The organism is Flavobacterium sp. LS1R10, assembly GCF_003968825.1.
GTDB lineage: Bacteria > Bacteroidota > Bacteroidia > Flavobacteriales > Flavobacteriaceae > Flavobacterium.
The window spans coordinates 173015-230685 of sequence record NZ_RYDH01000004.1 but is presented as its reverse complement, the minus strand read 5'-3'; the positions used below and the strand labels follow the sequence as shown (position 1 = coordinate 230685).

The 57671-nt window shown below is 33.9% G+C and carries 58 protein-coding genes and 2 pseudogenes (2 of these 60 running past the window's edge); 42 read left to right on the top strand and 18 right to left on the bottom strand.

Annotated features, from left to right (window positions below; all coding sequences use genetic code 11):
- The 5 genes from EKL96_RS09630 to EKL96_RS09610 all read right to left on the bottom strand — a co-directional run.
- On the bottom strand, positions 1–785 hold the 5' portion of the coding sequence (locus EKL96_RS09630) for a GIN domain-containing protein (RefSeq protein ID WP_126461422.1). It extends 49 nt beyond the left edge of the window; the window shows 785 of its 834 coding nt (coding positions 1–785); it begins with the start codon at positions 783–785; the stop codon falls past the left edge of the window.
- Positions 786–871: 86 nt separating this feature from the next.
- The gene (locus EKL96_RS09625; protein WP_126461419.1) at positions 872–1612 is read right to left on the bottom strand and encodes a head GIN domain-containing protein; all 741 of its coding nucleotides are present in this window, start codon (positions 1610–1612) and stop codon (positions 872–874) included.
- A gap of 2 nt (positions 1613–1614) precedes the next feature.
- Positions 1615–3348: a PspC domain-containing protein gene (locus EKL96_RS09620; protein WP_126461416.1), complete on the bottom strand. Its 1734-nt coding sequence runs from the start codon at positions 3346–3348 to the stop codon at positions 1615–1617.
- A gap of 2 nt (positions 3349–3350) precedes the next feature.
- A complete protein-coding gene (locus EKL96_RS09615; RefSeq protein ID WP_126456245.1) occupies positions 3351–3683 on the bottom strand; it encodes a PadR family transcriptional regulator in 333 nt (110 codons plus the stop codon).
- Between the two features lie 271 nt (positions 3684–3954).
- Positions 3955–4410, bottom strand: a complete 456-nt coding sequence (locus EKL96_RS09610; RefSeq protein ID WP_126456247.1) for a DUF4870 domain-containing protein — start codon at positions 4408–4410, stop codon at positions 3955–3957.
- Positions 4411–4644: 234 nt separating this feature from the next.
- Between EKL96_RS09610 and EKL96_RS09605 the strand changes: the two genes are divergently transcribed.
- Positions 4645–5097, top strand: a complete 453-nt coding sequence (locus tag EKL96_RS09605; RefSeq protein ID WP_126461413.1) for a DUF4442 domain-containing protein — start codon at positions 4645–4647, stop codon at positions 5095–5097.
- A 280-nt stretch (positions 5098–5377) separates the two neighbouring features.
- On the opposite strand, the gene EKL96_RS09600 is transcribed toward EKL96_RS09605, so the two are convergent.
- From EKL96_RS09600 to EKL96_RS09580, 5 genes and pseudogenes are all read right to left on the bottom strand, one after another.
- Positions 5378–5938, bottom strand: a complete 561-nt coding sequence (locus tag EKL96_RS09600; RefSeq protein WP_126461601.1) for a DUF6642 family protein — start codon at positions 5936–5938, stop codon at positions 5378–5380.
- Positions 5939–6324: 386 nt separating this feature from the next.
- Positions 6325–7860 carry a M20/M25/M40 family metallo-hydrolase gene (locus EKL96_RS09595; protein ID WP_126461410.1) on the bottom strand — a complete coding sequence of 512 codons (1536 nt, stop codon included), beginning with the start codon at positions 7858–7860 and terminating at the stop codon, positions 6325–6327.
- A gap of 362 nt (positions 7861–8222) precedes the next feature.
- On the bottom strand, positions 8223–8441 hold the full coding sequence (locus EKL96_RS14450) for a GDCCVxC domain-containing (seleno)protein (protein WP_231507379.1): 219 nt from the start codon (positions 8439–8441) through the stop codon (positions 8223–8225).
- 51 nt (positions 8442–8492) lie between these two features.
- Positions 8493–8837, bottom strand: a pseudogene (locus EKL96_RS14445) (MerC domain-containing protein); the annotation flags it as partial.
- Positions 8838–10592: 1755 nt separating this feature from the next.
- Entirely contained in the window at positions 10593–11177 is a 585-nt protein-coding gene (locus EKL96_RS09580; protein ID WP_126456057.1) for a hypothetical protein, read from the bottom strand.
- A gap of 488 nt (positions 11178–11665) precedes the next feature.
- Between EKL96_RS09580 and EKL96_RS09575 the strand changes: the two genes are divergently transcribed.
- Positions 11666–13072 carry an APC family permease gene (locus tag EKL96_RS09575; RefSeq protein WP_126456055.1) on the top strand — a complete coding sequence of 469 codons (1407 nt, stop codon included), beginning with the start codon at positions 11666–11668 and terminating at the stop codon, positions 13070–13072.
- Between the two features lie 360 nt (positions 13073–13432).
- Here EKL96_RS09575 and EKL96_RS09570 read toward each other — a convergent pair whose 3' ends face one another.
- Positions 13433–14881 carry a glyceraldehyde-3-phosphate dehydrogenase gene (locus tag EKL96_RS09570; protein WP_126461404.1) on the bottom strand — a complete coding sequence of 483 codons (1449 nt, stop codon included), beginning with the start codon at positions 14879–14881 and terminating at the stop codon, positions 13433–13435.
- Between the two features lie 161 nt (positions 14882–15042).
- Positions 15043–16443 carry a trypsin-like peptidase domain-containing protein gene (locus tag EKL96_RS09565; protein ID WP_126461401.1) on the bottom strand — a complete coding sequence of 467 codons (1401 nt, stop codon included), beginning with the start codon at positions 16441–16443 and terminating at the stop codon, positions 15043–15045.
- 225 nt (positions 16444–16668) lie between these two features.
- Here EKL96_RS09565 and dapF point away from each other — a divergent pair, with 225 nt between their 5' ends.
- From dapF to EKL96_RS09535, 6 genes are all read left to right on the top strand, one after another.
- Complete coding sequence (gene dapF / locus EKL96_RS09560) at positions 16669–17451, top strand: diaminopimelate epimerase (protein WP_126461398.1); 783 nt, start codon at positions 16669–16671, stop codon at positions 17449–17451.
- 66 nt (positions 17452–17517) lie between these two features.
- Positions 17518–18042: an ORF6N domain-containing protein gene (locus tag EKL96_RS09555; RefSeq protein WP_126461395.1), complete on the top strand. Its 525-nt coding sequence runs from the start codon at positions 17518–17520 to the stop codon at positions 18040–18042.
- Positions 18043–18061: 19 nt separating this feature from the next.
- A complete protein-coding gene (locus EKL96_RS09550) occupies positions 18062–18595 on the top strand; it encodes a GNAT family N-acetyltransferase (RefSeq protein ID WP_126456048.1) in 534 nt (177 codons plus the stop codon).
- A gap of 73 nt (positions 18596–18668) precedes the next feature.
- Positions 18669–19709: an endolytic transglycosylase MltG gene (mltG, locus tag EKL96_RS09545; protein WP_126461392.1), complete on the top strand. Its 1041-nt coding sequence runs from the start codon at positions 18669–18671 to the stop codon at positions 19707–19709.
- Positions 19679–20623 carry a DUF2279 domain-containing protein gene (locus EKL96_RS09540; protein ID WP_410503642.1) on the top strand — a complete coding sequence of 315 codons (945 nt, stop codon included), beginning with the start codon at positions 19679–19681 and terminating at the stop codon, positions 20621–20623. The genes mltG and EKL96_RS09540 overlap by 31 nt, the downstream gene beginning before the upstream one ends.
- Before the next feature lie 97 nt (positions 20624–20720).
- Entirely contained in the window at positions 20721–21362 is a 642-nt protein-coding gene (locus EKL96_RS09535; RefSeq protein WP_126461389.1) for a peptidoglycan-binding protein LysM, read from the top strand.
- Between the two features lie 744 nt (positions 21363–22106).
- Here EKL96_RS09535 and scpA read toward each other — a convergent pair.
- The 6 genes from scpA to udk all read right to left on the bottom strand — a co-directional run bounded on the left by scpA (position 22107) and on the right by udk (position 27435).
- Positions 22107–24245 carry a methylmalonyl-CoA mutase gene (gene scpA / locus EKL96_RS09530; RefSeq protein ID WP_126461387.1) on the bottom strand — a complete coding sequence of 713 codons (2139 nt, stop codon included), beginning with the start codon at positions 24243–24245 and terminating at the stop codon, positions 22107–22109.
- 34 nt (positions 24246–24279) lie between these two features.
- Entirely contained in the window at positions 24280–24576 is a 297-nt protein-coding gene (locus EKL96_RS09525; protein WP_126461385.1) for a type II toxin-antitoxin system RelE/ParE family toxin, read from the bottom strand.
- The gene (locus EKL96_RS09520) at positions 24566–24799 is read right to left on the bottom strand and encodes a hypothetical protein (RefSeq protein ID WP_126461382.1); all 234 of its coding nucleotides are present in this window, start codon (positions 24797–24799) and stop codon (positions 24566–24568) included. Before EKL96_RS09520 ends, EKL96_RS09525 begins: the two co-directional genes overlap by 11 nt.
- Before the next feature lie 72 nt (positions 24800–24871).
- Entirely contained in the window at positions 24872–26236 is a 1365-nt protein-coding gene (locus tag EKL96_RS09515) for a methylmalonyl-CoA mutase subunit beta (RefSeq protein ID WP_126461379.1), read from the bottom strand.
- A 127-nt stretch (positions 26237–26363) separates the two neighbouring features.
- Complete coding sequence (locus EKL96_RS09510) at positions 26364–26684, bottom strand: FtsB family cell division protein (protein WP_126461376.1); 321 nt, start codon at positions 26682–26684, stop codon at positions 26364–26366.
- 142 nt (positions 26685–26826) lie between these two features.
- Complete coding sequence (gene udk, locus EKL96_RS09505; RefSeq protein WP_126461373.1) at positions 26827–27435, bottom strand: uridine kinase; 609 nt, start codon at positions 27433–27435, stop codon at positions 26827–26829.
- 149 nt (positions 27436–27584) lie between these two features.
- On the opposite strand from udk, the gene EKL96_RS09500 reads away from it, so the two are divergent.
- From EKL96_RS09500 to EKL96_RS09335, 34 genes and pseudogenes are all read left to right on the top strand, one after another.
- Entirely contained in the window at positions 27585–28166 is a 582-nt protein-coding gene (locus EKL96_RS09500; RefSeq protein WP_126461370.1) for a Crp/Fnr family transcriptional regulator, read from the top strand.
- An 89-nt stretch (positions 28167–28255) separates the two neighbouring features.
- Positions 28256–29008, top strand: coding sequence for a pirin family protein (locus EKL96_RS09495; protein ID WP_126461367.1), 753 nt, complete (start codon positions 28256–28258; stop codon positions 29006–29008).
- Between the two features lie 188 nt (positions 29009–29196).
- Positions 29197–29418, top strand: a complete 222-nt coding sequence (locus tag EKL96_RS09490) for a hypothetical protein (protein WP_126461364.1) — start codon at positions 29197–29199, stop codon at positions 29416–29418.
- A 51-nt stretch (positions 29419–29469) separates the two neighbouring features.
- A complete protein-coding gene (locus EKL96_RS09485) occupies positions 29470–30339 on the top strand; it encodes an ABC transporter permease (protein ID WP_126461360.1) in 870 nt (289 codons plus the stop codon).
- A 628-nt stretch (positions 30340–30967) separates the two neighbouring features.
- Positions 30968–32296 (top strand): nucleotide sugar dehydrogenase, encoded by a 1329-nt coding sequence (locus tag EKL96_RS09480; RefSeq protein WP_199736836.1) that lies wholly within the window; start codon positions 30968–30970, stop codon positions 32294–32296.
- Positions 32297–32334: 38 nt separating this feature from the next.
- Positions 32335–32760, top strand: a complete 426-nt coding sequence (locus EKL96_RS09475; RefSeq protein WP_126461356.1) for an adenylyltransferase/cytidyltransferase family protein — start codon at positions 32335–32337, stop codon at positions 32758–32760.
- 327 nt (positions 32761–33087) lie between these two features.
- Positions 33088–34095, top strand: coding sequence for a mannose-1-phosphate guanylyltransferase (locus EKL96_RS09470; RefSeq protein WP_126461353.1), 1008 nt, complete (start codon positions 33088–33090; stop codon positions 34093–34095).
- Entirely contained in the window at positions 34095–34250 is a 156-nt protein-coding gene (locus EKL96_RS14300) for a hypothetical protein (RefSeq protein WP_197037207.1), read from the top strand. The genes EKL96_RS09470 and EKL96_RS14300 overlap by 1 nt, the downstream gene beginning before the upstream one ends.
- Positions 34217–34372 (top strand): annotated as a pseudogene (locus EKL96_RS09460) (GDP-L-fucose synthase); the annotation flags it as partial. The gene EKL96_RS14300 and the pseudogene EKL96_RS09460, both read left to right, overlap by 34 nt.
- Positions 34373–34634: 262 nt before the next feature.
- Complete coding sequence (locus tag EKL96_RS09455; RefSeq protein WP_126461350.1) at positions 34635–35243, top strand: virulence RhuM family protein; 609 nt, start codon at positions 34635–34637, stop codon at positions 35241–35243.
- Between the two features lie 96 nt (positions 35244–35339).
- Positions 35340–36179, top strand: a complete 840-nt coding sequence (locus EKL96_RS09450) for a RhuM family protein (RefSeq protein ID WP_199739594.1) — start codon at positions 35340–35342, stop codon at positions 36177–36179.
- A 289-nt stretch (positions 36180–36468) separates the two neighbouring features.
- Complete coding sequence (locus EKL96_RS09445) at positions 36469–36807, top strand: type II toxin-antitoxin system RelE/ParE family toxin (RefSeq protein WP_126461342.1); 339 nt, start codon at positions 36469–36471, stop codon at positions 36805–36807.
- A 2-nt stretch (positions 36808–36809) separates the two neighbouring features.
- Positions 36810–37109, top strand: a complete 300-nt coding sequence (locus EKL96_RS09440) for a helix-turn-helix domain-containing protein (RefSeq protein WP_126461339.1) — start codon at positions 36810–36812, stop codon at positions 37107–37109.
- Between the two features lie 32 nt (positions 37110–37141).
- Positions 37142–37660 (top strand): ATP-binding protein, encoded by a 519-nt coding sequence (locus EKL96_RS09435; protein ID WP_126461336.1) that lies wholly within the window; start codon positions 37142–37144, stop codon positions 37658–37660.
- Positions 37639–38016: a hypothetical protein gene (locus EKL96_RS09430; protein ID WP_126461333.1), complete on the top strand. Its 378-nt coding sequence runs from the start codon at positions 37639–37641 to the stop codon at positions 38014–38016. The genes EKL96_RS09435 and EKL96_RS09430 overlap by 22 nt, the downstream gene beginning before the upstream one ends.
- 386 nt (positions 38017–38402) lie before the next feature.
- Positions 38403–38621 (top strand): hypothetical protein, encoded by a 219-nt coding sequence (locus EKL96_RS09425; protein ID WP_126461330.1) that lies wholly within the window; start codon positions 38403–38405, stop codon positions 38619–38621.
- Between the two features lie 667 nt (positions 38622–39288).
- Entirely contained in the window at positions 39289–41700 is a 2412-nt protein-coding gene (locus tag EKL96_RS09420; protein WP_126461327.1) for an SLBB domain-containing protein, read from the top strand.
- A 216-nt stretch (positions 41701–41916) separates the two neighbouring features.
- Complete coding sequence (locus EKL96_RS09415; protein ID WP_126461324.1) at positions 41917–42981, top strand: Wzz/FepE/Etk N-terminal domain-containing protein; 1065 nt, start codon at positions 41917–41919, stop codon at positions 42979–42981.
- 70 nt (positions 42982–43051) lie between these two features.
- Positions 43052–44374, top strand: a complete 1323-nt coding sequence (locus EKL96_RS09410) for a UDP-glucose dehydrogenase family protein (protein ID WP_126461321.1) — start codon at positions 43052–43054, stop codon at positions 44372–44374.
- Between the two features lie 4 nt (positions 44375–44378).
- Positions 44379–45356 carry a UDP-glucuronic acid decarboxylase family protein gene (locus tag EKL96_RS09405; RefSeq protein WP_199739597.1) on the top strand — a complete coding sequence of 326 codons (978 nt, stop codon included), beginning with the start codon at positions 44379–44381 and terminating at the stop codon, positions 45354–45356.
- A gap of 14 nt (positions 45357–45370) precedes the next feature.
- Positions 45371–46642: a hypothetical protein gene (locus EKL96_RS09400; RefSeq protein ID WP_126461318.1), complete on the top strand. Its 1272-nt coding sequence runs from the start codon at positions 45371–45373 to the stop codon at positions 46640–46642.
- Positions 46636–47493, top strand: coding sequence for a glycosyltransferase family 2 protein (locus EKL96_RS09395; protein WP_126461315.1), 858 nt, complete (start codon positions 46636–46638; stop codon positions 47491–47493). The genes EKL96_RS09400 and EKL96_RS09395 overlap by 7 nt, the downstream gene beginning before the upstream one ends.
- Complete coding sequence (locus tag EKL96_RS09390; RefSeq protein WP_126461312.1) at positions 47490–48242, top strand: hypothetical protein; 753 nt, start codon at positions 47490–47492, stop codon at positions 48240–48242. Before EKL96_RS09395 ends, EKL96_RS09390 begins: the two co-directional genes overlap by 4 nt.
- A gap of 12 nt (positions 48243–48254) precedes the next feature.
- On the top strand, positions 48255–49268 hold the full coding sequence (locus EKL96_RS09385; RefSeq protein WP_199739591.1) for a polysaccharide biosynthesis protein: 1014 nt from the start codon (positions 48255–48257) through the stop codon (positions 49266–49268).
- Complete coding sequence (locus tag EKL96_RS09380; RefSeq protein WP_126461309.1) at positions 49265–49957, top strand: hypothetical protein; 693 nt, start codon at positions 49265–49267, stop codon at positions 49955–49957. Before EKL96_RS09385 ends, EKL96_RS09380 begins: the two co-directional genes overlap by 4 nt.
- Complete coding sequence (locus EKL96_RS09375) at positions 49935–51008, top strand: EpsG family protein (protein WP_158615224.1); 1074 nt, start codon at positions 49935–49937, stop codon at positions 51006–51008. Before EKL96_RS09380 ends, EKL96_RS09375 begins: the two co-directional genes overlap by 23 nt.
- A gap of 125 nt (positions 51009–51133) precedes the next feature.
- On the top strand, positions 51134–52360 hold the full coding sequence (locus EKL96_RS09370) for a glycosyltransferase (protein WP_126461303.1): 1227 nt from the start codon (positions 51134–51136) through the stop codon (positions 52358–52360).
- A 55-nt stretch (positions 52361–52415) separates the two neighbouring features.
- Positions 52416–53042, top strand: a complete 627-nt coding sequence (locus EKL96_RS09365) for a sugar transferase (RefSeq protein WP_126461300.1) — start codon at positions 52416–52418, stop codon at positions 53040–53042.
- 2 nt (positions 53043–53044) lie between these two features.
- A complete protein-coding gene (locus EKL96_RS09360; RefSeq protein WP_126461297.1) occupies positions 53045–53683 on the top strand; it encodes a NeuD/PglB/VioB family sugar acetyltransferase in 639 nt (212 codons plus the stop codon).
- A gap of 21 nt (positions 53684–53704) precedes the next feature.
- Positions 53705–53941 (top strand): acyl carrier protein, encoded by a 237-nt coding sequence (locus EKL96_RS09355; RefSeq protein ID WP_126461294.1) that lies wholly within the window; start codon positions 53705–53707, stop codon positions 53939–53941.
- A gap of 3 nt (positions 53942–53944) precedes the next feature.
- Complete coding sequence (locus EKL96_RS09350; RefSeq protein WP_126461291.1) at positions 53945–54685, top strand: SDR family NAD(P)-dependent oxidoreductase; 741 nt, start codon at positions 53945–53947, stop codon at positions 54683–54685.
- A 4-nt stretch (positions 54686–54689) separates the two neighbouring features.
- On the top strand, positions 54690–56063 hold the full coding sequence (locus EKL96_RS09345) for an AMP-binding protein (protein WP_126461288.1): 1374 nt from the start codon (positions 54690–54692) through the stop codon (positions 56061–56063).
- On the top strand, positions 56050–57120 hold the full coding sequence (locus EKL96_RS09340; protein ID WP_126461285.1) for an acyl-protein synthetase: 1071 nt from the start codon (positions 56050–56052) through the stop codon (positions 57118–57120). Before EKL96_RS09345 ends, EKL96_RS09340 begins: the two co-directional genes overlap by 14 nt.
- A gap of 5 nt (positions 57121–57125) precedes the next feature.
- On the top strand, positions 57126–57671 hold the start of the coding sequence (locus EKL96_RS09335) for an acyl-CoA reductase (protein ID WP_126461282.1). The gene runs 699 nt beyond the window's last position; the window shows 546 of its 1245 coding nt (coding positions 1–546); it begins with the start codon at positions 57126–57128; its stop codon lies off the right edge, out of view.

Here is a 57671-nt window from a genome sequence, read left to right as displayed (position 1 = left end):
TCTATTGTTGGGCTACCCAGAAGTTGAATTTCAGATTTGCCAGCGGCATCAATAATTACCGCCGTCTCCACAAATAAACTGCAGTTGGAATAACTTTCAGCTATTATGTCTGCATTTTTTGTATTGAATTTATTTCCGGTGAATGAGGCATTGTTATCCAGTCGAATCCGCATATTTGTGGCATTTCCTTCTAGGGTTGCAGCTGATTTTTGGTACAAATCTACCTTTAAATCAATTGTGGTAACTAAGGCTTTAAGTGTTGCATTTTTGCTTAATTCGACAGTACTGTTTTCAGATTTTAAATTGAGTTCTGTTTTTGATTTGTCATCTGCCTGAAGTAAGAAATCCGTTGCGTTGACATTCACGAATAATTTGGAGGCATCATAGGCTTTTAGTGTAATGGTGTTTAACAAAAGCTCCTGTATCGCATTGACGGTCGATTCATCTTTGGCGGTAATGAGGTTTAATTCATTGGTATAGGTCACTCTTACAATCATTTTTTTATAGTTAACAGCTGATTTTGTTGTATAAATACGCAAGGTGTTGTCTTTTAAATCCAAAGAAATAATACCATGTAAGTTATCATCAGCCTCAATTTTTAGGGCTGTTTTTTCTCCTCTTTCCAGATGGACTTCTAGATTGTCTTCGACCAGCAGCGCTTCAAAATTGCCGACTTCTCTTTGCTCAACAGTCACTGTTTTTGATCCTTTTATTTTTTCTTTTTTCTGAGCAAATAGCAATGTAGTTGATACAAGCAGCAGGAGTATAACAGTATATTTTTTCATGGTCATTTAAATTAGTGTCTACACAAATATAAAAAAATCATCCACTTGTGATGGATGATTTCTTTATATTTTAACAAAAGTATATCTTATTCTTGGCTGATGCTCCCGCCTGAACTGGTATTTTTCTGAATCGATTTTGGCTGTATGTCGTACGTGATGTTTCCTCCGCTGGATGCCTGAGCATTTAAGCTAACGATAGGATGAACGCTAATGGACGCACCGCTGGAAACATCGGCACTAACTTCATTTGTTAATAATTTATCAGCGTTGATTTCACTACCACTTGATGCAGTTGTTTTAATCTGTAGCGCTTTCCCATTAATCGTAATGGTACTTCCGCTACTGGTGTCACAAGTAATATTGTCAGATTCGATGCTTAAATCTATCGATGCTGCACTCGAAGTATTCAATCGGATGTTCTCCCCTTTCAGGGTGTTTTTGCTCGTGATAGTCGAGCCGCTTGTTGCTTCTAATTCATCAATAACAGGCATTTTTACTGTCACTTTTTTTGATTTCATGTTGATGAAAGAATTTTTATCACACGAAATAACAAGTGTTCCATTTTCTACTTTGGTAGTGATGTGTTTTTGTAAATTATCATCTGCTTGAACAATTATTTCAATTTTATCAGATTGTTCTATAACGACATCTATGGCATTGTTAACCTCTATGCTTTTGAAAGCACCTTCAACAAGCCGCTTTTCTGTGGTGATATTTCCGCTTCCTTCTATTGCATTGAAATTAATGGAGTGGTTGCACGAACCGAATAACAAGGCTGTTAAGGCAACCAGAATGAACTTTGTAATTAAGGTGATGATTTTCAACATGACTAATTCGTTTTAATGATGATCCCGTCTTTATTTATTTTCAATCCTTTATTGGTTTTGTTTGATTTTAGGGTGTCTTTCTCTATAGTAACGCCATTGTTATTTATGGTAACCGTAACATCCGTGCTATCGTCTCGAGCGGTGCTATATACATCATTATACTCGTTTTCATCAGCGGGACAATTTAAACATTTTATTTGAGAATTTTCTACTTTGTAAATGTAATTATCTGAACTGTAGTGTAAATTGAAAAATTCATCATCAGATCTGTCGTAATTTTGTACAGAGGCATCTGGTTTTAATAACGTTCCTTCAGGTACAAATACTGTTATTTCTATTTCTTGATCTCTGTATTTATTTTTTAAATCAGTAAGTAAATAGTTGTCTAAAATCAATTGATTGCCTATTATTTTATAACCGTATTTAATTTGTTCGGCTCTTCGTTTTGCCTCTGATAACGATTTTCCTCTTGCTTCTTTTTCAATCTGAATATAAGGCAGTTTCTCCTCTGTTTTTTCGATTTTAAAACTAACTTCATTCGAATAAATAATATCTGTTCCGGTAGAATCTTGTGTTACCATGAAATCATTACGGTCTTCCACATTTTTAGCAAAATAATCATTGTGTTTGAATTTAATTAAAAGGGTATCATTTGGATTTAAATTAAGGGTTTCTTTCTTAACCACTCTCCCATCTACGGCAAATGCACTGGCCTGTTTTATTCCAATTGATATTGCTAATGCTACTGCAATTAGCCATAATGCAAACAGCGTATATTTTGCAATATTTCCAATAGACTTCATGTTTGGGGCCAATAGCTTGAACCCTAATAATGCTAAGAAGAAGAACGGGATTCCAACAGCAAAGAACATTAACAATCCAAAAGCCCATATTGGATAATCTGTAAAATTACCTGCTTCTATAAAACCTTGCCAAGGAAAATCAATAAAAATTCCGGAACCTAATGTGAAAATACCTATTAACAAAAAAAACAGTATTGTTATTCCTGTAATAATCAAAATTACCCCTAAAAATTTCGCGAAAATTTTAAAAATAGTCATGATAAAGTCGCTAAAAGAGCTTCCAATTTTCCCGACACCTGTTTTTATCTGGTTGCCATACTTGTCGTAATCCACACTTTTTATTTTGTCTGAAACATTTTCAAATTCTTCTCTAACTTTTTTTTCAATGTTAGAAATCGTAACCGGTTCCCCAGTCATTTCCAGTTTTTCAGTGGTAGTAATCGCTTCCGGAGTTACAATCCAAAGAATGATGTAGGCGAGAATTCCAGTTCCAAATCCAGCAAAAACCAATAAGATAAGAACGATTCTGATCCACACAGCATCTACACCAAAATAATGCCCTAATCCTGCGGCTACTCCGCCAATCATCCCTTTTTCTTTGTCGCGATATAGTTTTTTAGTTCGTCTATTTGAGTGGTCACTAAAACTTTGAGAACCCTTCAAGTCATCTTCAATGATGTAATCTTCCGGTTGTCCCATTACGGCGATAACGGCATCTACATCTTTCAAACCAATAACGTATTTGTCTGTTTTTTGTTTGTCATTTAATAATTCCGAAACACGCATTTCAATATCCTTGATGATTTCATCATGTCCAGACGAATTGGATATAGAACGTTTTATAGCATCAAAATAGCGCGTCAATTTTTGGTATGCATCTTCATCGATGTGAAAGAACATTCCGCCTAGGTTTATATTTACAGTTTTGTTCATGACTATTGTTTTTGGTTGGTTATTAGGTTTACGGCATCGGACAATTCCGTCCAGGTACCATTCAATTCGTTTAAAAAAGTTTGTCCAATTTCGGTCAAGCCATAATATTTTCTTGGAGGTCCTGAAGTGGATTCTTCCCAACGGTAGTTGAGCAATCCATCGTTTTTTAATCGCGTCAGCAGTGGATAAATGGTTCCCTCCACGACTAATAATTTTGCGTTTTTTAATGTGTCCAATATTTCCGATGTGTAGGCTTCTTTTTCTTTTAAAACGGATAGGATGCAAAACTCGAGAACACCTTTACGCATCTGGGCTTTTGTGTTTTCAATGTTCATAATTTCTTTTTTTGATTTTAGTGTTGATTAAACGGTTCATTTTTTGATTGCCGTGCCAGTTCTCCTTTCTGGCTCGGGTGATGATTTGTCATTGCGAGGAACGAAGCAATCTCGTATTGCATGATTCTCTTTTTATTTTTTCGGAGCTTATTCCTGCTTTCCACTTTATCTTTACTTGCTTAAAGAAAGCAAGTAAAGGATGTCGTTTCAATCAGGGCTAGTTTGTTCGCTCTATGTATTACGTCTGTTCTCTTTTAATCTGACTGCTTCCTTATTTAAGGAACGGAATCGTTATTGGATATTTGTATTTTTCTCCGTTTGATGTTTTAATCGAGGCATAAATAATCAAGAAGAATTCAGCCACTTTCAAAAGTCCGAAAATCAGAACGCAAATTAATCCAACCGTTAATAGTGCAATGTTGTCTTCAAGGTTGAAATTCGAAAGTGTAATGTCGTTATGATGTATCAATGATTCGAAAGAAACATTTTTGAAAGCCGAAATAAGAAATGAAGGAATTGCAATCATAATCAGCACCAAAGAGTAGATCAATAAACTCAATTGAAAATTCAACACTTGTTTTCCGTGGTGATCCACAAATTCAGATTCCTCTTTCTTGGTTGTCCAAAGAATAATTGGAAAAATATAATTTCCAAAAGGAATGAAATACTGCGTTAAAGTACTTAAATGCGTAAATGTCGCGATGTTTTTTTCAGTTGTTGTTTCCATGATTAAAAGTATATAGTAATTTCTTATGCAAATATATATCTAAAAGATAGTATCTTGTTACGCATAGTACCAAAAATTAACACAACATTAACAAACAATTTTTGTATGTACGCATAGTATTTTTTTGTAATTTAGCAAAAAACCTAGCGGTAATAAACGCGCCTAAATTCAAAATCCAAAGAATAATACAGAATGGCGACACTCTATTCCCATAAAAACAAACAGTAGCTACCTATGAAACTTACAGCCTCTAAACTTAATAAATTTTTGTTTTTCAAATTACCTTCGGCATTTATCTGTGGCGTACGCGTAAAAACCATAGACGAGAACCAATGTATAGTTTCTGTAAAACACCGTTGGATAAACCAAAATCCATTTAACTCGATGTATTTTGCCGTGCAAGCCATGGCTGCAGAGCTTGCCACGGGTGCTTTAGTAATGTTTCAAATTCAAAAAAGCGGCAAAAAAATCTCGATGCTTGTTGCGAATAACAAAGGAAATTTTACCAAGAAAGCTACCGGTAGAATCACTTTTACCTGTAATGACGGCCATTTAATAGAAAAGGCGATTCAAGAAACCATTGCTACAGGAGACGGACAAACGTTTTGGATGAAATCCATTGGAACCGATGAAAAAGGAATTCAAGTATCCGAAATGGATTTTGAATGGAGTGTGAGGGCCAAATAAATAAATCTTTTTTAAACACTTATTCACAATCGAATCTCTTTCGTGAAGCGACCATTAAGCAGAATTAGAATTTTTGGTTTAAATAGGTTCTTTTTTTTGTGAAATTAGAGTACTGTTTTTTGGCTTTATCTAATAGTTCAAAACCCAGAATAAATTTGAACCCCGGAATGTGTATTTAGCTTTTGATCTGAATGAATTGAATACCCGTAGGCGTTTTAATGCGGGCGTTTATTAAATTGATAGGTACCCCGCTTTTAATTGTATATCAGCGCTATCAAGATTAATAATACAATCTAAAATCGAGTAGCTGACAAAGGGCAAAGTGCTTTTCATGTAATTCGGTAACAATATCTACAACATTATCTTGCTCTTCAAATAAGCTAAAAAAAGCTTTGTCTATGGCACAGCTTGTTAATGTATTGGATGGTGCTCCATATCCGGAAACGGCACGTGCTCCAGTGATATCTAAAAAGTATTGTGCTTCTTCCGGGCTTAAGTCCAATACCTTTGCATTTGCAAAATGTAAAATTTTTCCTTTCATTTTTCCTTCAAAAAGCTCGGCTATTTCCTCTAAACTATAGTAATAGTCATTGAGACAAATGGTGTTTCTTTCGCCTGGCATCACTAAGTAGATTATTTCATAATTTTTAAAATTATGGTCGTCATAAAGCAATGCATTTAAGCTTTCTTCTAACCCCTCAATGGTATCACAGGTTTTGTAAATACTGGTTATACCTTGTTCAAAAGCCAATTGCTCTAAGTTTTTAATCACTTCAGTTGTGGTGGTAATTTCTGTATTAGGAACGGCTTCCAGGCAGAAAATAAAGGTATCAGAATCCATTAAATTCTGGGTGTTCGGATGGTTCATTAGTTACGAATTATTTATTGGTTCCAATAATTGTTAAAACGAGATCCTTTAGTCTATTTTGTTTATAGCTTCTAAAAAATTTGTGATTGTTATTTGCTCAATGTTGTGGGCACAGTTTACAAAACTGCTTTCGATAGCGGATTTTCAATCCGTACCCGTAAATAATATCAAAATAATTCTAATAAAACCACTTCTAATTCACTCTCTAAACTGGCATAATTTCTTGCTGAATCATTCTCTTTTTGGGCTCGGATTGCAAATCCGCCCTATCGTTGTCCGAAAATTAAATATCCGAGTGATTAGGATTAAAAAGTATTCTCATTACATTATTTAAGTTAATGATAAGCTACCGTTTAGAGTTATTTTATCAGCATTAATGACCCCATAGTTTCTATACCATCAAACAAATTTTGGAGTCGAATGTTTTCATTTTCTGCATGCTGGTTGTTGTCATGATTCGCTATTGGAACGGAAATGGTGTTTGTTTTTAGATATTTTTCAAATAAATATAACGGTAGACTTCCTCCCATAGTTGGTTGCAGTACAACTTGGTCTTTTGTTGTGGCTTCAACTGCAGAAATCACCTTTTTGACAATTGCTAAGTCCATGGAGGTGCGTTGCGCATTTATTCCATTTTTATCACGGATGACTTTTATAATTTTAGGGTACAAATTTCTTTCTTCATCTGTAGGTTCGTTGCTTGTGACGAAGTAGCCTTGTTTTATTATATGATCAATTACTTTTTGTTGTTGTCTTTCCCAGTCGTTCCCTAATACTAACCTCAGGTCTATAACAGCGGTAGCAGTAGTTGGAATTTGATTTGAGGCCATTTTGCCTACGTTACCACTTTGCATACCATTTATGTTTAAAGAGGGCAGGTTGATCGATTCGCTTAATGTTTTATCTCGCATTTCAGCACTATTTATACCAAGCTCAGTTTTCATCTGTTCGTCAACAGAAGGAACTGTCAATAATGCTTTATTCTCTGATAGTGTTAATGGTATTACATCATCATAAAACCCCTTTATCGTCACGCGACCATTGTTATCTTTCATTGATGCTAACAGCTGTGCTAGCATCATCGCTGGGTTTGGAGCCCAATTACCATAATGTCCGCTATGTAATGGTCTTTTTGAGGCATATACCGTAAAGTAAAGGTTTGCATCTCCTCTAACACCAAAATAAATTTGCTTTTTCCCAGACTGATGTACCGGTCCGTCGCATATTATCCATAAATCGGATTGTAAAAGGGCTTTGTTCTCTTGTAGGATTTCATCTAGGTGTGTTGAGCCCTTTTCCTCTTCTCCTTCAAAAAAGAATTTAAGATTGTAGCTCGGTTTTAAGCCGCTTTTATTAATGGCGTCGTAAGCATTTATAATAGCATCAACTCCTGCTTTGTCATCGGAAGCACTTCTGGCATATATTCTCCATTCGTTATTGTATTTTCCATCTAAAGGGAAAGGAATGTTACTGCCGTTTTTATCAATAGCTGCCGTATATAACTTTGGGATAAAAGGACTCAGATTTTGATTCCATTGTTCAGGATTTACAGGTTGGCCGTCGTAATGGGCATAGAAAATCAAAGTTGTCTTTGCACCCGGTATAAGAACTTCACCGTAAACGGCTGGCGGAATATTTTTAGTTTTCCCATGTAATAACTGCACATTTTTGATACCTTTTCGATTCATCATTGACATGATGAAATCAGCATTTTTACGAAGGCTTAATGGCTCTGATGCTACGTTAGGGATACTTAAAAATTCTGAGAATTCAGTAATAATTTCGTTTGCGTTCTTTTGTGTGTATTTTTTTATTTTTAAACTTTCTACTGATTGTGCGTTAACTAGTTGTATAGTCAAAATCAAGAGTGGGATAATTAGATTAAGCTTTGTCATATAAAATAGGATTAGTTAAGTATTTAGAATATTAATTTTGCGGGAGGCTGCTACCAAATATATATAAATTTTTCCTGCTTTTGGGTCCCTATAACCAGGATAGGCGGATTTTTAATCCGTGCCCGTAAATAATATCAAAATAATTCTAATAAAACCACTTCTAATTCACTCTCTAAACTAGTATAATTTCTTGCTGAATCATTCTCTTTATGGGCTCGGATTGCAGATCCGTCCGAAGGGTCTGGATTCTCCCGTAATAAGGGGATGGGATGGACTGTGTAAAACGAGTTTCATTGTTAGTGCCACGCCACATAACTCTAACTGTTGAAAGAAGGACTAATTTATTTCATTTATTCTCGTTTTTAGCAACATCTTGTTCCAACTTGAATTGGTGGACATTTCACACTTCCGTAACTACAATATACGCAACAATCTCCTTCTAATGGTCGCAATATTGTTTTACAATTTTTACACTCGTAGAAAAATTCACAAGCATTTGTCGGCATCATTTCGTCTTTTTTGTATCCACATTTCGGACATATGATTGTCGATTTCAATTCAACAGTTTTTCCTTCATATATTCCACAAGTTTTACAATTTACGTATATTTTATTTTGATAATAATTTCCAATTGTTGCGATAAAAAGTCCAAACATTCCTGCATACATTAAATAAGTTGAATTTTCAGATTTACTCAAATAATATCCGGAAAATATAATTATTCCGCTCGAAATTGCAATTAATAATGGATAGAAGTATTTATGTTTTCTATACGAAATATATATTCCGATAATTGAAATCAAAACCATTATTTGAAAAATCCACATTGTCCAACCTCCGAATAATTCTAAACTTCCAAGCCCAAGTGCTGATGCTCCAAATGCAAAAAGAGGAAAACAACAAGGTGAGAAAATTGCAGTTAGAAAAAGTCCAAATGTTCCAAGTTTGTCAATATTATTTATAAGTTTAAATTTCATTTTTTTTATTTTCTTTTTTTGACTTTTCTTTCGGTTTCTCTTTCGGTTTCTCTTTCGGTTTCTCTTTCGGTTTCTCTTTCGCGCAAGTCTTAGTGCCAAGGTCAGTTGTTTTTCCGATGGGTCTGGATAAAAACCTCCAAGCGAACTGTATTTTTGTAGTCACTGAGTGAATATAAGTAAGTCGAAAGTTTAAAAGTCGTAAAGTCAAAAGAATTAACTTTAAGTAAAACAGCTTTAAATCAGATTTTTACATGATTTTATCCTGATTTTAAAATACGACATTATACCATAGTTATTACTTATGTGATTTAAACTACACTAAAAATTCTTTTTTTTAAAACGGACTGTTTATTCATGAAATAAAATAAGTCACACAAAGTATTAAAAAATAACGACCAGCCCATTCTATATTATTTCAACAAACATCTTATGTTGTTATAGCTTTATACTTTGTAGCGATTTTTTGTTATTTGCTTAATGTTGTGGGCACAGTTTACAAAACTGCGCTAACTATTGTGGCATATCAGCGCTATCGGGTAAAAACCTCCAAGCGAACTGTATTTTTGTAGTCACTGAGTGAATATAAGTAAGTCGAAAGTTTAAAAGTCTTAAAGTCAAAAGAATTAACTTTAAGTAAAACAGCTTTAAATCAGATTTTTACATGATTTTATCCTGATTTTAAAATACGACATTATACCATAGTTATTACTTATGTGATTTAAACTACACTAAAAATTCTTTTTTTTAAAACGGACTGTTTATTCATGAAATAAAATAAGTCACACAAAGTATTAAAAAATAACGACCAGCCCATTCTATATTATTTCAACAAACATCTTATGTTGTTATAGCTTTATACTTTGTAGCGATTTTTTGTTATTTGCTTAATGTTGTGGGCACAGTTTACAAAACTGCGCTAACTATTGTGGCATATCAGCGCTATCGGGTTTCTTGCCAAATTATTAAACATGATAGCGCGGATTTTCAATTCGTGCCCGTAAATAATATCATAATAATTCTAATAAAAGAAATTCTAATTCACTCTCTAAACTAGTATAATTTCTTGCTGAATCATTCTCTTTGTGGGCTCGGATTGCAAATCCGCCCTATCGTTGTCCGAAAATTAAATATCCGAGGGATTAATATAATCGTTGTCCGAAAAAATCAGATGTCCGAGCGATCGGGTCCAATTTTCACGCTTTGTTCTAGTACTAAAGCGGGTTTGGGCTTAAATTGCTTATTTAAAATATTTTTAATTACAGAATAGGAATTCCTATCCAATGCATAATAAGCATTATTACAACAGTTATTCCAAAACTGCACAAAGTTAGAATACGCCAATAAACAGACCTTCCATTCCCAAATCTCCAAATTCGTTCACCAGTTTCTTCTCTTTGTGATTTCATAGTTAATTTCCACAATATATATGTTGAAATAATAATAATAAAAATAGCAATTAACCAAAACTTTATCATAATTTATATTTTTTAAAATGTCATTAAATTCTCTCGAATTTCTTAAAATTACCGCCAACTGCTTTGTAAACTTTCTGCGGAAACAACTGCTTATTTTCAAATCGAAATTACCTGCGTAATTTCGGCATAACTAGCCAGTAACATTCCCTTGCTACAAGCGGTTTGGGATTAAAAAAGCCCTGTTTTCGGATTTGCCAAATCTCCCAAATACAAGACCATTTTTAAATTAAGCCAAATGCCCAAATCGCTTGTAGCAAGTGTTGGCGGTTCGGCTTTTTATTTAGTTTTGAAAACAATTGCTTTCATAATCTTTTATGAAGTCAACTAATATTTTTTCGTCTTTAATTTTAATTTCATCATTTTTGATTTTGTCATATGAAATTTTACAATCTTCAATAACGGGCAACATTGCATCTTTTGTTATTAATCTGCTCAATCCCATTGCTGGCATTTGAGCCATATCAATAATGTTAGGCTTTTTGATTACATAAAACCTTACAATATGACCGTGAGATATTCTTTTTAATATTTTGTAGAGTTTAATTTTATTAGAATATAATACTTGTGCAAATACTGATTCTTCAACACTTTCAAATGTTATAGTTTCTTTTTCTAATTCGATTTTAAAAGTTTTCAAATCTTTTGGTAAATATTCAACTTTAGTTCCATTTTGAATTACAGTTATTTTGTCTTCTAACTCAATTAACCGATTGACATTAAATGAAGATGCATTTAGTATTATTTCAACAGATAAAGTTTCATTGTTAAGATTAACTATTTCTCCTTTATAGTTAGTTTGTCCAATTGTTATTGTACAAAAGCTTAATAATAAAAATGTAATTAGAGGTTTGAATGTTTTTTGCATTTTAGTAATTTAAATTATTGTTTGTTTTTCGTTCAGTTCTTCAAGCTGACCGCCAACTTGTATACACTCGCTATAAAATAGCGTCGATACACCCAAAATCAGGTAGATTGTCGCTATTGCTTGTCTTTTTTTATATTCTTTCAAATATATTAAAATTTTCTTACAGTTTTTATACAAAAAAACAAACGTTATAGTTAGTGCGGTTTGCGTGAGGGAGGGAAGTGGCATCCTTTATTTTCTTTCTTTAAGAAAATAAAGATATAGCGTACCGTCCGACCCAAAGTGGCGAGGAGGAACGACAAAGCTGGTGCAGGGTCACGCCCAAAGGAACAACTTCAATCTTGACCACTCACCACTCACTTTTCACGATTCACTTTGTTGTCACTTTCTCCGTCCTTTTTATGAAATTTCCAAAAAAAGTATATCTTTAGCCAATTAAAAACCCAAAACCCAAAACCCAAAACCCAAAACCCAAAACCCAAAAAAACATGGAAGACCATAAACCAGACGATTTTAAAAGAGAATTAGGATTACTCGACGGAACCATGCTTGTGGTGGGTTCTATGATAGGTTCCGGGATATTTATTGTGAGCTCGGATATGGTGCGACAGCTGGGTTCTGCCGGTTGGTTGATTGCCATGTGGGTGCTTACAGGAACGATTACCGTGATTGCTGCCGTGAGTTATGGTGAGTTGAGCGCGATGTTTCCTAAAGCGGGCGGGCAGTATGTGTACATCAAGGAAGCGTATGGGAAACTCGTGGGTTTTTTGTACGGTTGGAGTTTTTTTGCGGTGATACAAACCGGTACCATTGCTGCCGTGGGTGTGGCTTTTGCCAAATTTGCCGCCTATTTATACGCGCCTTTAAGTGATAAGAATATTTTATATGAGATAGGGGATTTTAAACTCAATGCGGCTCAGATTGTGTCTATTTTCACGATAATTTTGTTGAGTTACATCAACAGCCGTGGGGTAAAAAACTCTAAGATTTTACAGACGGTTCTGACGGTTATCAAAATTCTGTCGTTGGCAGGTTTGATTATTTTTGGTTTTATGGCTGCCAAAGCAGAAGTTTGGGACGCGAACTGGAACAATGTCTGGACGTCACAAGCCCTGAATGTGGAAACGGGTTCGTGGTTGCCTATTAGCGGAACGGCGTTGATATCAGGAATTTCGGCAGCACTAGTAGGTTCAATGTTCTCTAGTGTGGCTTGGGAAGGAGTAACTTTTATAGCTGGAGAAATAAAAAATCCAAAACGCAACGTGGGATTGAGTTTGTTTTTAGGAACCTTAATCGTGAGTGTGATTTATATTTTGGCTAACTTGATGTACTTGGCTGTTGTGCCTTTGTATGAAATTGCTACGGCCGAATCAGATCGTGTGGCTGTTGTGGCTTCGCAACGTATTTTTGGTTCGGTGGGAACATTAATAATCGCGGTGATGATTATGATTTCGACTTTTGCCTGTAACAACGGATTGATTATGGCGGGTGCCAGAGTGTATTATACGATGGCGCAAGATGGTGTTTTCTTCAAGAAAGCTGCTGAATTGAATCATGCCAGCGTTCCGGCTTGGTCTATCTGGGCGCAGTGTATCTGGGCTTCGGCGTTGTGTTTGACAGGAAAATATGGGGATTTATTGGATTTTGTGGTTATCATCGTTTTGATATTTTATATTCTGACTATTCTCGGAATATTTATTCTGCGCAAGAAAATGCCAGATGCCGAAAGACCGTATAAAGCTTTTGGATATCCATTTTTACCGGCACTGTATCTAATTATCGCGACAGCAATTTGTATCGCCTTGTTGTATACCAAAACCAGTACAAGCGGTTGGGGTGTTTTGATTATGCTGATTGGTATTCCGGTGTATTATTTGACAAAAGCTAAGGAATAGTATCTTTTTAGTGAAAAGCGAAAAGTGAATAGTAAGTGGTTTTTAGTGCATGGTAGGTGGAATGATATATTGATTTTTAAGTTTGACTATTTTAAAATCAGTGAAAATCTGCTTAATCCGCGTCATCTGCGTGCCAATTCAACACAGTAATAACAAATTAACACACATAAAAAATCCGCGTCATCTGCGTGCCAATTCGGTGTAATAGGAACAAAAAAATCCGTCTCGTTTTTCCTAACGGGACGGATTTTCTATTGAATTCAGGCTGGGTTGCGGTTGTTCCAAATTTAAAACTAAGGGGACTAAAACTAAAACTAAAAAAAAATTACAATCGCAAATCCACAACCTGTAAACGGCAGGCTAGTAATACGTAAAACGCCTTACTTTGGCAATGTATTTAGCCAATCTAATAACTTGATGACTGTAGCCGTATTCGTTGTCGTACCAAATGTACAACACAATATTTTTTCCGTCTTTTGAAACAATGGTGGCGTTGCTGTCATAAATGGCAGGCTGCGATGTGCCGACGATATCCGATGAAACCAATTCGTTATTCATCGAATATTTGATTTGCTCGACTAATTCGCCTTCCAATGCATATTTTTTCATGATAGCATTGATTTCTAACAGTGATGTTTCTCTGGATACTTCCAGATTCAAGACGACCAAAGAGCCATTAGGAACCGGTACCCGAATGGCATTCGACGTTAATTTTCCCTCTAATGAAGGCAATGCTTTTGCAACAGCACTTCCGGCACCCGTTTCGGTAATCACCATATTCAAAGCGGCGGCTCTTCCACGACGGTATTTTTTGTGCATGTTGTCCACAAGATTCTGGTCGTTTGTGTACGCGTGGATGGTCTCCAGATGTCCTTTGACAACGCCCAAAGTATCCTCAACAGCTTTCAAGATTGGCGTGATAGCGTTCGTAGTGCACGATGCAGCCGAAAAAATATTGATTTCATCCGGATTGTATTCGTTGTGGTTTACGCCATGAACAATATTAGGAACTCCTTTTCCGGGAGCGGTAAGCAATACTTTTTCCACACCTTTGGAAACCAAATGGCGGCTTAGTGCTTCGTGTGTGGTAAAAGCACCCGTGTTGTCAATAACCAATGCATTATCAATTCCAAAAAGCGTATAATCAATTTCTTCAGGTCCGTTTGCCGTAATAATGTGTACAGTGGTTCCGTTGATAATCAAAGCATTATTTTCAGGATCAGCCGTTACGGAGCCTTGAAAATCACCATGAATCGAATCGTAACGCAATAAAGAAGCTCTTTTTTCAAGAGAATTAGCATCATTTTTATCGCGTGTTACGATGGCACGCAATCGCAATTGACTTCCTTTTCCGGTTTTCGACATTAATTCTCTGGCTAATAAACGACCAATGCGACCAAAACCATACAGCACCACATCTTTTGGTTGAATCTCCTCTGAGTTTTTGGCATTTTTTAATTTGTCAATGACAAAATACTTGGCGTCAGGATATGTATCTTCTTCTAAACCATATTCGTACGTCAGTTTTCCAATGTCTAATTTTGCAGGCGGTAAATTCAATTCTAAAATCGCTTTTGCAATTTTAACCGAATCAAATACTGAAATGGGTTTGCCTACAAATTCAGCCGCATATTCATGCAGGTTGATAATATCACTAACATTCCTGTCGATTAGCGGGTTTCTAAATAAAACCATCTCAATGGATTTATCGTACCATAAATCGCTGATAATTTTAATCAGTTTTACTCCTGCACGTCGCCTGTCGGCTTGAAAAGAAACTTCCTTTTCGTATAAAGTTGTAGTTGCCATGTTGAAAATTTAATGAAAAATAAAGGATTGTATTTTTTAAATTTGGCGCAAAAATACCCATTTCAATCGATTTCGTAAGCTATTTTTGGATTTATTTTAAAAATAAAAAAGCCACCCTGAAATATCAAGATGGCTTTGTTTTTTTTTTAAACAAGAATGCGCTAGAGAATTACACGCATGACTTCTCCCTTTTTAGTAATCATTTCGATGCGTATGGTTTGGTTTTCCTCTTTTTTACTTAAAAGTTGGGATACCGTTGCAACATCCGTAGCTTTGACATTGTCAATACTCAAGATAATATTTCCCACCAGCTCGTCTTCGTATTGCTTCAGATTTTGACTGCTTATGGATTTGATTCGCACGCCATAATCGATTTTGAATTTCTGCTTGTCAGCAGCCTCAATATTTTCTAATTCGATGCCTTTAAACTCCGCGCTGAAAAATTCATTTTTGCTAAGCACTACAGGAGCTACTCTTGTTTTTCCATCTCTGATATAGGTAACCTGTATTTTGTCATTGGGTCTTTTCGTATTGATGTATCCGGAAAGATCAGCAAAAGTAGCCACCTTTAGTTCGTCTAATTTGATGATGACATCTCCTTTTTCAAGTCCTGATTTTTCAGCTCCTGAATTTTTGGTAACTTTATTAATGTAAAAGCCTTGTGTTTGATTGATTCCCAGTTCTTTAGAAGTCATGCTATTTAGTTCGCCTCCTTCAACACCAAGAATTCCGCGTTGTACATTCCCGTATTCCATGAGATCCTCAATGATTTTTCGGGCAATATTCGAAGGAACCGCAAACGAATAGCCTACATAAGAACCGGTCATGGAGGAAATCATCGTGTTGATTCCGATCAGTTCACCACGCGTGTTCACTAAGGCACCACCACTATTTCCGGGGTTTACCGCAGCATCTGTTTGTATGAAAGACTGAATTCCGCTGGTGCCTAAATCTCTGGCTTTCGCCGAAACAATTCCGGCTGTTACCGTAGAGGTTAAATTATACGGATTTCCGACAGCCAAAACCCATTCACCCACTTTCACCGAATCAGAATTGGCAAAAACAGTATACGGTAATTTTTCATTCGCATCAATTTTCAACAAGGCAATATCCATTTTAGAGTCGGTTCCAATAAGTTTTGCCATGTATGATTTTTTGTTGTTTAAGGTGATTTCAATTTCTGATGCGCCTTTGATGACGTGATTATTGGTCACTATATAACCGTCCTCAGAAATGATTACTCCGGAACCCGTTCCCACTTGTTCCTGGGATTGTCCGCCTTTATACCCATAAAAATATTCTAAAATAGGATTGGTAATCGTTCTGCGGGAGACGTTTTTTACGTGTACCACCGTATGAATTGTTTTTTCTGCAGCCTCGGTAAAATCAAGAATCTCGGGAGACAGTCCGACTTTCGTTTCATACGAATCAGATGCAGCTGTTACCAAGGCATTTTTTTCACTGGAAAAATACCCATTGGTATCAAATAATAATTTGTAAGCGCCAAGTGTGACTCCCCCACTCAACAACGAAACCAAAAAAAGAGTTGAAATTTTTTTCATATGTAGATAATATTTGTTTTTTATAGGAATATGGTATCGCCAGATCTTCATTGGTGTTTGCGACAGCTTCTGTCATGGCGATTTCATAATTAAATTCGTTTATTAAGATATTTACTTGTAAAATTAAAAATAAAATAGCTTCCTAAAATACAGTTTAACGCTCTTTAACAATGATTAACATTTCATTAATAGTTCGTACTTTTGTAGCACACAATAGAAATTAAAATGCAACTACAATTTTATAAATACCAAGGAACAGGAAATGATTTTGTCCTGATTGATAATCGTTCGAATTTTTTCCCAAAAGAGAATACACAACACATTGCGCACTTGTGCGACAGACGTTTTGGAATAGGTGGTGATGGTCTTATTTTATTGGAAAACGACCCTGTAACCGATTTCAAAATGGTTTATTACAATTCCGATGGAAACCAAAGTTCCATGTGTGGCAATGGTGGACGCTGTTTAGTGGCTTTCGCCAAAAAGCTGCAGGTAATTGAGAATAAAGCTACTTTCATAGCCACAGATGGTTTGCATCACGCCACAATTGACGATGACGGATTGGTATCATTACAAATGATTGATGTTGATGCCGTAAAAGTCAGTACAGATCATGTGTTTCTAGATACGGGATCGCCGCATCATGTACAACTGGTAGACGATCTGGAAAATTACAATATCAAGGAAAACGGAGCTGCTATTCGATACGGAGATTTGTACGGGAAAGCAGGAAGTAACATCAATTTTGTCAAACAAATTGACGATGCCACTTTCTCTATGCGAACGTATGAAAGAGGCGTAGAGGATGAAACACTTTCTTGCGGAACAGGCGCAACAGCAGTAGCAATTGCAATGAACGTTATTGGAAAAACAAATGCTACTTCGATCGATTTAAATGTAGAAGGTGGAAAATTAGTCGTTTCTTTTGATAAAGGAGAAGGAAAATTCACTAATGTTTTTCTGAAGGGGCCAGCTGAATTTGTATTTAAAGGAACAATTATTATTTAATTAGGAAGCTAAAGGATTTAATTTTTATTCAGTTAAAAAATAATTTTCACGAACAAAGTAGAAAATATGGTTAAAGCAATTATGATTCCGGATGATATTATCAGCAGTAAAATTTATTTGATAAGAGATCAAAAAGTTATGTTAGATAAAGATTTGTCGGAACTTTATGCGGTAGAAAACAAACAACTCAAGCGGCAGGTTCGTAGGAACATAGAACGCTTTCCAGAAGATTTTATGTTTGAACTTAATCAGTTAGAATTCGATAATTTGAGGAGCCAAATTGGCACCTCAAGTTGGGGAGGAACAAGGTATATGCCTATGGCATTCACAGAACAAGGTGTCGCAATGTTGTCAAGTGTACTTAACAGCACTACTGCTATAAAAGTAAATATTCAAATTATACGTGTTTTCACAAAAATAAGAGCGATGCTTACCGATACTATGAGTATGAAATTAGAAATTGAAGAAATTAAAAAGAAACTCTCCAATCACACTAAAAATATAGAACTTGTGTTTAATTATCTTGATGAACTAATTGACAAAAAAGATAATACCGAACCTAGAAAAAAAATAGGGTATAAAAATAATTAAGTAAAATCTTAATTTTAAAATGAAAACATTAAAAGGAGACAATATCTACATTCGGGCATTAGAGCCCAATGATCTGGAGTTTGTATATGCCATAGAAAACGACCAGAGCATTTGGGAAGTCAGCAATACGCATACGCCATTCAGCCGGTTTTTAGTCAAGCAATATTTAGAAAATGCCCATCAGGATATTTATGAAGCCAAGCAATTGCGATTGGCTATTTGTCAGGATCAGGATTTCCCGGCCCTAGGTTTGATCGATTTATTTGATTTTGATCCAAAGAATAACAGGGCGGGAGTAGGTATTGTCATTCAAAAAAGCAAAAATCGAAAACAGAATATTGGTTCCGAAGCTTTGGAATTATTAATTGAATATGCTTTTTATAATCTAAATTTACACCAGTTATATGCAAATATTGGAACCGAAAATGAAGCTAGTAAAGCACTTTTTACTAAATTTGGATTCAAAATGACAGGCGTCAAAAAGGAGTGGACTTTTGTGAATGGTATTTATAAAGACGAAGCTGTTTTTCAATTGATCAATACTAAATTTTAAAAAATGTAGTTTTAATTCATCATAATTTCAAACTAAAGTTAAAAATACTACTTTTCCAATAAAAATACCATATATGAATTTAAAGAAAATTATTACCATTACCGCTGTTGTTTTAATAGGAATACTGATGCTATACGGATTGGTTATTTTGCGCCAAATTTTTTCTTCTAACACCAAATTCTCAGAGAACGAAGTGTACGTATACGTGCCAACGGATTCCAATTACGAAGAGGTCAAAAAAATAATTGCTCCGTATGTCGAAAACTTGGATCGTTTTGAGATGGTGGCCAATAAACGAGGCTATTCTGATAATGTAATTCCGGGACGTTTTTTATTCAAAAAGGGAATGAACAGTTATGAACTGGTAAAAACATTGCGTCTTAATTCAGCAGTAAAGTTGGCTTTTAATAATCAGGAACGTATTGAGAATTTAGCCGGGCGTGTAGGTTCACAAATTGAAGCGGATAGCTTGTCATTACTGACTTCCTTCAAAGATTCTATTTTCTTGAAAGAAAACGGGTTCAATGAAGAGACTGTTTTGGTACTGTTTATTCCAAATACATACGAGATTTATTGGAACACTACCGCTGAAAAGTTCCGTGATAAAATGATTAAGGAATACCGTAATTTTTGGAACAAGGAAAGAGTTGCCAAAGCGCAAAAACAGGGACTTACACCCATCGAAGCGACTATTCTGGCTTCAATTGTTCACAAAGAATCCGTAAAAAAAGACGAGAGACCAAGAATAGCCGGCGTGTATCTCAATCGGTTGCGAACGGGAATGCCATTGCAGGCAGATCCAACGGTAATATTTGCGATAAAGAAGAAAGCAAACGATTTTGATCAGGTTATCAAAAGGGTTTTCTACAAAGATTTGACAATGGCACATCCGTATAATACCTATATGAACGTAGGACTGCCTCCTGGACCTATCGCTATGCCTGATATTACAGCCATGGAAGCGGTTTTGGATCCTGAGAAAAACAAGTTTATTTATTTTTGTGCCAGCGTGGAACGTTTTGGATACCATGAGTTTGCTGCCACATTAACGGAACACAATAAAAACGCCAAAAAATATTCGGATTGGATCAACAGCCAAGGCGTAAAAAGATAGTTTTGGGATTAAAAAAAGGGATTTTATTTTTATTTTTAGTGGGTTTCCAAATTGTATTTGCCCAAGAGCGTGCGGAATCTTTTTTTAAACCCTCCGATTCTTTGAATAGGAAAAAGCAAAAAGGGGTATTTGTTGCTGAAGGTGCTTTGACCGCAGGAACGCTGATCGGTTTAAACCAACTTTGGTACGCTGATTATCCCAAATCTGATTTTCATTTTATAAATGACAATACTGATTGGCTGCAGATGGACAAATCTGGGCATGTATTTTCTTCGTATCATCTGGGACGTCTTGGTGCCCAAATGCTGCAGTGGAGTGGGGCTTCTAAAAAAAATCAGCTACTATACGGAGCCGGCTTGGGCTTTGCATTTCTTACCGCCGTTGAGGTTCTGGATGGATATTCTGCTGCGTGGGGTGCCTCCTATGGCGATATAATTGCCAATGCTTCCGGGACAGCTTTATACGTTTCTCAGGAATTAATCTGGAATGAACAGCGTATTACCCCTAAGTTCTCTTTTCATACCACCCAATATGCCAATTACAGACCGGAAGTTTTGGGCAGTTCTTTTACAGAGCAAATTCTAAAAGATTATAATGGACAAACCTATTGGCTTTCTGTTAATTTGCACTCTTTTGCAAAACGCTCCAGGATTCCAAAATGGCTAAATGTAGCTTTGGGTTACGGAGCCGAAGGAATGCTGACCGGAAATAGCGATAATAACGCTTTTTCAACCACAAATCCACAAAGATTCCGACAGTTTTATTTGAGTATTGATGTTGATCTGACGAAAATAAAGACGCAGTCCCATTTTTTAAAGACTGTTTTTTCCGTTCTGAACATGGTTAAAATTCCGGCACCTACAATTGAATTCGTGCGTTTTAACGATATAAAATACCACTTCATTTATTTTTAAAAAAGTTTAACTACTTGATTATCAGACTTATTATTTTTGTTGTATCTTTGCGCATAGAAATTTCTTAACGGGACAGCGTTTTGAAGAAAAACAATTTATGATTAAGAAGTGGTCTTTTTACACAGGTCTGACTGTGATTACAGTTTTTTTAAGCTCAGGTTTTAAACCGTTTAACCTAGAAACCAGCCCTTGGTTTCTTATTAATGAAGATGAGGGAGCACACTACTTATTTCCTTCTGAAGAACAAAATGAATACACCAAATTAAACATTCCTTTTACCGGAAATTTCTTTATCGGTTTTAAAGAAGCTATTGGATATAGAGAATCCGAAAGTAAATACAAAAAAGTGAACTCCCTCGGATATATGGGAAAATATCAGTTTGGTATTGAGACACTTAAATCGGTTGGAGTCTATAATCGGTCTGCCTTTTTGAATAGTCCTGAATTACAGGAAAAAGCATTTCTAGCGCTACTGGCGAAAAACAAATGGGAGCTGAAAAGAGAAATTGAAAAATACGATGGCACTATATTAAACGGAATATTCGTTACCGAATCCGGGATATTAGCGGCAGCTCACCTTGGCGGAGCGGGTTCTGTAAAAAAATATTTTAAAAATAAAGGAAAACGAAATTTTAGAGACGCTTATGGTAGCTCTATAAAAAGCTATATGAAAATGTTTGGCGGGTATGATACTTCGTGTATTATTGCGGATAATAATGCAACGGCAAAAAACATTTAATTCCTTTTTTATCTTAAAAAAAGAGGCTGTCATTATTTGACGGCCTCTTTTCTTTTATCCCATAGTCGAATTATTTAGCCTTAAGGATTTCTCTATTGGGACGTACCACTAAATTGATGGTTTCCTTCTATTTTTGATTTTTGCTTTCTCCGTTTCTTGAACATTTGATACTATTGCAATGCTTAAAAGAAGCAAAATAATAAGTGTTTTTGTGGAGTAAAACGGAACAAAGCTTCTCGATACGCTTCGCACTCGAAGTGACGTGTATCGAGAACCGTTTTTAATACTAATTTTCTAGTTCTCGATATAATCCCGCCCAAAAGCGGGATCACTCGAACTGACGAAAATTCCCATAAAAAACTAGTTACACCCAACGGGTTACTTGTAATAAATGACTAAAGGTAAGACGTGTTATTTTTTTTAATATTTAATTTAATGTTTATCAATAAGTAAGTCGAAAGTTTAAAAGTCGTAAAGTCGAAAGAATTAACTTTGAGTAAAACAGCTTTAAATCATATTGTTACATAATTTTATCCTGATTTTAAAATACGACATTATACCATGGTTATTACTTATTTTAAAAAAAATGGTAAAAATTAGTGTAATTCATAGCTAACTTTTTTAGAAATAATTCTGTTTTGTAAACGTAGTCTGTTTAGCGGATAGGCATCTGATTTAAAACAAAAAACACCAGCCTTTCGATTGATGTTCTTAAATTTTGAGTCAAAATAATAGGCTGTGGTTTTAGTCGAAACTGTCCATTAAAATGTCTAATATCTTAATAGCCGCTTCACTGATTTTTGTGCCAGGGCCAAAAACGGCAACCGCACCGGCATCAAATAGAAACTGATAATCTTGTGCCGGAATTACGCCACCTACCACGACCATAATATCTTCTCGATCGTATTTTTTAAGTTCTGCAATAACTTGTGGTACCAGCGTTTTGTGTCCTGCCGCCAGTGAGGAAACTCCCAGGATGTGAACATCATTCTCTATCGCTTGTTTGGCCGCTTCGGCTGGTGTTTGAAAAAGCGGGCCAATGTCAACATCAAAACCTACATCAGCATACCCGGTAGCTACCACTTTAGCGCCACGATCGTGACCATCTTGTCCCATTTTGGCAATCATGATTCTAGGGCGACGTCCTTCTTTTTTTGCAAATTCATCTGCCAGTTGTTTTGCTTTTTCAAAGCTTTTGTCGTCTTTTATTTCTTTGCTATACACACCGCTAAAGGATTTAATTTGTGCTTTGTATCTTCCAAAAACTGTTTCCAGCGCATCGCTGATTTCTCCCAACGTAGTTCTGTTTCGAGCGGCTTCAACCGCTATTTCCAGTAAATTTCCTTCACCAGTTTGCGCACAAAGGATTAATTTTTTCAGCGATTCCTGCACTTTTTCAGTAGCTCTGGTCGCTTTGATTCGGTCTAATTGTTCCAATTGTTGCTTGCGGACCATTTGATTGTCCACATCCAAAATCTGTAAAGGGTCTTCTTTTTCTAATCTATATTTGTTAACGCCCACAATAATATCCTGCCCGCTGTCTATTCTCGCTTGTTTTCTGGCTGCTGCTTCCTCGATTCTAAGTTTCGGAATTCCGGATTCAATAGCTTTGGTCATACCGCCCAGTTCTTCTACCTCTTGAATGAGTTTCCAGGCACTTTCAGCAATTTCATTTGTCAGACTTTCTACATAATAACTACCTGCCCAAGGATCAACCGTTTTAGTAATTTTAGTTTCGTCTTGTAAATAAAGTTGCGTGTTTCTGGCAATTCTGGCCGAGAAATCTGTTGGTAACGCAATTGCTTCATCTAAGGCGTTGGTATGCAAAGATTGTGTGCCTCCAAAAGCTGCTGCTGCTGCTTCAATACAGGTTCTTGCCACATTGTTAAAGGGATCTTGCTCGGTTAAACTCCATCCCGAAGTTTGACAATGGGTTCGTAACGCTAATGATTTATCGTCTTTTGGTTCAAATTGCTTTACTAATTTTGCCCAGATCATTCTTCCTGCGCGCATTTTGGCAATTTCCATAAAATGGTTCATTCCAATCGCCCAGAAAAAGGACAGTCGTGGGGCGAATTCATCAATTTTCATTCCGGTTGCTAATCCAGTTCTGATGTATTCCAATCCATCGGCCAGCGTGTACGCCAGTTCAATATCAGCCGTGGCTCCCGCTTCTTGCATGTGGTAGCCAGAAATGGAAATCGAGTTGAATTTGGGCATTTTTTTGCTGGTAAATTCAAAAATATCAGCAATGATTTTCATCGAAGGCGTTGGCGGATAAATATAGGTATTACGGACCATAAACTCTTTGAGAATATCATTTTGTATTGTACCGGAAAGCAACTCGGGTGCTACGCCTTGTTCTTCGGCGGCGACAATATAGAAAGCCATAATAGGTAAAACAGCGCCATTCATTGTCATAGAAACGGACATTTCATTAAGCGGAATTTGGTCGAATAATACTTTCATGTCTTCCACGGAGTCAATGGCAACTCCTGCTTTTCCCACATCGCCCACTACGCGCTCATGATCGGAATCATAGCCGCGGTGTGTGGGTAAATCAAAAGCAATGGATAGTCCTTTTTGACCCGCAGCCAGATTCCTCCTGTAAAAAGCATTGCTTTCTTCGGCAGTTGAAAATCCGGCATATTGACGCACCGTCCATGGCCGGCGGACGTACATTGTGGTGTATGGGCCGCGTAAATTGGGAGCAAAACCAGCCCCAAAATCAAGATGAGTAAGATTCTTAATATCTTGTTCTGAATACGTAGGTTTTACTTCTATTCCTTCTGCAGTTAGAAATGCATCAGCCACAGCATTTTCATGCCCGACTTTTAGCGCTGTACTTTTTAATTGTATGTGTTGTAAATCTTTTCTTTTCATTTGTTTAGTACAAAGATTATAGTTTTTTGAAATTTTAATTCCTTTCAGTCCATATTTCAGTATTTCTTGAAGTATGAAAAATAGCTGTAATGACAATTGTGTTCTCGTAGCTGTTGAAATGAATTAAGTATGGAAAATTTTCAATTAAAGCTACTCTGGTCTTATCATATATTATTTGAAAAAGTAATGGATTTGACTTAATTATTTTTAAACTTTCCTTGAACGAATTGGAGAACGTATCGCCCAATTTAGGGTGAATGCCTTTGTACCAATCCAAAGCTGTTTTGAAATCAAGTTTAGCTTCCTCTACAATTACAATTTTATAACCCACCGTCAATATCTTTTAGAAAATCATCAATATCTTGAGCTGAAGATGGATTCTTAAGATATTTCTCAGTTCTTTCTCTAACTTGGTCCATTTGCCATTGAGGGATTTCTAAAGTATTCGACTTTGGAAGAATAATCACTTCAACTTCATCAGCATTAAAATCATTCGGCAGTGTGATGCTTATTTTGTGATTTTTCACCTTAACGATTTGTCTTATGGGTTCCATTATTTTATGTTTTTAGCAAAGTAAATATACTCTTTTCCAATGGTATTAAATTAAATAACAGCGTCGGGCTTACTATTCAAGATCCAATCGTTCCTGTTCCGTTTTTTCTGCCAGACGTTTTTCGATTATGGGTGTAATCAAGGTTTTTCTTGGTTTGACTTTTACAAAAGGAAACAATTCTAAATCGTGTTTCATTTTATCCTGTTTGTTAGGATGTTTGTTTGTTCCCAATAAAATTTCTTTCCCAGAATCAAATAGTTCCTGCGCGGTATCCGCACTTTCCTGAATTTTTCTTTTGATGATTCCGTCATTAAGTTGTTTCAGGAAACCGCCATTTGCCTCTATGTCTTTGAATAAAGCCAATGCTTTTTCCGCTAGTTGATTGGTTAGGTTTTCGATATAATAACTGCCGTCTGCCGGATTATTGACTTTGTCAAAATAACTTTCATTTTTGAGGATCAACAATTGGTTTCTCGCTATGCGGTCGCCAAATTCGTTGTCTTTGTGGTACAAAGCATCGTACGGTAAATTAGCAACGGCATCCGCTCCTCCAATAATGGCACTCATACATTCAGTTGTGGTACGCAACATATTTATATTGTAATCGTATAATGTTTTGTTACGTTTGGTAGGCGAAACGATGATGTTGCACGCTAAAGTATGGTTGTATTCCTTGGCGATGAGATTAAAAAGCAACCGCAACGCACGCAGTTTTGCAATTTCAAAAAAGTAATTTGTTCCTACGGCCACTTCAAAAACAATAGGTGTATTTATGGCGTCAATTCTATTGAAATACTCATTGGCTTGTCCCACACTATAAGCAATTTGCTGTACCATAGTGGCACCGGCATTTTGATACAACGCAGCGTTGATACTAAGTAGCGATACCGATGTTGTTGCTGCCGAAAGCAAATTCAGGGTGTCAAAATTGCTTTTTTCTTTCGTTGTAAACCAGTTTCCATCTTTGGCTAATTGTCCTATAGGATCCAGATTACAGAAAATTACAGTGTTGCTTTTCTTGGCGAAAACATCAATTTTTTTGACGAAATCGATTGAAATAAATCCCAGGTTAAAATATACTGTAACGTTCTCTAAAGGCAATTTTTCCAATAGATCGGTAACGTTAATTGATTCGTTTTCTATTGTAAAGCGCAGGCTGTCTGCCCCGCGATTCAGTGTGTCTAATGCCCGTTCTATTGATTTTTCAAGGTCGTAGACAAATATATTTTGGCAAATTCTAAATTCTGTTGCTTTTGTGGAAACGGGGAATACTTTTGTAAACTCCTCTTTGTGGTAAAAAGGTTTTACCTGAATGTCTTCCGGAGAATTCCAAACTACGGTTTCATTGTAATCCGCTCCATTGAGTTCAAATTGGATTTTTTGTTTCCATTGTTTGGAGGAAATGGGGTTGAAATCATCGAAAAGGTTTGTATCCATTTTGTTAGTCATTTTCCTCACTCCAGTCCTCGTCATAGGAGAGGGAACCGAAACTTGGTGTTCTGTTTTTAATAATTACTATAAATTGTACACTCTCTTCCCTTTGGGAATGGTTGGGAATGGGATTTTATTTTTGAATCGTGTCGCCTTCAAATTCGATGATGTAAATGTCTTCACTATCTTTTTTCATATAGTATTTTTCTCGGGCGTATTTTTCTATTTGTTCGAAATTGTTTAATTGTTTGATATTCTCTTTGTCTTTTTTTATTTCGTCTTTGTAATATTCTGCATTGTCTTCCAGATCTTCAATTTGTTTGTCTAAAATGCGATGATCAAAATACGAATAGTTGTCCAGAAAAATCATCCAAGACGAAAAGAACAACAGGACCCAGACATATTTGTTGCTCAGGAATTTAAACCAAGGTTTGTCTTTATATGGATTTGTCATTTTTTTTATTTTTTTTAGCCCCGATTATAGTGGAAATCCTTTTAGTAGGTGATACTGACGAAGGAAGATTCACCTACTAAAAGATTGCAACGGAAAGCGGGAAATAGCTCCTAATACTTATTCTGTTAAAATTACAACTAAATCACAGAATTTTTTGATTTATTACTGCGCGCACCACATCAATGGCTACCGTGTTGTATTTGTCATTTGGAATAATGATGTCCGCAAATGCCTTGGTTGGTTCGATGAACTGCTCGTGCATTGGCTTTAATGTGGTTTGGTATCTGTTAAGGACTTCATTCATATCACGGCCACGTTCCATTATATCGCGTTTCATGCGTCGGATTAATCGTTCGTCAGAATCGGCATGAACGTATATTTTTACATCAAATAATTCTCTTAATTCGGGATTGGCCAAGATTAAAATTCCTTCTACAATCATTACTTTTCTGGGATGAGTAAAAACGGTATCGTCAGACCGGTTGTGGGTTACAAAGGAATAAACGGGTTGGTGAATGTTATTTCCTTCCTTTAATTCTTTGAGGTGGGCCACTAGCAACTCAAAATCAATGGCTCGGGGATGATCAAAATTGATCAATGCTCTTTCATCAAAGGAGAGTCCGTGATTTTCTTTGTAATATGAATCTTGTGAAATAATACCAACTTCTGTCTGTGGTAATTCATTCATAATCTGATGTACAACGGTTGTTTTTCCGCTTCCTGTACCACCTGCAATTCCTATAATGAGCATAAATTTTTTTATTATGTTTTTATTGGAACAAAAATAGGAATTTAATCGAGAGCAGATTTTGTTTTTTGAGGAAATCTTGCTAATTTAATATATTTACGAGTCATTTTTTAAGGGTATTTAGCTATCTTTAAATTCTAAACGAGAAACTATTGTATTCCCAAATTAATAAAAACATAAGTCGTTATGTCACTTTTGAACCCAAAGAATTAGAAATTTTCAATTCTTTGCTGGAATATAAAACCGTTGCTAAGAAAACGGTTTTACTTCAGGAAGGCGAAATGTGCCATTTTGAAGCTTTTGTCATCAAAGGTTGTGTCCGGAAATATTATATTGACGACAATGGTTTTGAAGTTATTCTGCAATTTGCCCTCGAGAATGCGTGGGTGAGCGATATTTCTTTTAGTATATACGAAGATGCACCAAGCCGTGTGTATATCGAAACGTTGGAAGATTGTGATTTTTTGCTGTTCAGCCCGGAAGCAAAAGAAGAATTATTTGCCAAAGCACCAAAGTTTGAACGCGCGTTCCGCATCCTGATGCAGCGCAGTCTGGCCGTTACGCAAGACCGTTTGTTTCATACTATTTCTAAAACAGCGACCCAAAAATACATAGAGTTTCTGGAACAGTATCCCACACTATCGCAGCGCGTTGCCCAGCATTACATTGCTTCTTATCTGGGGATTTCGGCTGAGTTTTTAAGTAAAGTGAGAACCAAAATGACAAAACTTTAAAGTCTCATAATTTTTCATTTCTTGTCCTGGTTCAATGCAAATGCCTTTTTTTTGACGCACCTTTGCATTATATTTTAAAGAATAGGACAATGGAAAATACAGATAAAAATACAGAAGGAGTACTTACGCATTTTGTTTTGCACAAAGGAAACACGCGGGGTCATGCCAATCACGGTTGGCTGGAATCCTATCATACGTTTAGTTTTGCGAATTATCAAAATCCGGAGCGAATGAATTTTGGCGTATTGCGCGTGCTCAATGATGACAGAGTCAATCAGGGGATGGGTTTTGGGAAACATCCGCATGACAATATGGAAATCATTTCTATTCCGCTCGAAGGCGATTTAGAACACCATGACAGTATGGGCAATACTACCGTAATCAAGGAAGGGGATATTCAGGCCATGAGTGCCGGTACCGGAATTTTTCACAGCGAATACAATAAAAATAAAGACCAGCTGGTTAAATTTTTGCAGATTTGGATTTATCCAAATAAAAAAAATGTAACGCCTCGTTATGATCAAGTTACTTTAGATTTAAACGACCGTCACAATAAACTCCAACAAATTCTATCCCCAAATCCTGAGGATGAAGGTGTTTGGATTCATCAAGATGCGTGGTTTCATATAGGGAAATTCGAAAAGGATTTTGCTGCCACGTATGCATTAAAAAAAACCGGAAACGGAATCTACGCTTTTGTTTTGAAAGGCGATTTTGCCATAGGAAACATTGCTTTAAACGAGCGAGACGGAGTAGGAATCTGGGATACCAATGCTATTAAAATTACCGCTAATTCCGCTAGTGCCGAAATCCTGTTGATGGAAGTACCCATGCAATTGTAATTGATTTTTGATGATCATATTCGTCAGTTCGAGTGATCCCGATTTTGGGCGGGATCGTATCGAGAACAAGAAAATTTTGAATTAAAAACGGTTCTCGATACGCTTCGCACTCGAACTGACGTTTGGTATAATTACACATGATGTTCACGAATGTTTCCAGTCAATAAATTGCCACCACCGTAATCCGATTGATAAATGCCATTCCTGCATGGAATGGCGTGGGTGTGTTGCAGGATTCGCAAGCAAAGAAAGTGTTTCTGGAGAACCATTTAAGTGGCGCTACTGTTCCGCACGATTCTGACGCAGCAAAAAAGAATTATGTGAACAAGTTGTTTTTTAAACAATACTTAATGCAAATTATTTATATTTGCTTCGTAAGAATTCAATTGAGTTTAGCAGTAGAAAATTGAGCTTTTTTCGCACGGAAAGAACAACAAAAAGTAGCATTTTAGCATGAACCAATGAACCATTCCGAACAAAAAAACACCACTTGGCTGTTTGAAATAACACCTAAAAATAAATTTTTCTCCCTTAACCTGAAGGAAGTGTGGCAGTATAGAGATTTGCTGCTGCTTTTTGTAAAAAGGGATGTGGTGACCGTCTATAAGCAAACGGTTTTAGGGCCACTTTGGTACCTTATACAACCGCTGTTTACCTCCATTACTTTTACTATTATTTTCAATAATGTTGCGGGCATCAATACCGGAACCGTGCCGCCTTTTTTGTTTAATTTGGCCGGGATTACCGTTTGGAATTACTTCACGGCCTGTCTCAATGGTACCTCGAATACCTTTGGCAGTAATGCAGGTATCTTTGGGAAAGTATATTTCCCTCGCATTATTGTACCGCTGTCTATTGTTGTTTCCAACTTATTGAAGTTTGGAATTCAATTTTTTATATTCATTTGTTTTTACGGCTATTATTATGCCCAAGGAGCTGCCATAGGGATGAATACAGCGACTTTGTTTTTTCCACTACTGATCGTTATGATGGGAGTTTTAGGATTGGGACTGGGAATGTTTATCTCTTCCTTAGTCACTAAATACCGAGATTTTAGTAATTTGGTTGGTTTTGGAGTGCAATTATTGATGTATTTGTCCGCCGTGATGTACCCAATGGCACTCATCAAAGAAAAATTGCCGGATTACGGCTGGCTGATAACCTACAATCCCTTGGCGTATGTGATCGAAACGACACGATACATGCTGCTGGATGTTGGACACATATCTGTTTTGGGATTGGGATATACCTTTTTGATTACGGTACTGGTGTTCTTAGTGGGAGTTTTGATTTTTAACAGAACCGAAAAAAGTTTTATCGATACAGTGTAAAGAACACCGGTCCTGATGAAAGGGTTCATTTTAGGATTGATTTTTTAGCCAGTAAGAAAAGTAAGAAAGTTAAGCTGTTGGGTATAATTAATTTTTGATGATAATTTTCCGTCAGTTCGAGTGATCCCGCTTTTGGGCAGGATCGTATCGAGAACAAGAAAATTTTAAATTAAAAACGATTCTCGATACGCTTCGCACTCGAACTGACGTTTGGTATAATTACACGCAACGGGAATAAAAGTAAGTTTTTAAGGGTAACAAACCGTAATGCCTTACTGGTTCAAAAGGAAATATCCGTTCTTATCAAAAAACAAAAAGACGATACATTTATAGTATGGTACGGTATAGTTAAAATCGGTTTGGTAGGGCTTCTTTTTTAGTCACTGATTTAGGTGATTTTTCATCTGGGTTTAAATGGATTTCGCAAATGGTTTGTATTGATTGCTAGTTATTTGTGTCTTTTTTTATGTTTTCTTGTGTTTCAGAGGAGAAATAAAAAATAAAACGGCAACATATTCTAGTTATATTTGCCTCTATTATCTATGACTTTTTCAGCTCATTAATGTGAGTTGAAGTCGCGAAGCGGTAGGTTAAAATGTACAATTCAATTGTAATTGTTTAAAAAAAAATGAATTCAAGTATAAAAATAGCGGTAATTGGATTAGGGTATGTCGGACTTCCATTGGCTCGATTATTTGCAACTCAATATGCTGTTGTGGGATTTGATATCAATGCCTCTCGGGTAGCATCCTTACAATCAGGCACGGATACTACACTGGAGATTTCGGATGAAGTATTACGCAAGGTATTAGTCTCAAGTTTTGTCTCCTCGAGCGCAGTTGAGAGGCAGAGCGCAGTCGAAAAATCGTCAGCTACAAACGGATTAATAGTATCTTCAGAAAGCACTGCTATTGCGGATTGCAATTATTACATCATCACGGTGCCAACTCCGGTAGACAAAAATAATCGTCCAGACTTAACGCCTTTGTACAAATCTTCTGAAACGGTGGGAAAGGTTTTAAAAAAAGGCGATATCGTTATCTACGAATCCACTGTTTATCCTGGTGTAACTGAGGAAGAATGTGTGCCTGTATTAGAAAAATTTTCAGGATTAAAATTCAATGTTGATTTTTTTGCCGGCTATTCCCCGGAACGAATTAATCCCGGAGACAAAGAACATACGGTCGAGAAAATTCTGAAAGTGACTTCTGGTTCCACGCCCGAGATCGGAATAAAAGTGAATGAATTATACCAATCTGTTATTACGGCAGGAACACATCTGGCTCCTTGTATAAAAGTAGCCGAAGCCGCCAAAGTAATTGAAAACTCACAGCGCGATATCAATATAGCGTTTGTAAACGAATTGGCCAAGATATTTAATTTAATGAATATTGATACGCATGCCGTTTTGGAAGCAGCGAGCACCAAATGGAATTTTCTGCCTTTCAAACCCGGATTAGTGGGCGGACATTGTATTGGGGTAGATCCCTATTATTTGGCACAACGCGCACAAGAATTTGGATATCATCCTGAAATTATATTAGCAGGAAGACGCCTAAATGACAGTATGGGAGAATATGTAGCGTCTCAAATTGTAAAATTGATGATCAAAAAGGGCATTTCTATAAATGGTGCGGCACTTTTAATGCTGGGCATCACCTTTAAAGAAAACTGTCCCGACGTGCGCAATACCAAAATTGTGGATGTAATCACTGCGTTAGCAGATTATGGTATTGTCATCACCATTTATGATCCCTTGGCAAACCCATCAGAAGTACAACACGAATACCAATTAGAAACAACCGCTACAGTGCCCAATAATAAATTTGATGCCATTGTGTTAGGAGTGGCGCATGCTGCCTTTTTAGCGATAGATTTGTCACAGTTACAAAAAGAAACTAGTGTGTTGTATGATGTAAAAGGAGTTTTAGGGGATGCAGTCGATGGGAGATTGTAAATAGTACCGTTCGGACTCAAACCATAATAGTAGAAAACATGAAAATAGGGATAACATTCAGTGCTTTTGATTTGTTGCATGCCGGACATATCAAAATGTTAGAGGAAGCAAAAGGACAGTGTGACTATTTAATTGCGGGACTGCAAACAGATCCTACTATCGATCGTCCTGAAAAAAACAGGCCTACCCAATCTGTGGTTGAACGCTATATTCAACTCAAAGGCTGTAAGCATGTAGATGAAATAGTTCCTTATGCAACAGAGCAAGATCTGGAGGATATTTTACGTGCGTTCAAAATTGATGTCCGCATCGTAGGAGATGAATATAAAGACAAGAATTTTACGGGACGAAACTACTGTGAAGAAAAAGGGATCGTGCTTTTTTTTAATATACGAGACCATCGCTTTTCAAGTAGCAGCTTGCGAAAAGAAGTCACAGAGAAAGAACTGATGAAAGAGAAGTAGTGTTTTTAGTGAATGGTGAAAAGTAAAAAGTGGAGCTATAGAGGTTAGGGGCGTGTTTATGTTCTAAAATTCAAACATTTCATCCTCTCACTGTACTCTAAAGTATTCAAGTCATTACAGCAAAGAAGTTTGCGTTTAGTAGTCTTCATACTAAGTTTTTAAGTCATTAACTCGAAACTTTAAAAAAGAAGCGAAAGAAAAAAAGGGAATTTAATTTGATTCCTGTCTAAATAAAAATATAATTAGAATAGTCGCCAATAGGCTGTTTTGTAAACCCCAAATCGAGGCGTCAAATCACTTATAAGCACTAATTGCACAAAAAACACTATGAAAAAACAGCCTGCAGTAACACATGTAATCCTTACCGGAGGAGTGGGAAGCCGATTGTGGCCGCTATCTCGCAAAAGTCAACCCAAACAATATTTAGATTTATTTGAAGGTAAATCGTTATTTGCAATGACCGTGGAGCGCAATCGTACTTTGGTGGACCAGATTATGGTTGTAGGAAATAGTGATAACTGTCATTTAAGTCGGCACGTTCTAGAAAAATCCAATACTCCATATATCGATATTGTTGAATCTACTCCGCGAAATACGGCTGCAGCCATCGCTTTTGCTGCACTAGCTTCTGATCCGGAGGCTGTTTTAATCGTGACGCCCTCGGATCATATTATAGGCGATATGGAACACTATAATAAGGCGATTCAGGAAGCAGTAGAAAAGGCTTCTAACGGTTTTATTGTTACTTTCGGTATTATTCCGACGAAACCGGAAACGGGATACGGGTATATTGAGCGCAAGGGTGAGGATGTAGTTTCCTTCCGGGAAAAACCAAACCAAGTTACCGCGAGGGAATTTATCTCTAAAGGCAATTTTTTATGGAACAGCGGGATGTTTTGTTTCAAAGCAGGCATTTTTCTGGAGGAATTAAAGGCCTATAATCCGGAAGTCTATGAAAAATCTAAAATTGCATGGGACAACAACAGCAATGGAAATCTAGATTTGGCTTTATCCATGGATATACCGTCCATCAGTATTGATTATGCGGTAATGGAGCGTAGTAAAAAGATAAAAGTGGTCGTGTCTGAATTTTCATGGTCGGACTTGGGTTCTTTTGAATCGGTGTACGACTATTTAGTGGCAACGGGGCATCCTGTTGATCCCAATGGAAATATGGTGATTGGCAATACAAATTATACGGCGTTTGTGGGAATGAAAAACACTATTTTCGTCTATACAGATACTGCTAATTTGATTCTTCAAAAAAATAGTTCTCAAGATGTTAAGAATGTATACAATGCATTGGAACAGGAAAAACCGGAATTATTACAGTAATGGACACCGCCTCAAAAATATATATCGCAGGACACAATGGAATGGTGGGAAGTTCGTGCATCTATCCTAAATTGGCACCACAGCCCTTGAAAGAGGAATACTTGCTCACAGGTCCCTTGGAACCAGCAAACTGGACGGTACACCCAGAAAACTAATGGACATCTCCAAGATGCACGCACTAGGATGGAAACATCAGGTGCAGCTGGAAGAAGGAATCCAGAGAACCTACAATTGGTTTTTGGAGAATGTAAATGCATTTAAGCAAGTTAAGATGTAGGGAAAAGTTTAATCGGTTAAGAAAAGTTTAATCGGTTAGGAAAGGGTTAATCGGTTAAGAAAAGGTTAATCGTTTAATCGATGAGAAAAAAGTTTAATCGATTAAGAAAGGTTTAATCGATTAACGAAATAGTAAACAATTAACCAGTTAAACACTTAACCCATTAACCATTTAAAGAAAAAAGTATAATCGGTTAACGAAATAGTAAACGATTAAGCAGTTAAACGATTAACCATTTAAAAAACCAAGCAAGCAGAAAATAATGCACAACGAAATAGTTATCTATCAGGCAGAAATGCTGTCAAGCCATATTGAGGTTCGCATAGAAGATGAGACTGTATGGCTAACTCAATTACAAATGGTAGATTTATTTCAATCAACAAAACAAAATATTAGTCTCCATATTAATAATGTTTTCAAAGAAGGGGAACTAGACGAATTTTCAACTGTCAAGGAATACTTGACAGTTCAACAAGAAGGTTCTAGGAACATAAAGCGAAGAGTTAAGCTATACAATCTCGATGTGATTATTTCCGTCGGTTATAGAGTGAAGTCAAAAACGGGGACACAATTCAGGATATGGGCAACTAATACTTTGAAATCCTATTTGTTGAAAGGCTATGCGATTCAGAATAGAATTGAAAATATCGAGAAAAAGATTTTTGAGCATGACCAGAAAATTGAAATTTTGTTAAATACCTCTCTTCCCCTAAATCAAGGGATTTTCTATGATGGACAAATTTTCGATGCACATTCCTTTGTTTCCAGACTGATAAAATCTGCAAAAAAATCAATCCTTCTTATTGATAATTTCGTTGACGAAACTGTTTTAATACAGTTGTCAAAGAGAGAAAAAAGGTTAATCGGTTAAAAAAAAGGTTAATCGGTTAACGAAATAGTAAACGATTAACCAGTTAAACGATTAACCCATTAACCATTTAAAAAAAAACCAAGCAAGCAGAAAATAATGAACAACGAAATCATCATTTATCAATCTGAAATTCTGACAAGCCAAATTGAGGTTCGTATTGAAGATGATACGGTGTGGTTAAATCGAATTCAACTCGCTGATTTGTTTGATCGTGATATTAAAACTATAGGCAAGCATATTTCTAATGCACTCAAAGAAGAACTTGAAGGAGTTCAAGTTGTCGCAAAATTTGCGACAACTGCTAGTGATGGTAAAACGTATCAAGTAGAGTTTTATAATTTGGACATGATTATGTCTTTAGGTTATAGAGTGAAATCAAATAGAGGGGTTCAGTTTCGTATTTGGGCAAATAAAATTCTGAAAAACTATCTGCTCAAAGGCTATGCTATTCATCATCGAATGGATGTTTTAGAAAAAAAAGTAGGTTCTTTGGAAAAGAAAAATAATGAATTTGATTTGATTTTAAAAACAAACTTGTCTCCTAATCAAGGGATTTTCTATGATGGACAAATTTTCGATGCACATTCCTTTGTTTCCAGACTGATAAAATCTGCAAAAAAATCGATCCTTCTTATTGATAATTTCGTAGACGAAACTGTTTTAATACAGTTGTCAAAGAGAGAAAAAGGAGTTGGCGTTATTATTTACACAAAAGACATTACTAAACAGTTAAAACTCGATTTAGAGCGGTTCAATTCCCAATACGAACTTGTCGAAATTAAGCAATTTGCCAAATCACATGATCGTTTTTTGATAATCGATGAAACGGAAGTGTATCATATAGGAGCATCACTTAAAGACTTAGGCAAAAAATGGTTTGCTTTCTCAAAATTGAATATTGACCCTGCAACATTGCTTGGAAAATTATACGAGTAGTAGGAAAGGGTTAATCGTTTAAGAAAGGTTTAATCGGTTAAGAAAAGATTAATCGTTTAATCGATGAGAAAAGTTTAATCGTTTAAGAAAGGTTTAATCGGTTAATCGATGAGGAAAAAGTTTAATCGGTTAACGAAATAGTAAACTATTAACCAATTAAACTATCAGTCGTTCCTGCTAAAAAAAAACAGCCTTTTAGGGTAACTATAGTGTGATAAAAATTTGTGTAAAAAGAAAAATAGACGTTAAATAAGTTGAAATAAGTTATCTTTTAAATTAACTTTGCAAGATGAGTAGACAGATAATCTTTTACGAGAATCACTTTCTTGACTTTTATAAAATTCAAGAAGATAAAGTAAAAGCTAAGATTAAAAATATTCTTGAACTGGTAATGCAAGTTGACAGAGTTCCTGAAAAATTTTTAAAACATTTGTCCGGAAGCGATGGAGTTTATGAAATAAGAGTTGAATATCAATCCAATATTTACAGAATATTTTGTTGTTTCGACAAAGGAAACGTAGTTGTATTATTCAATGCCTTTCAAAAGAAAACTCAGAAAACTCCCAATAGCGAATTAGAAAAAGCAATACGATTGAGAAAAGAATATTTTTCAACTAAAACAAATTAGACATGGACAAATATAGCCACATAACTAATTTTGATCAACTTATTGAAGTTGAACACGGAAAAATTGGAACAGAAAGCAGAAATAAATATGAGGAACACACTCAAATGTTTATTATCAGCGAAATGCTGAAGCAAGCAAGAAAAGAAGCAAAAATGACACAGGAACAGCTTGCCGAAAAGACAGGGACTAAAAAAAGTTATATTTCTAAAATTGAAAATGGAAAAGGAAATATTCAAATTTCAACACTGATTCGACTTTTTGAATTAGGATTAAACAAACGAATAGGATTGACATTTTTATAAATCAGTACATCTCACTACAATTTGTTCAGGTCATGCTTTTTAAAGACCGGCTCGAAATTTGGAATCCGGGAAGTTTACCTTATGGATTAACTACTGCCAAACTTAGAAAGCCGCACAGTTCCATTCCAGCCAATCCTTTACTGGCCGAGCCTATGTATCTTGCGGGTTTTATCGAAAGGATGGGAACAGGAACAGGCGACATTATTCGACTTTGTGAAGAGGCAGGTTTGAAAAAAGCTCCCGAGTTTCTACAGGAAGAAATTTTCAAGACCATTCTTTGGCGCAAAAATACTGAGGATAAATATGCCGTTGGAGTAAATGGCGGAGTAAGTGGCGGAGTAAAAGACATTCTGGTACTTATTGAAAGCAATCCCGGCATCAATGTTTCAAACATAAAGTCCCTTTTGAACGTTCCCCAAAGGACTATTGAAAGAGGAATTAATCAATTAAAGAAAGAAAATAAAATCGAATTTAAAGGAGCACCGAAAACAGGAGGCTATTATAGGATTATCGATTTCCTGATGATTTTATGTTTCAACTCAATAAAATAGAATGGCAGGAGCTTATCACAAATTGTGATAACCTACCAGAATCAATAAAGTTTAGCCCTCAAACCCCATTTGCTTTCAGTGAACAAGGAGTTGCAATGCTTAGTACGGTTTTAAAATCTAAAAAAGCAGTTGAAACTAATATCGCCATTATGCGTGCCTTTGTAGAAATCAGAAAAACAATTAGTTTGCAAAGTCATCTTTCTGAACAAATCATGGAATTGAAAAATGATTTGGAACAACGCCTTGGAGAACACGATGTACAATTGATGGAAATTTATACTGTAATGGATCAATTTATTGAAGAAAAAATAGAGCAAAAGAAATGGGAAAATCGAAAAAAACTGGGATATAAATAAACGTTAAAGGAAAAAAGTTTGATCGTTTAAGAAAAGATTAATTGTAAACCTTTTTATTTCTAATGCTATAAAAATTTGCTACTTTTGCGCAAGCCGCACAAAATAACTGTAAAATGGGATTTTGAGCAGCGAAGCTTTTATAAAAATAAAGAATTGGGTGTAGCGGTTCGTTATTAGGTAATAGTGTTCCCCTTTAGAATTTAAAATACTTGAAAAACAATTATGGAAATAATAGGTACTGCCGTAGTGTCCTTTTAATCCTCTTTCATTCTGTCCAGATAAGCGCTCAGGATATATTAAAAACTGCCGATTGGAGTACTCCGCCAGTAGACAATTTATCGGGTGCTGCTCTCGAAAAGAGTAGAGCTTAGTTGAAAAGCAACAATATGACTATTCATCAGGCCGAACCTCTAGCGTTATCGACAGGAATGCCCGCTTCAGAATTTACTAAATTACGCGCTCACTTAATCGTACCGCTTTCAAAAAAATCGAAAAAAGCTCCCTTAACAACGGATACCACTAATTTGATTTTGCAAAAAGAAAGGTCTCATGATGTTAAGAATTTTATAGTCAATTGGAGAGAGAACTCTGATTTATTGTATTAAAAAAATACAAATCGAGATAATTTTAGGATTTAATAAACTAATAATTAAAACTTTTGACACAGATTTGTGGTACAGAATAAAATTAAGATAGAGAAAATAGAACTTCCTACAATAAAAACGATAAAGAGTTGTTTGTTTTATTCTAGTTAACCCCTTGGGGGTAATTCAATTTGTTTAATTTTTTAACCACATAGAAACATAAGTAAGTCGAAAGTTTAAAAGTCGTAAAGTCAAAAGAATTAACTTTAAGTAAAACAGCTTTAAATTATATTGTTACATAATTTTATCTTGATTTTAAAATACGACATTATACCATGGTTATTATTTCTATTTTAAAATTACGTGCTGTGCATCAATTTTTTCTTTAAGATTAATGGAAATTTATTCATTACGCCCAACGGGTTTCTTGTTATTTAAAAAATAGTATAAGTAGCACGAAAAATATATTGTGGCAATTATTAAAAAGAGTTTTCTGCCACAGATTGGATGAATTAAAACGATTTTTAAAGCTGCGTGGCGAATTAATCTGTGCCAATCTTTGAAATTTATGGCAAATAAATTTAGAATTTTAGTAAAACACGACATTAAATTTTAGTTATTACTTATTTAAAAAAATAGTACTTAAAATATTTCGAATTAAAAAAATACACATTTTTACACATTACTTATGAGAAAAATAATTGTTGCTCTTTTATTGTTGTTTGCTTTTTTCCAATCTTCCCACGTACTTGCACAGGACTTGTTAAAAAGTACTGATTTGAGTACTTTAAAAGTGGATAATTTGATCGATAGCGACATCGCAAAAATAAAAACTCAGCTGCAAACAAACAATATGACGATTGAACAAGCAGAACCTATGGCTCTAGCCAAAGGAATGCCCGCATCGGAGTTTGCTAAATTAAGAATTCGAATTGCTGGTCTGTCCTTGCAAACAGGCGTTTCAAACACTAGTAATTCCAGTGATACGGAAGATAGAAAACAAGAAAAAATCGTCAATACGAAAGTAAAAGATACCCTAAATGCTTTAATTTTTGGTTCGGAGCTTTTCGATAATCCTACCTTAAATTTTGAACCCAATTTAAAATTGGCTACGCCTGTAAATTACGTGTTGGGACCCGGCGATGAAGTGCAGGTTAGTGTGTATGGAGTACAAGAATTTAATGCTAGTATTCCGGTATCTACAGAGGGTAAAATAACCATTCAATATGTAGGTCAGATTTCCGTTTCCGGAATGACGATTGAGGCTGCTACCCAAAAAATAAAAGGTGCAATCGCAAGAGTGTATAGTACAGTGGGATCAGGACAATCTCAAGTCGCAGTGACTTTAAGTCGCATCAGAACGATTAGAGTTACTATAATTGGCAGTAAACAACCGGGTAATTATTCGATATCTTCTTTGGCAACGGTTTATAATGCTTTGTTTTTGGGTGGAGGCCCGGGAAAAAACGGCAGTTACAGAAATATTGAATTGTTAAGGGATAATAAAGTATACAAAAACATTGATATTTACCGCTTCCTTGTCAATGGAAATCAATCGGATAATGTGGGATTAAAGGATAATGACGTCATTCGAATTCCGGCCTACAATCAAAGGGTTACCGTCGAGGGACAGGTAAAACGTCCTGGTATTTTTGAAATGAAAAAAGGGGAGACATTTGCAGATTTACTGTCTTTTGCATCAGGATTCAATGAATTGGCGTACACTGCTTCGGTGAATGTATTGCAAAAAACAGCTAAAGAATTTAAAGTTCGAGATGTAAAATTCGCAGAATTTAATACTTATAAACCGTTGTCCGGGGATGTGTTTAGAGTGACTAAAATTCTGAATCGTTTTGAAAACCGTATCAAAATTGACGGTGCCGTTTTTAGACCGGATACGTATTCTTTTTATGAAGGAATGCGTGTTTCCGATTTGATTGCAAAGGCGGAAGGTCTAAAAGAAGATGCGTATAGCAACAGAGCGAGAATCATTCGACTACAATCGGATTTGACCACGGAAATAGTCAATGTAAATTTAGCCAAAGCCTTAGCAGGGGATCTAGAAGCGGATGTTGCATTATTTAAAGAAGACATCGTAACGGTGTATTCAATTTTAGATTTTGTTGAAGACTTTAAAATAACCATTGATGGTGAGATTAAAAAACCAGGTGTTTATCAGTATCATGAAAACTTAACCTTAAATGATCTATTGGTTCAAGCTGGTGGATTAACAGGATCGGCTTCTAAGAGAGTTGAGGTAGCAAGAATGATTCAATCGGAAGAAATAGACGATGCCAATCCGAATAAAGCGGAATTGTTTAATATCGAAATTACGGCTGATAACAATGAACAGTTAAAGAACTTTGATTTGAAGCCTTTTGATGTGGTGAATATCCGTAAAATGGCCGTTTATGATAAACCAGAGATGGTCACTATCAGCGGAGCGGTCCATTATGCCGGAAAATATGTTTTGGCAACTAAAAAAGACAAAGTCTATGATATTGTTGCACGAGCAGGTGGCTTGACATCAGTTGCCAATATACAGGGAGTTAAGATCAAGAGACCCATTCAAGCCGAACAAATAGAAGCATTGGAAAATGTAAATATGAATTTGGGTAAAAAAGACAGTATCCAAAACAAGCTTACTAAAAAACTAAAAGAAGATTTAAAATTTGCCACCATACCAGTGGATTGGAAAGCCATTGTTGAAAATCCAAAAAGCAACACCAATGTAACTTTGTTTCCCGGTGATGAGATTGAAGTGGCTACTTACAATGAAGGTGTAAAAGTGGCAGGTAATGTATTGTTAACTTCGGAGATTCCTTATACAAAAGGAAAAGGATTTAATTATTACTTAGATGCTGTTGGTGGTATCGATGCCAAGGGCTGGAAGAAAAAGGCCTACATTATTTATCCAAATGGTAAAGCAGATGTAGTAAGTTCTTTCTTATTCATAAAAACGTATCCTAAAGTGACTGCAGGTTCTCAAATTATAGTGCCAGAAAAACCGGAAGTTAAAAAAATGAGTGCCGGGGAATGGGTAGGAATAGGAAGTGTAATGTCAAGTTTAGCGTTACTTATTTTGACCGCTTTTAAGTAGGTATCTTTAATTTTTGCTCTAGTCCTAAAGGGAATCGAAAATTCAGCACTTTATATTTTTGAACCAGATCCAAAGGAAAGGAAAAATTAATAATCTACTTCTCGATACAATTTTATGCAACGGCTGTCGCTATTTTATAAAATCACTCGAAGTGACCCCTCGATAAAAACTCGGGGCAGGCTGATTAACAGACAACGGATAACAGAAAACCGAAAAATGAACGAACAAATACCAAACGATGAAATATCGTTAAAAGAACTTATTGAAAAAGGAAGAGAATGGTTTTCCTATTTGCTTGGGCAATGGAAAATTATTGTTTTAGCAGGAGTTATAGGGGCAGCTTTAGGGTTAGCCTATTCTTTTAGTAAAAAACCGGTATATACAGCTACTTTGTCCTTCGCACTAGAAGATGAGAAGTCAGGTGGTGGCTTGGGAGGTGCTTTAGGTTTGGCGAGTTCATTTGGTATAGACCTTGGCGGTGGAGGAGGAAGTATTTTTACCGGATCTAATTTGACCGAGTTGTTCAAGTCCCGTGCTATGGTAGAGCAAACTTTGTTGAGCCCCGTTGTAGTGGATGGAAAAACCATTTCTTTGGCGGAGATGTACATACAAAATCAGGGCTGGAGGGAAAAGTGGAATGACAAACCAAAATTTGCAACCATCCAGTTTTTACCCGATACCAAACGTACCCATTTTACCCGTGTACATGACAGTATCTTGGGTGTGGTATATCAAGATTTGTCTAAAACGGGATTATCCGTAGGACAAAAAGATAAAAAGATCGCAATTATTAACATAGATGTCTCTTCTACTAATGAATTGTTCTCCAAGTATTTTACGGAAGCCTTGGTCAAAGAAGTTTCTGATTTTTATGTGACTACCAAAAGTAAAAAAGCACGCGAGAATATGGATATTCTGGAACGACAAACGGATTCTATACGTGGTGAACTCAACGGAGCGATTACCGGTGTGGCGGTTGCTAATGACAATACTTTTGGATTGAATCCTGCGATGAATGTACGACGAGCTCCTTCTGCTAGAAGACAGGTCGATGTACAAGCTAATACCGCTATACTAACGGAATTAGTCAAACAAACCGAACTAGCTAAAGTAACTTTACGTAAAGAAACGCCATTGATTCAAGTGATTGATCGACCTATTTTGCCTTTGAAGAAAGAAAAGTTTGGGAAAGTAAAAGGGTTGTTGATGGGAGGTTTTTTAGCTGGGTTTTTAGTAGTTTTAATTTTGATTTTGAGACGGATTTTAAAGGAAATTAAATAAGTGTTTGACTTAGCGGTTTTTAGTAGTGTAATGGGGCGAGGAAAACTTTAAAAAATAACTTTAAGAAAATATGAAAATAGTTGTAATTGGGACAGGTTACGTTGGATTAGTGACGGGAACATGTTTTGCAGAAGTTGGTATTGATGTTATTTGTATTGATATTGATGAGAAAAAAATAAATAATTTAAAAAAAGGTATTATTCCGATTTTTGAACCAGGTTTAGATGCTTTAGTAGCCAAAAATGTTGCTAAAGGCAGATTAGAATTTTCGACCTCATTAGAAGAAAGCATTCCGGGAGCAGATATTGCTTTCATTGCAGTAGGTACACCACCAGGTGAAGATGGAAGTGCCGATTTAAAATATGTTATTGCGGTAGCAAGCGCAATCGGACAGTATATGAATAGCTATGGCGTTATCGTAACAAAAAGTACGGTACCCGTTGGAACGGCCAAAAAAGTTCAGGAAGCTATACAGGAGGCGCTCGTTAAAAGAGGGTTAAATATTTCATTTGATGTGGCTTCTAATCCAGAATTTTTAAAAGAAGGCGCTGCGATAGATGATTTTTTAAAACCTGATCGCATTGTAGTTGGAGTATCTAGCCCGAAGGCAGAAGAGGTTGTGCGTAAATTATACAAACCTTTTTTATTAAATGGGCATCCTATTATTTTTATGGATGTGGCTAGTGCAGAAATGACTAAATATGCCGCTAACAGTATGTTGGCTACAAAAATTAGTTTTATGAATGATATTGCTAATTTATGTGAAATTGTTGGTGCCGATGTGAATATGGTACGTAAAGGAATTGGAAGTGATGTAAGAATAGGTAATAAGTTTATATATCCAGGTATTGGTTATGGAGGGTCTTGTTTTCCTAAAGATGTGAAAGCATTAATAAAAACGGCTGCTTCTAATGGTTATCAAATGCAAATATTAGAAGCGGTTGAAGCTGTAAATGAAAAACAGAAATCAGTTTTGTTTAACAAAGTAATGAATCGCTTTCAAGGAGATATAGCTGGTAAAACTTTTGCTATTTGGGGATTGTCTTTTAAGCCCAATACAGACGATATGAGAGAAGCTCCCTCTTTGGTCATAATTGAGCATATTATAAAAGCTGGTGGGAAAGTAAACGCCTATGACCCTATTGCTATTTCAGAAGCACAACATATTTTAGGAAACAAAATAGAATATAGCAACACTGAATATGAAGCGTTAGAAAATGCGGATGCATTATTAATTGTAACCGAATGGACTGATTTTAGAGCTCCTGATTTTGATAAAATAAAAAAAGCACTAAAAAACCCTATTGTTTTTGATGGTAGAAATATATATGATTCTAAAGAATTGAATGCTTTGGGTTTTGAATATTATGGTATTGGAACAAAAAATAATTAAGGTTATGGGTAAAAGAATATTAATTACAGGAGCAGCAGGTTTTTTAGGATCGCATTTATGTGATCGTTTTATAGGCGAAGGTTATAAAGTTGTAGGGATGGACAATTTAATAACTGGAGATTTAAAAAATATAGAACATCTTTTTCCACTTAAGAATTTTGAATTTTATAATCACGATGTCTCAAATTTTGTTCATGTTGCTGGAAATTTAGATTATATTTTGCACTTTGCTTCACCAGCAAGTCCAATAGATTATCTCAAGATACCAATTCAGACCTTAAAAGTAGGGTCTTTAGGAACCCATAATTTATTGGGTTTAGCTAAAGAAAAAAAAGCTAGATTTTTGATAGCTTCAACTTCTGAAGTTTATGGAGATCCTACTGTTCACCCACAGCCAGAAGAATATTGGGGGAATGTTAATCCAATTGGGCCTAGAAGTGTTTATGATGAAGCAAAAAGATTTCAGGAAGCAATCACAATGGCGTATCATACTTATCATGGACTTGAAACAAGAATTGTGAGAATATTTAATACTTATGGACCTCGTATGCGTCTAAATGATGGAAGGGTTCTGCCTGCGTTTATAGGTCAAGCATTAAGAGGTGAGGATTTGACAATTTTTGGCGATGGCTCACAAACAAGAGCATTTTGTTATGTTGACGATTTAGTGGAAGGTATATATAGGCTTTTAATGTCAGATTACGCTTATCCAGTAAATATTGGAAACCCAAATGAGATTACAATGAACGATTTTGCGCAAGAAATTATAAAACTAACAGGAACCTCTCAAAAAATAGTTTATCATCCACTGCCTCAAGATGATCCAAAACAAAGGCAACCCGATATTACAAAAGCTAAACAGCTTTTAGAGTGGGAACCTAAAATTTCTAGACAAGAAGGGTTAAAAAGAACATATATTTTTTTTAAATCATTATCATCAGATGAGATATTAAAACAGCCTAAACAGTTTAATGAAAAATAATTTCAAAGATAATAATGACTAATATAAATTATTTTATAGTAAATAATAAAAGGAATATTAAAACGATTTTAATTTCTCAACTATTTTCTAATTTAACTTCTTTGATTATCCTTTTTTTAGGATTGTTTTATATAAATCCTGATAAATACGTTGGAATACAATTAGTTATGTCCTATTTGGTTTTTAGTGGCTTTATTCACCTAGGATTAATAGATGGAATTGAATTAAGAATTTCGGGCAATCCAATGGATAAAAAACCTTATGGTTTCTATATACTTACTTTATTTATTTTAAGTTCATTACCAAGTATTATATATTTCATATTCTATTATGAAAATTTTGACACAAATATTCTTGTTGCATTTTTAGCTTTTCCATTAATTAATTTGAATGCTTTTTTTGTAGTATTATTGCGTTCTTTTGGTTTTTCATGGATTGCAGCCCGTGGTGTTATATATGAAAAAATTATTGTAATTTTTTATTTGCTATTTACAGCAACTTATACATCAGATTATATAATTTTTTTTATATTCGCAGCTATATCACCATTTTTATATTATGTGATTAAATCATATAAAATTGGAATTAGTTTTGATTTTGGTATTGATATAAATACAATGTTTTCCGACTTAAAAAATGGGTCAACGTTAATGATGTCAAATATACTTTACAGTATAATTAGTTCAGGATCCATTATAATTGCAGCGAAATATTACAATAATAAAGAAGTTTCAAAATTAGCAATAGCAATATCATTTATAAACTTGTTCATTGGATTATCTACTCAATTTTCCAATGTTTTATTCCCTCTATTGTCAAATCAAAAAAAAATAAGTGGAAAAGTAAATCATGATGGGTATATTATAATACTTGAAAAGTATGTTCCATTACTTGTAGTTTTAGCAATTATATGTTTATACTTTGGAGATTTTTTTTTAAAAGATTTATATACAAAAAAAAATATTTTGAAATATGTTTTTTTATTAATACCAATTACCTATTTTGAAATAAAAAATCAGATATTAAATATTATTATAATTAAATTAACAAAGCAAATTAATAATTATTTAATTATTAACTTTTCATCAGCCTTAGTTTGTGTTTTGTCATTACTATTTAGTAACTATTATTTTGATAATGATATTTTAATGTTCTTATATGCATTAATATTCTCGTTTATTTTTAGATTTATTATTTTGAGTTTATATTGTAGAACAATAAGATATTTAGACTATTTATTAATTTTGTTATTTTGTATTTATTTATATATTTTAAAAATATGTTAGGAATTATTATTGTAAATTATAACGATTGGGATAATCTTCGTAATTGTATACAAAGTATAGTGGTTAATATGCCATATAGAATTTATATTGTAGATAATTTATCAAAACCAAATTTATATGCAAATGAATTGACTAAATTAGAGAATGTTACATATATTCAGAGTGCTATTAATGGGGGTTACTCATTTGGTAATAATTTAGGATTAACTTGTGCAGTAAATGATAGGTGTGAATATTTTGTAATATCAAATACTGATATAATATTTGAAAGTAATTCTATTGATAATTTAGTACAGCCACTTCTAAGTAAGTTTTGTGATATTATTGGACCTAGGGTATTCTTACCTAATGGAGATAAACAGGAAGAAATATTAGGGATACGAGTTACACCAATAACTAAAATTAAGTTAATTTTTAATTCAGGATTTAATGGTTTGATATTTAAAAATATTAGAAATAAATTTAATAATGTTGATCGTAATAATTCAGATAGTTATCCAGTATATGGCGTTTCAGGTTGTTGTTTTGCTTTTAATAAATTAACTTTTGAAAAAGTTTTACCTTTTGATGAAAATATTTTTTTGTACAATGAGGAATGGTTATTATCGGAGAAATCATTTAGAAATGGTCTTAGAATAATTATTAATAATAAGTCAAATGTTTTACACATGCATGGTGCAACTACACAGAATATTAAATCGTTTTCTTATTATTGTTTTGTAAAAAGTGAATTTTATGTACTTAGAACACTTTTTCCAAATTATTTTATTTTAAATGTAATTATACTTATAATGAGATTACCAAAATTACTATTTGTATATTTTAATGAAAAGTTAATAAATAAATTATGAATTATTGTATTACAATTTTTGGTTGTAAAAAATATCAAGATATAGCACATGTTTTTGTTAAAGAACTTGAATTTTGGAATAAGAATTTATTATCCAATAGTGTTTTTTTTACTGACGACTTCATCGAAGGCTTAAATATTAAACAAATAGAAATTAAAGAAGATATTTCTTGGTCAATGAGAGTTGCTAAATCTTTAGAAAATATTAAGGAAGATTATATTCTTTTCTTACTTGACGATTATATAATTAAAGAAAAAGTAAATATTAACCATGTAGAAATGATCATTAATAACTCGAAAAGTTTTGGAGTCAAATATTGTCGTTTAATAGACATTCCTTCAGAGAAATCATTTGGCGACATGAGACCAATCAAGGTAGATAATTATGGAATCAATTTACAACCAGCCATATGGGATAGAAAATTTTTAATATCAATTTTAAAAAAAATTGATTCCAATCCTTGGATTACAGAAACTTCTTTACATAACTTCTTTACAATTAATGAAAATAATTATCAAGGGGCTTTTGGCTATAATTTCATTGATTATTATTTAAACGCTGTAATTAAAGGTAAGTGGTCTCGTAAAGTTCCTAGCAATCTTATCGCTTGTTCTGATCGACCCAAAATGAGTAGGTTTGAATGGTTATACTATAGAACAAAAGTTGTAACATATAATTCATTAAACTCAAATACGAGGTTAATTGTCAAAAGCATTTTAAAAAAAATAGGTTTTAATTTTCATTCATAAATAATATAAAACATGGGGATTTTTAAAGGAAAAAATTTACTTATTACTGGAGGAACAGGTAGTTTTGGCCAACAAGTTATCGAGTCATTAATTGATTCAGACATACAATCTATTACTGTTTATTCAAGGGATGAAAGTAAGCAAGAAACATTAAGAAATATGTATTCTTCTGATAAGTTAAGATTCATAATTGGAGATGTACGTGATAAAAGAGCGATTAGTGACGCGTTAGAAAATATAGATTATGTATTTCATGCGGCTGCTTTAAAACAAGTTCCTTCTTGTGAATTCAATCCAGTGGAAGCTGTCAAAACTAATATTTTAGGCACACAAAATGTGTTAGATTCTGCTTGTGAAAAAGGAGTTAAAAAGGTTATTTGTTTATCAACTGATAAATCTGTTCTGCCTGTTAACGCAATGGGTATGAGTAAAGCCTTAATGGAAAAAGTCGCTGTTGCAAAAGCCAGGTCTCAGTCTAAAACTATCATTTCTGTTACCAGATATGGTAATGTATTATACAGTAGAGGAAGCGTGGTTCCGTTATTCAGAGATAAAATATTGAATAACTCTCCACTACCTATAACTGAACCTAGTATGACTAGATTTATTATGACACTTAAAGAAGCGATGGATTTAGTCTTTTTTGCTTTTGAGAATTCTGAGGGGGGTGAGATATTCGTTCAAAAATCACCAGCTTGTAGAATTGATACACTTGCCTTGGCGATGAAAAAATTGTATAAATCTGATGTTAAAATTGAACAAATTGGAATTAGACATGGTGAGAAAATGTTTGAAGCATTATTATCAGCAGAAGAATTTTCTAGGTCAGAAGATATGATTAATTATTTTAAAATATTACCTGATTCTCGTGATTTAAATTATCAAAAGTACTTAACTAATGGCGATCTGTCAATTAGCCAATTTAAAGAGTATAATTCAATTAATACTATAATTTATGATGTAGATGATGTATGTAAGAAGTTACTAGAGGTTGATCAAATTAGAAAAGATTTAGGAATAAAATGATAGTATCTTTAATTGGTCATGGAGGATATGTAGGGCAAAACATTAAAAACGCCTTAAAAAATAATTCGGATGTTGAAATTCTAAATCTAATTGATAGGGATACAAAACATAAAGATATGATAGACTGTCTGTCAAAATCGAATATTTTTATCCATTGTGCAGCTATACAAAGACCATTAGTTAATAGTATTGAAAATTTTTTGCCAAATTTTGAATTAACAAAAAAAATTGTTGATAACTTATCAGAATCAACAAAACTAATATTTATTTCATCCATACATTATAATTCTGATACACCTTTTGGTATTGTCAGGAAAAAGGAAGAAGAATATATTCAGAATAATGTTAAATGTTATACAATTTATCATCTACCTTATACATTTGGACCTTTTGGTAAACCGGATTATAATAATGTTTTTAATACTTACATAATAAATATAATAAAAAATAAAAATATTATTATAAATGAATATATAAATGAATTTCCTCTAATATCCTTAAATAATTTCACTATAAATGTTGTATTAAATCTTAATAAATGTTTATTTATTGTAGATGAATTTAATACTAAAAATTTAACATTGCTGGATTTTTTATATAACTTAGGCAAAATACATAAAAGTACAGATACAGATTCTGATTTTTTAATCGAATTAAAAAATGTTTATGACTGGTATAGGAATCAATGAGTTATATTTTTTAGTGCCCATAAATTTATTTTTACTTATAATATTTTACAAAAGTAAGTTCCCACGTTATATTTTCTTGTTTTTAATCGTTGCCTTATCTTATTCATATATTGATATGGCTGATTATGAGGGGTATTTACAAATGTATGATGCGCCAAAGGGTAATTCATCAGGAGAGTATTTTTTAGATCAGACAGAGATAGGATTTAGATTTTTTGTTTATTTAGGAAATTATTTAAATTTAAAATTTGATTTATTCAAATCTATAATTTATTTGATTTTTAGCATTTTTTTGATTAAAGGATTAGTTAAAATCAGTGATAAATCAGTGAATTTAGTTTTATCGTTGTATCTATTTTATCCTTTAATTTTAGATTTAGTACAGATAAGACATTTTATGGCGATGGCTGCTTTTATTTATGCAATATCTTTTTTTTTAGTGTCAATTCAGAAAAAAGAAGTTAAAATAAAAAATTATATTTTATTTATACCAGCATTATTATTTCATTACTCATTTGTCTATTTAATACTTCTTGTTTTTATTTCCAATAAATTGTTAAGTCTAGAGCGTGGACGAAATTTTGTGTTTAAAAACATATTATTGGTAATTATATCATTTATATCTGTTTCTGTAATATTATTTTTTTTAAATGTTAGTAATCTAACTTATTTTTCAACGGATACCTCTATAAATACAAAACTTTTTTATTTATTCGTTTATTTGTTGTTTTATTTAATTTTTATTTTGGTAAGAAGAGGTATAAAGTCATATAATAATATTTATGATTTTGTTTTAATTTATACCTCACTTTTGATTGGTACAACGCTTCCTATGCTATTTTACCATGTTGAATTTTTCAGATTTTTTAGGGTAGAGTTGCTGATTTTGATAACACTTATGTTTTCAGTAACATTATCATCAACAAAAATTGTGAATCGTTTCTATATAATTTTAATTTTTACATTTCATGTTATTTTATCAATAATTGTATTTTATATTTATTATTTAGAAAATTTAATATTTCCACTTTTGATTATGAATAGTCAATAATAAATTAAAAGTTTTTTTTAATTTATTATTGACTATTCATAATTTATATATTGCAAAACATTCTTTTAAAATAGTGCTAAATTTTGAATGTTTTCTTAATCTAATTAGAAACTAATATATCAATTATGAAGAACATATGGATTATTGATCCTTATAGCGAGAAGCCAAAACCTGGTTGGCGAGATGGTAGGTATTATCTCATTGGCAAAACTCTTAGTGAACATGGGTATAATGTACATTTATTTATATCAAATTTTTCTCATTTAAAAAAAGAAACAGACACTAACTTAGAAGAAATTCAGGTTAATTCTAATTTTAGAATTGTCATTGTTCCTACAATAGGCTATAAAAAACATATTTCTTTTGAAAGAATCAGGTATGAAAAATTATTTGCTAAAAATATTGCTAAAAATAAACAAAACATTCCTTTGCCATCTTTTGTCATTATTAAAGAACCTGCTATTTTTATGTTTGGGAATTTAAAACCTCTTATTAAAGTTTCGAAAGCAAAAGTTATAATTGATATTATGGATTTATGGCCAGAATTATTTGAATTAAAATTACCCGTAAAATTGAGATGGTTAGGTAAATTTATATTTTATCCTTTTTATTATAAAAGAAAAAATATTATTAAATTTGCATCCGCAATAACAGCCGTTGCTCCAGATTATTTAGAAATGGGTTTAAAGATTAATAACAAAGTTCCAAATAAAGTAATTTATTGGGGATGCGACACTGCATCTATAAACTCACTAGTCAATTCCCAGAATGATTATTTATTATCAGAATTAAATCTTCCATCAAAAAATAATGATATATGGGGAATTTATGCTGGTACATTAGGAGAGAGCTATGATATTCCTACTTTAATAAAAGCAGCTAAAATTATGGAAGATGAATTTCCTGAATTAAAATTTTTGATTGCAGGTGCAGGCCCTTTGGAAGAAATGGTAAGTGATTGTGCATCTGCGAATAAGAATGTCTTTTTTTTAGGAAGTCTACCGACAAGTCAACTTTATCAATTATTTAAGTTTTGTGATTTTGGATTTTCTACATATACAGATGCTTCTCCAGTTTCGATGCCAATCAAATGCTATGATTATTTAGCTGCGGGTTTGCCCTTAGTAAATTCATTGAAAAGAAATTTGGGAACTTTAATAGAAGAACATCAATTAGGATATCAATATGATGCTTCGGATTATAATTCCTTAGTTAATACTCTAAAAAAACTTATGAAGGATAAGGAAAGTTTAGTTTTGAAGAAAGAAAGATGTAAATCAATAGGTGTTGAATTTGATGATCATGTCCAGTATAGCAAATTTGTGGGTCTATTAGATGAGTTGACAGCTTAGTAATTTTGTTCATATTTTCACAATAATTTAGGTAATTCTTAAAAATTATAAAAAAATGAATTATAAAATTACAAAATATATCTATGTGTCTTTAAGTAAGACTTTACTCGACAAAATTATTTCTTTAATTATGTTGCTTTTGTTTTTACCAGTATTGATTATATTAACCTTTTTATTAATAATATCTAATAAGGGTAGTGCGTTTTTTATTCAATCTAGACCTGGCAAAAACGGAAAGCTATTCAAAATTATAAAGTTCAAAACTATGAACGATAAAAAGGATGATACCGGGAATTTATTGTCGGATAAGCATAGATTAACTAGGGTAGGTAAATTTGTTAGAAAAACATCACTGGATGAAATTCCACAATTAGTAAACGTTCTAAAAGGAGAAATGAGTTTAATAGGTCCAAGGCCTTTATTGCCACAATACCTACCTTTGTATAATGAGTTTCAAAATAAGAGGCATGATGTGAAGCCGGGTATTACAGGGTGGGCGCAAGTCAATGGTCGTAATGCAATATCATGGAATAAAAAATTTGAACATGATGTATGGTATGTACAGCATGTCAGTTTTGTATTAGATGTTAAAATATTGTTTTTAACAATAAAAAAAGTATTCATTAGCGAGGGTATTAATATGCAAGGTCAGGTTACTACTGAGGCATTTAAAGGAAATTAACAATGAAGAAAATTGCAATTTATGGTGCCGGAGGGTTTGGAAGAGAGATTAAAGTTTTGATTCATCAAATTAATATAGTTTCTAATAAATATGATTTAATTGGTTTTTTTGATGATGATAAAAACAAAGGAGATATTATTGATGGTGTAGTTGTATTAGGAGGTATTTCTGAATTAAATATTCATTCTGGTATTAGTGTTGTTATGGCTATTGGAAATCCTGATGTGAAAAAGATGTTGGTTGAAAAAATATTTAATGAAAAAATACTTTTCCCAAATGTATTTCATCCAAGTGTAGATTTAACTAATTTGTCAAATAAATTTGGTAAAGGGATTGTAATTTGCTCAGGAACTTTTGTTTCATTAAACGTGTCCATTGGAGATTTTGTAAGTATAAATGTAAATTGTACTTTAGGTCATGATTCATCTATTGGTAACTATGCAAGTTTGATGCCAGCTGTAAATATCTCAGGGAATGTTCATATTGGAAATGAAGTTTTTATGGGTGTAGGAGCTGTAACTAATAACGATATTTTGATTCATGATAATGTTACTATTGGTGCAGGTTCAGTAGTTTTAAAATCTATTAATTACCCTTGTGTTGCAATGGGTAACCCTGCAAGAGAAATGATAAAAAAATAAAAAATAATTAAATATAAAATAATGAACTACGAAAAATTAAGAAATTCATTTTCAGAAGCTTTAGATTTAGAAATTGAAGCCATTACGAACGATTTGGCATATCAAAGTATTGTTGAATGGGATTCTATTTCTCATATGATATTGATTAGTCAGATAGAGGAGGATTTTGATATCTCACTAGAAACTGATGATGTCATTGAAATGAGTTCAGTAGAAAAGGCACAAGAGATATTAGCTAAACATGGAATTAAATTCTAAATTATGATTATTGAAAATAAGATTGTATTAATTACTGGTGCATCTAAAGGTATTGGTAAGGCTATAGCTGAACTTTTTGCAAAGGAAGGTGCTAGATTAGTACTTACAGGAAGAGATGTTGATGGTCTTAATAAATTAAAAAATTCATTGCCTTTTCACACTGTAGAGCATCTAAGTTATGAAATGGATGTCACAAAGATTGCAAGTATAAAAAAGGTTTTCGATTCTTTAAACAGTCAAAAAATTTTCATTGATTGTTTGGTGAACAATGCAGGAATAATGAAAGATGCCACTTTACAGATGATTAAACCAGAAGTGATTGAAGAAATTTACAGTACCAATGTTTACGGTACTATTCTTCCTTCGCAATTTGCTTTGAAACCATTAATTCGTAAAAGAGGAGGATCAATTATTAATGTATCTTCTATAATAGGAACTAATGGTAATTTGGGGCAATCTATTTATGGTTCTAGCAAGGCTGCAATTATAGGATTAACAAAATCATTAAGTAAAGAGCTATCAGGTCTTAATATAAGAGTAAATGCAATAGCGCCAGGCTTTATAGATACTGATATGACTAAAGGGATGGATGAGAAATTTTATGAAAAAAATTTAAAGTCTATTGGTATGAGAAGATTAGGTCAACCAGAAGATGTAGCAAAAGTGGCTCTTTTTTTAGCTTCTGATTTATCTAGTTATGTTACAGGACAAATAATAGGAGTTGATGGGGGAATGATAATTTAATTTTATGAAATTTTTCGAACAAGCTTTACAGAATGTAAATTTAGAATTTATAGATAATCAAAATGCTAATGTTTATTCATTAGAGGATATTTCTTCTTTAAATTTTTTAGAAACTAACAAGGTTTTGGTTTTTGCTTATCTTGATAACTCAATAGAAGCAATATCAATTTTTTGGTCTCTCATGAAGAGTAATCATTGTATTGCACTTTTGTCTCCATCTTTAACTAATCATTTTAAAGAAGAGTTGGAGGAACTATATAAACCTGTTTTAATTTTTGATAATGTAAGAATTGAAATTTCAGGATATGATAATTTAAATGAAAAAAGTATAAAATATTTTCAGTTAATTAAAAAGGATATCTTTAGGATTGATGATGAAGTAAAGATTTTGATAAGTACTTCTGGCACAACGGGTTCTCCTAAATTTGTTAAATTATCTGAAGAGAATTTAATTGCTAATGCCGTTTCAATATGTGACTATTTACCAATTAATAGTACTGATGTCACGCCTCTAAATTTGCCTATATTTTATTCATATGGGTTATCTATCTTAACTAGTAATGCATTAAAAGGAGGTAGGATTATCTGTACAAATGACGATCCTTTAAAAAAAGAATTTTGGGAAAGTTTTCATAAATATGGATATACTAGCTTTGCTGGTGTTCCGTTTGTTTATGAAATGTTAGACAGAATTGGTTTTACAAAAAAAACTTATAATTCTTTAAAATACTTTACTCAAGCTGGTGGTAAATTGCAAGATGCTTTAGTTAGTAAATATGGCCAATATGCTTATGAGAACGGGCTTAAATTTTATGTAATGTATGGGCAAACGGAAGCTACCGCTAGAATGTCTTTTTTATCACCTGAATTTACATTAGATAAAGTAGGGTCTATAGGTAAACCAATATTAAATGGAAGTTTTTCTATTGATGAGACTACAGGTGAATTAAGTTATATTGGACCTAATGTTTTCGGTGGTTATGTAGAAAAACGTGAAGACCTAAGTTCATTTGTAGCAGAAAAAGTATTAAAAACAGGTGATATAGCTAGGATTGACGAGAATGGGTTTTACTATATTACAGGAAGATTAAAACGCGTAACAAAGATATTTGGTAACAGAATTAATCTCGACGAAGTTGAAACGTTGATATTTAAGCAGTTTGATGTAAGTGTACGATGTGTTGGTTTTAACGACAGTCAGTTGGTTATATTTACAACTGATGGGGAATTAGATTTGAAGGAGTTAAACAAGTTTATTTCAACAGATTTAAAACTTCATATTTCAGTTGTTAAATCTAAATATATAGTAGGAATGCCTATAACTTTAAACGGTAAGATTGATTATAAAGAACTTATAAAAATGTATGGAGCTAAATAATTTAATTAATTTAAAACAATATAGTCTTGAACGTACGGAAAAACGAGATTATATGAACGGTTTGTTAGCTCAACTTAATGACTTTCACTTAAATAATTCGTTAGAGTACAAGCAAATTAAAGAAAAGATTTGGGGTAGGGATCATGTTGTAAAAACATTAGAAGATTTGCCTTTTATTCCTGTTTCGGCTTTTAAAAATCATCAAATAAAAAGCATTGCAGAAGAAGAAATATTTAAAGTTTTGACTTCAAGTGGTACAACAGGGCAACAAGTTAGTAAAATTTATTTGGATAAGGAAACTGCTAAATTACAAACATTTGCTTTGTCTAAAATAATTTCTCATGTAGTCGGAACTTCTCGTCTTCCAATGCTGATAATTGATTCAAAATCAATATTTTCTAATAAATCTTCTTTTTCAGCAAGAGGTGCAGGAGTTTTAGGGGTTTCTATTTTTGGTAAAGATCATACTTATGTGTTAGATGATAAATTTGAACCTGATGAAGAGGTTTTGAAACTTTTTCTTGAAAAGCATAATGGTAAACCGATTTTAATTTTTGGTTTTACTTTTATGGTTTGGCAGTATTTATTTAATGCTAATTTGAAAAATAAATATGATTTGAGTAAGGCTATATTAATACATAGTGGAGGTTGGAAAAAACTAATTGATATAGCTGTTGATAATCCAACTTTTAGAAACTCACTTAAGGAAAAATTTAATCTTAAACATATTTATAATTTTTATGGTATGGTAGAACAGGTTGGGTCTGTTTTTTTAGAGAACAGTGATGGGTATTTGCATTGCCCTAACTTTGCTGATGTAATCATTCGTAACCCATATGATTTCTCAGTTCAGCCACCAGGTAAAGAGGGTTTGATACAGGTGATAAGTGCATTACCTAAAAGCTATCCGGGTCATTCGTTACTAACTGAAGATATTGGTGTTTTAATGGGTGAGGATGATGCTTCTAATGGATGGAAAGGTAAGTATTTTAAAATTATAGGTAGAGCTAAAAGAGCAGAGTTAAGGGGTTGTAGTGATACCTTCAAAACTAAATAAAATAAATGGAAAATTTAGAAGTAAGTCAGTTAAGTCCTAATCATTTAACTAAAGTTTTATTAAAAGATTTAAAAGTATTTGATAATAGCGCTTATTTATTAAAGCCTTTTGATGGTATTACAATAGATTTTTTTGATTCATTTTCAAAAAATATTTTATCAAACAGAACTATTAATCACCTTCCAGAGATTGCAGCTTTAGGATTTTGGTTGAGGAAAGCGAATTTGAACCAGTTAAAAGATGAAAATAATCATTTGTTTTTGGGATCTTCATATAGAACTTCTCCCTTAGGTAAAGTTTTTCACATTTGTCCCGCAAATGTCGATACAATGTTTATCTATAGTCTAACGGTTTCGGTCTTAATGGGGAATAAAAATATTTTGCGCGTTTCTTCAAGGATGGAAGCTCCTCATGTAAAAATGTTGTTTGATGTTTTGAATAGTACTATTCAACAAGAAAAATTTACTATTTTTAAGTCTTATATTAACATCATAAGTTATCCTCATAATGACTCTATAAGTTCATCTATCTCTGAATCAGTAAATGTTCGT

Excerpts from the sequence above, each read along its gene's own strand:
- EKL96_RS09625 (WP_126461419.1), bottom strand. The coding sequence starts at position 1,612 with ATGTTGAAAATCATCACCTTAATTACAAAGTTCATTCTGGTTGCCTTA.
- EKL96_RS09620 (WP_126461416.1), bottom strand. The coding sequence starts at position 3,348 with ATGAACAAAACTGTAAATATAAACCTAGGCGGAATGTTCTTTCACATC.
- EKL96_RS09615 (WP_126456245.1), bottom strand. The coding sequence starts at position 3,683 with ATGAACATTGAAAACACAAAAGCCCAGATGCGTAAAGGTGTTCTCGAG.
- EKL96_RS09610 (WP_126456247.1), bottom strand. The coding sequence starts at position 4,410 with ATGGAAACAACAACTGAAAAAAACATCGCGACATTTACGCATTTAAGT.
- EKL96_RS09605 (WP_126461413.1), top strand. The coding sequence starts at position 4,645 with ATGAAACTTACAGCCTCTAAACTTAATAAATTTTTGTTTTTCAAATTA.
- EKL96_RS09600 (WP_126461601.1), bottom strand. The coding sequence starts at position 5,938 with ATGGATTCTGATACCTTTATTTTCTGCCTGGAAGCCGTTCCTAATACA.
- EKL96_RS09595 (WP_126461410.1), bottom strand. The coding sequence starts at position 7,860 with ATGACAAAGCTTAATCTAATTATCCCACTCTTGATTTTGACTATACAA.
- EKL96_RS09580 (WP_126456057.1), bottom strand. The coding sequence starts at position 11,177 with ATGCAAAAAACATTCAAACCTCTAATTACATTTTTATTATTAAGCTTT.
- EKL96_RS09575 (WP_126456055.1), top strand. The coding sequence starts at position 11,666 with ATGGAAGACCATAAACCAGACGATTTTAAAAGAGAATTAGGATTACTC.
- EKL96_RS09570 (WP_126461404.1), bottom strand. The coding sequence starts at position 14,881 with ATGGCAACTACAACTTTATACGAAAAGGAAGTTTCTTTTCAAGCCGAC.
- EKL96_RS09565 (WP_126461401.1), bottom strand. The coding sequence starts at position 16,443 with ATGAAAAAAATTTCAACTCTTTTTTTGGTTTCGTTGTTGAGTGGGGGA.
- dapF (WP_126461398.1), top strand. The coding sequence starts at position 16,669 with ATGCAACTACAATTTTATAAATACCAAGGAACAGGAAATGATTTTGTC.
- EKL96_RS09555 (WP_126461395.1), top strand. The coding sequence starts at position 17,518 with ATGGTTAAAGCAATTATGATTCCGGATGATATTATCAGCAGTAAAATT.
- EKL96_RS09550 (WP_126456048.1), top strand. The coding sequence starts at position 18,062 with ATGAAAACATTAAAAGGAGACAATATCTACATTCGGGCATTAGAGCCC.
- mltG (WP_126461392.1), top strand. The coding sequence starts at position 18,669 with ATGAATTTAAAGAAAATTATTACCATTACCGCTGTTGTTTTAATAGGA.
- EKL96_RS09535 (WP_126461389.1), top strand. The coding sequence starts at position 20,721 with ATGATTAAGAAGTGGTCTTTTTACACAGGTCTGACTGTGATTACAGTT.
- scpA (WP_126461387.1), bottom strand. The coding sequence starts at position 24,245 with ATGAAAAGAAAAGATTTACAACACATACAATTAAAAAGTACAGCGCTA.
- EKL96_RS09520 (WP_126461382.1), bottom strand. The coding sequence starts at position 24,799 with ATGGAACCCATAAGACAAATCGTTAAGGTGAAAAATCACAAAATAAGC.
- EKL96_RS09515 (WP_126461379.1), bottom strand. The coding sequence starts at position 26,236 with ATGGATACAAACCTTTTCGATGATTTCAACCCCATTTCCTCCAAACAA.
- EKL96_RS09510 (WP_126461376.1), bottom strand. The coding sequence starts at position 26,684 with ATGACAAATCCATATAAAGACAAACCTTGGTTTAAATTCCTGAGCAAC.
- udk (WP_126461373.1), bottom strand. The coding sequence starts at position 27,435 with ATGCTCATTATAGGAATTGCAGGTGGTACAGGAAGCGGAAAAACAACC.
- EKL96_RS09495 (WP_126461367.1), top strand. The coding sequence starts at position 28,256 with ATGGAAAATACAGATAAAAATACAGAAGGAGTACTTACGCATTTTGTT.
- EKL96_RS09485 (WP_126461360.1), top strand. The coding sequence starts at position 29,470 with ATGAACCATTCCGAACAAAAAAACACCACTTGGCTGTTTGAAATAACA.
- EKL96_RS09480 (WP_199736836.1), top strand. The coding sequence starts at position 30,968 with ATGAATTCAAGTATAAAAATAGCGGTAATTGGATTAGGGTATGTCGGA.
- EKL96_RS09475 (WP_126461356.1), top strand. The coding sequence starts at position 32,335 with ATGAAAATAGGGATAACATTCAGTGCTTTTGATTTGTTGCATGCCGGA.
- EKL96_RS09470 (WP_126461353.1), top strand. The coding sequence starts at position 33,088 with ATGAAAAAACAGCCTGCAGTAACACATGTAATCCTTACCGGAGGAGTG.
- EKL96_RS14300 (WP_197037207.1), top strand. The coding sequence starts at position 34,095 with ATGGACACCGCCTCAAAAATATATATCGCAGGACACAATGGAATGGTG.
- EKL96_RS09455 (WP_126461350.1), top strand. The coding sequence starts at position 34,635 with ATGCACAACGAAATAGTTATCTATCAGGCAGAAATGCTGTCAAGCCAT.
- EKL96_RS09450 (WP_199739594.1), top strand. The coding sequence starts at position 35,340 with ATGAACAACGAAATCATCATTTATCAATCTGAAATTCTGACAAGCCAA.
- EKL96_RS09445 (WP_126461342.1), top strand. The coding sequence starts at position 36,469 with ATGAGTAGACAGATAATCTTTTACGAGAATCACTTTCTTGACTTTTAT.
- EKL96_RS09440 (WP_126461339.1), top strand. The coding sequence starts at position 36,810 with ATGGACAAATATAGCCACATAACTAATTTTGATCAACTTATTGAAGTT.
- EKL96_RS09435 (WP_126461336.1), top strand. The coding sequence starts at position 37,142 with ATGCTTTTTAAAGACCGGCTCGAAATTTGGAATCCGGGAAGTTTACCT.
- EKL96_RS09430 (WP_126461333.1), top strand. The coding sequence starts at position 37,639 with ATGTTTCAACTCAATAAAATAGAATGGCAGGAGCTTATCACAAATTGT.
- EKL96_RS09425 (WP_126461330.1), top strand. The coding sequence starts at position 38,403 with ATGACTATTCATCAGGCCGAACCTCTAGCGTTATCGACAGGAATGCCC.
- EKL96_RS09420 (WP_126461327.1), top strand. The coding sequence starts at position 39,289 with ATGAGAAAAATAATTGTTGCTCTTTTATTGTTGTTTGCTTTTTTCCAA.
- EKL96_RS09415 (WP_126461324.1), top strand. The coding sequence starts at position 41,917 with ATGAACGAACAAATACCAAACGATGAAATATCGTTAAAAGAACTTATT.
- EKL96_RS09410 (WP_126461321.1), top strand. The coding sequence starts at position 43,052 with ATGAAAATAGTTGTAATTGGGACAGGTTACGTTGGATTAGTGACGGGA.
- EKL96_RS09405 (WP_199739597.1), top strand. The coding sequence starts at position 44,379 with ATGGGTAAAAGAATATTAATTACAGGAGCAGCAGGTTTTTTAGGATCG.
- EKL96_RS09400 (WP_126461318.1), top strand. The coding sequence starts at position 45,371 with ATGACTAATATAAATTATTTTATAGTAAATAATAAAAGGAATATTAAA.
- EKL96_RS09395 (WP_126461315.1), top strand. The coding sequence starts at position 46,636 with ATGTTAGGAATTATTATTGTAAATTATAACGATTGGGATAATCTTCGT.
- EKL96_RS09390 (WP_126461312.1), top strand. The coding sequence starts at position 47,490 with ATGAATTATTGTATTACAATTTTTGGTTGTAAAAAATATCAAGATATA.
- EKL96_RS09385 (WP_199739591.1), top strand. The coding sequence starts at position 48,255 with ATGGGGATTTTTAAAGGAAAAAATTTACTTATTACTGGAGGAACAGGT.
- EKL96_RS09380 (WP_126461309.1), top strand. The coding sequence starts at position 49,265 with ATGATAGTATCTTTAATTGGTCATGGAGGATATGTAGGGCAAAACATT.
- EKL96_RS09375 (WP_158615224.1), top strand. The coding sequence starts at position 49,935 with ATGACTGGTATAGGAATCAATGAGTTATATTTTTTAGTGCCCATAAAT.
- EKL96_RS09370 (WP_126461303.1), top strand. The coding sequence starts at position 51,134 with ATGAAGAACATATGGATTATTGATCCTTATAGCGAGAAGCCAAAACCT.
- EKL96_RS09365 (WP_126461300.1), top strand. The coding sequence starts at position 52,416 with ATGAATTATAAAATTACAAAATATATCTATGTGTCTTTAAGTAAGACT.
- EKL96_RS09360 (WP_126461297.1), top strand. The coding sequence starts at position 53,045 with ATGAAGAAAATTGCAATTTATGGTGCCGGAGGGTTTGGAAGAGAGATT.
- EKL96_RS09355 (WP_126461294.1), top strand. The coding sequence starts at position 53,705 with ATGAACTACGAAAAATTAAGAAATTCATTTTCAGAAGCTTTAGATTTA.
- EKL96_RS09350 (WP_126461291.1), top strand. The coding sequence starts at position 53,945 with ATGATTATTGAAAATAAGATTGTATTAATTACTGGTGCATCTAAAGGT.
- EKL96_RS09345 (WP_126461288.1), top strand. The coding sequence starts at position 54,690 with ATGAAATTTTTCGAACAAGCTTTACAGAATGTAAATTTAGAATTTATA.
- EKL96_RS09340 (WP_126461285.1), top strand. The coding sequence starts at position 56,050 with ATGGAGCTAAATAATTTAATTAATTTAAAACAATATAGTCTTGAACGT.